The organism is Streptomyces sp. LX-29, from assembly GCF_029541745.1.
Lineage (GTDB): Bacteria > Actinomycetota > Actinomycetes > Streptomycetales > Streptomycetaceae > Streptomyces.
In genome coordinates, this window is record NZ_CP089746.1 from 2,704,277 (window position 1) to 2,761,947 (window position 57,671).

General features: G+C 71.5%; 48 protein-coding genes and 1 pseudogene (1 of these 49 cut by a window edge). 26 read left to right on the plus strand and 23 right to left on the minus strand.

Features of this window, described 5'->3' with window-relative positions; translation table 11 throughout:
- Positions 1 to 349 precede the first annotated feature (349 nt).
- On the minus strand, positions 350 to 2,251 hold the full coding sequence (gene typA, locus LRS74_RS11485; RefSeq protein WP_277740918.1) for a translational GTPase TypA: 1,902 nt from the start codon (positions 2,249 to 2,251) through the stop codon (positions 350 to 352).
- A gap of 572 nt (positions 2,252 to 2,823) precedes the next feature.
- Complete coding sequence (locus tag LRS74_RS11490; protein WP_277740919.1) at positions 2,824 to 4,734, minus strand: ABC transporter family substrate-binding protein; 1,911 nt, start codon at positions 4,732 to 4,734, stop codon at positions 2,824 to 2,826.
- 311 nt (positions 4,735 to 5,045) lie between these two features.
- Between LRS74_RS11490 and LRS74_RS11495 the strand changes: the two genes are divergently transcribed.
- The 4 genes from LRS74_RS11495 (at position 5,046) to LRS74_RS11510 (ending at position 9,035) form a co-directional block, all read left to right on the plus strand.
- Positions 5,046 to 5,387, plus strand: a complete 342-nt coding sequence (locus LRS74_RS11495; RefSeq protein ID WP_277740920.1) for a hypothetical protein — start codon at positions 5,046 to 5,048, stop codon at positions 5,385 to 5,387.
- Between the two features lie 62 nt (positions 5,388 to 5,449).
- Positions 5,450 to 6,277, plus strand: coding sequence for a hypothetical protein (locus LRS74_RS11500; protein ID WP_277740921.1), 828 nt, complete (start codon positions 5,450 to 5,452; stop codon positions 6,275 to 6,277).
- A 14-nt stretch (positions 6,278 to 6,291) separates the two neighbouring features.
- Positions 6,292 to 8,271, plus strand: coding sequence for a fumarate reductase/succinate dehydrogenase flavoprotein subunit (locus LRS74_RS11505; RefSeq protein WP_277740922.1), 1,980 nt, complete (start codon positions 6,292 to 6,294; stop codon positions 8,269 to 8,271).
- Positions 8,268 to 9,035: a succinate dehydrogenase/fumarate reductase iron-sulfur subunit gene (locus LRS74_RS11510; RefSeq protein ID WP_277740923.1), complete on the plus strand. Its 768-nt coding sequence runs from the start codon at positions 8,268 to 8,270 to the stop codon at positions 9,033 to 9,035. Before LRS74_RS11505 ends, LRS74_RS11510 begins: the two co-directional genes overlap by 4 nt.
- 130 nt (positions 9,036 to 9,165) lie before the next feature.
- Here the strand turns inward: LRS74_RS11510 and LRS74_RS11515 are convergent, their stop codons facing one another.
- The 6 genes from LRS74_RS11515 to LRS74_RS11540 all read right to left on the minus strand — a co-directional run bounded on the left by LRS74_RS11515 (position 9,166) and on the right by LRS74_RS11540 (position 16,884).
- Complete coding sequence (locus tag LRS74_RS11515; protein ID WP_277744706.1) at positions 9,166 to 11,781, minus strand: SpoIIE family protein phosphatase; 2,616 nt, start codon at positions 11,779 to 11,781, stop codon at positions 9,166 to 9,168.
- Positions 11,782 to 12,036: 255 nt separating this feature from the next.
- Complete coding sequence (locus LRS74_RS11520) at positions 12,037 to 12,477, minus strand: ATP-binding protein (protein WP_277744707.1); 441 nt, start codon at positions 12,475 to 12,477, stop codon at positions 12,037 to 12,039.
- A gap of 519 nt (positions 12,478 to 12,996) precedes the next feature.
- Positions 12,997 to 13,389 carry a (deoxy)nucleoside triphosphate pyrophosphohydrolase gene (locus LRS74_RS11525; protein ID WP_277740924.1) on the minus strand — a complete coding sequence of 131 codons (393 nt, stop codon included), beginning with the start codon at positions 13,387 to 13,389 and terminating at the stop codon, positions 12,997 to 12,999.
- Positions 13,390 to 13,452: 63 nt separating this feature from the next.
- A complete protein-coding gene (locus LRS74_RS11530; protein WP_144381315.1) occupies positions 13,453 to 13,629 on the minus strand; it encodes an SPOR domain-containing protein in 177 nt (58 codons plus the stop codon).
- A 232-nt stretch (positions 13,630 to 13,861) separates the two neighbouring features.
- Positions 13,862 to 15,478: an APC family permease gene (locus LRS74_RS11535; protein ID WP_347178123.1), complete on the minus strand. Its 1,617-nt coding sequence runs from the start codon at positions 15,476 to 15,478 to the stop codon at positions 13,862 to 13,864.
- A gap of 653 nt (positions 15,479 to 16,131) precedes the next feature.
- Positions 16,132 to 16,884 (minus strand): GntR family transcriptional regulator, encoded by a 753-nt coding sequence (locus LRS74_RS11540; protein WP_277740926.1) that lies wholly within the window; start codon positions 16,882 to 16,884, stop codon positions 16,132 to 16,134.
- A 226-nt stretch (positions 16,885 to 17,110) separates the two neighbouring features.
- Between LRS74_RS11540 and LRS74_RS11545 the strand changes: the two genes are divergently transcribed.
- Positions 17,111 to 18,541 carry a M1 family metallopeptidase gene (locus LRS74_RS11545; RefSeq protein ID WP_277740927.1) on the plus strand — a complete coding sequence of 477 codons (1,431 nt, stop codon included), beginning with the start codon at positions 17,111 to 17,113 and terminating at the stop codon, positions 18,539 to 18,541.
- 76 nt (positions 18,542 to 18,617) lie between these two features.
- Here LRS74_RS11545 and LRS74_RS11550 read toward each other — a convergent pair whose 3' ends face one another.
- The 3 genes from LRS74_RS11550 to LRS74_RS11560 form a co-directional block, all read right to left on the minus strand.
- On the minus strand, positions 18,618 to 21,116 hold the full coding sequence (locus tag LRS74_RS11550; RefSeq protein ID WP_277740928.1) for a SpoIIE family protein phosphatase: 2,499 nt from the start codon (positions 21,114 to 21,116) through the stop codon (positions 18,618 to 18,620).
- Between the two features lie 654 nt (positions 21,117 to 21,770).
- Positions 21,771 to 22,301, minus strand: coding sequence for a GNAT family N-acetyltransferase (locus tag LRS74_RS11555; protein ID WP_277740929.1), 531 nt, complete (start codon positions 22,299 to 22,301; stop codon positions 21,771 to 21,773).
- On the minus strand, positions 22,286 to 23,539 hold the full coding sequence (locus LRS74_RS11560) for a helix-turn-helix transcriptional regulator (RefSeq protein WP_277740930.1): 1,254 nt from the start codon (positions 23,537 to 23,539) through the stop codon (positions 22,286 to 22,288). The genes LRS74_RS11555 and LRS74_RS11560 overlap by 16 nt, the downstream gene beginning before the upstream one ends.
- Before the next feature lie 245 nt (positions 23,540 to 23,784).
- Between LRS74_RS11560 and LRS74_RS11565 the strand changes: the two genes are divergently transcribed.
- From LRS74_RS11565 to LRS74_RS11580, 4 genes are all read left to right on the plus strand, one after another.
- Positions 23,785 to 24,207: an ATP-binding protein gene (locus tag LRS74_RS11565; RefSeq protein WP_277740931.1), complete on the plus strand. Its 423-nt coding sequence runs from the start codon at positions 23,785 to 23,787 to the stop codon at positions 24,205 to 24,207.
- On the plus strand, positions 24,207 to 24,764 hold the full coding sequence (locus LRS74_RS11570; RefSeq protein WP_277740932.1) for a DUF6415 family natural product biosynthesis protein: 558 nt from the start codon (positions 24,207 to 24,209) through the stop codon (positions 24,762 to 24,764). Before LRS74_RS11565 ends, LRS74_RS11570 begins: the two co-directional genes overlap by 1 nt.
- A gap of 749 nt (positions 24,765 to 25,513) precedes the next feature.
- Complete coding sequence (locus tag LRS74_RS11575; RefSeq protein WP_277740933.1) at positions 25,514 to 25,690, plus strand: hypothetical protein; 177 nt, start codon at positions 25,514 to 25,516, stop codon at positions 25,688 to 25,690.
- Between the two features lie 104 nt (positions 25,691 to 25,794).
- Positions 25,795 to 26,658 (plus strand): HEXXH motif-containing putative peptide modification protein, encoded by an 864-nt coding sequence (locus LRS74_RS11580; protein ID WP_277740934.1) that lies wholly within the window; start codon positions 25,795 to 25,797, stop codon positions 26,656 to 26,658.
- A 5-nt stretch (positions 26,659 to 26,663) separates the two neighbouring features.
- On the opposite strand, the gene LRS74_RS11585 is transcribed toward LRS74_RS11580, so the two are convergent.
- Positions 26,664 to 27,353 carry a pentapeptide repeat-containing protein gene (locus tag LRS74_RS11585; RefSeq protein WP_277740935.1) on the minus strand — a complete coding sequence of 230 codons (690 nt, stop codon included), beginning with the start codon at positions 27,351 to 27,353 and terminating at the stop codon, positions 26,664 to 26,666.
- 163 nt (positions 27,354 to 27,516) lie between these two features.
- Here LRS74_RS11585 and LRS74_RS11590 point away from each other — a divergent pair, with 163 nt between their 5' ends.
- Complete coding sequence (locus LRS74_RS11590; protein WP_277740936.1) at positions 27,517 to 27,816, plus strand: DUF6087 family protein; 300 nt, start codon at positions 27,517 to 27,519, stop codon at positions 27,814 to 27,816.
- A 224-nt stretch (positions 27,817 to 28,040) separates the two neighbouring features.
- Here LRS74_RS11590 and ychF read toward each other — a convergent pair whose 3' ends face one another.
- Positions 28,041 to 29,129, minus strand: a complete 1,089-nt coding sequence (gene ychF, locus LRS74_RS11595; RefSeq protein WP_277740937.1) for a redox-regulated ATPase YchF — start codon at positions 29,127 to 29,129, stop codon at positions 28,041 to 28,043.
- Between the two features lie 489 nt (positions 29,130 to 29,618).
- Here ychF and LRS74_RS33610 point away from each other — a divergent pair.
- Positions 29,619 to 29,855, plus strand: a pseudogene (locus LRS74_RS33610) (DUF6542 domain-containing protein); the annotation flags it as partial.
- A gap of 64 nt (positions 29,856 to 29,919) precedes the next feature.
- On the opposite strand, the gene ppgK reads toward LRS74_RS33610, so the two are convergent.
- Together ppgK and LRS74_RS11605 are read right to left on the minus strand one after the other, a co-directional pair.
- Entirely contained in the window at positions 29,920 to 30,720 is an 801-nt protein-coding gene (ppgK, locus tag LRS74_RS11600; protein WP_277740938.1) for a polyphosphate--glucose phosphotransferase, read from the minus strand.
- Between the two features lie 192 nt (positions 30,721 to 30,912).
- A complete protein-coding gene (locus tag LRS74_RS11605) occupies positions 30,913 to 31,902 on the minus strand; it encodes a 4-hydroxy-3-methylbut-2-enyl diphosphate reductase (protein ID WP_277740939.1) in 990 nt (329 codons plus the stop codon).
- Positions 31,903 to 31,983: 81 nt separating this feature from the next.
- Between LRS74_RS11605 and LRS74_RS11610 the strand changes: the two genes are divergently transcribed.
- From LRS74_RS11610 to LRS74_RS11625, 4 genes are all read left to right on the plus strand, one after another.
- Positions 31,984 to 33,321: an APC family permease gene (locus LRS74_RS11610; RefSeq protein WP_277744708.1), complete on the plus strand. Its 1,338-nt coding sequence runs from the start codon at positions 31,984 to 31,986 to the stop codon at positions 33,319 to 33,321.
- 447 nt (positions 33,322 to 33,768) lie between these two features.
- Positions 33,769 to 34,989 (plus strand): exodeoxyribonuclease VII large subunit, encoded by a 1,221-nt coding sequence (gene xseA / locus LRS74_RS11615; RefSeq protein WP_277740940.1) that lies wholly within the window; start codon positions 33,769 to 33,771, stop codon positions 34,987 to 34,989.
- Positions 34,990 to 34,999: 10 nt separating this feature from the next.
- Positions 35,000 to 35,263, plus strand: a complete 264-nt coding sequence (locus LRS74_RS11620) for an exodeoxyribonuclease VII small subunit (protein WP_277740941.1) — start codon at positions 35,000 to 35,002, stop codon at positions 35,261 to 35,263.
- Positions 35,264 to 35,523: 260 nt separating this feature from the next.
- The gene (locus tag LRS74_RS11625; RefSeq protein WP_277740942.1) at positions 35,524 to 36,114 is read left to right on the plus strand and encodes a malonic semialdehyde reductase; all 591 of its coding nucleotides are present in this window, start codon (positions 35,524 to 35,526) and stop codon (positions 36,112 to 36,114) included.
- Positions 36,115 to 36,193: 79 nt separating this feature from the next.
- On the opposite strand, the gene LRS74_RS11630 is transcribed toward LRS74_RS11625, so the two are convergent.
- Positions 36,194 to 36,733: a DUF4245 domain-containing protein gene (locus LRS74_RS11630; RefSeq protein ID WP_277740943.1), complete on the minus strand. Its 540-nt coding sequence runs from the start codon at positions 36,731 to 36,733 to the stop codon at positions 36,194 to 36,196.
- Positions 36,734 to 36,913: 180 nt separating this feature from the next.
- On the opposite strand from LRS74_RS11630, the gene glpX reads away from it, so the two are divergent.
- Positions 36,914 to 37,945, plus strand: a complete 1,032-nt coding sequence (gene glpX, locus LRS74_RS11635; RefSeq protein ID WP_144381298.1) for a class II fructose-bisphosphatase — start codon at positions 36,914 to 36,916, stop codon at positions 37,943 to 37,945.
- A 310-nt stretch (positions 37,946 to 38,255) separates the two neighbouring features.
- Here the strand turns inward: glpX and LRS74_RS11640 are convergent, their stop codons facing one another.
- A complete protein-coding gene (locus LRS74_RS11640; protein WP_144381297.1) occupies positions 38,256 to 38,612 on the minus strand; it encodes a WhiB family transcriptional regulator in 357 nt (118 codons plus the stop codon).
- A gap of 262 nt (positions 38,613 to 38,874) precedes the next feature.
- Positions 38,875 to 39,510, minus strand: coding sequence for a DUF1707 domain-containing protein (locus LRS74_RS11645; protein WP_277744709.1), 636 nt, complete (start codon positions 39,508 to 39,510; stop codon positions 38,875 to 38,877).
- A gap of 192 nt (positions 39,511 to 39,702) precedes the next feature.
- On the opposite strand from LRS74_RS11645, the gene LRS74_RS11650 reads away from it, so the two are divergent.
- Positions 39,703 to 41,379, plus strand: coding sequence for a fumarate hydratase (locus tag LRS74_RS11650; protein ID WP_277740944.1), 1,677 nt, complete (start codon positions 39,703 to 39,705; stop codon positions 41,377 to 41,379).
- A 90-nt stretch (positions 41,380 to 41,469) separates the two neighbouring features.
- Here the strand turns inward: LRS74_RS11650 and LRS74_RS11655 are convergent, their stop codons facing one another.
- The 3 genes from LRS74_RS11655 to LRS74_RS11665 are packed head-to-tail and all read right to left on the minus strand — an operon-like array spanning position 41,470 to position 42,963.
- Complete coding sequence (locus tag LRS74_RS11655; RefSeq protein WP_277740945.1) at positions 41,470 to 42,096, minus strand: hypothetical protein; 627 nt, start codon at positions 42,094 to 42,096, stop codon at positions 41,470 to 41,472.
- Positions 42,093 to 42,689: a hypothetical protein gene (locus LRS74_RS11660; protein ID WP_277740946.1), complete on the minus strand. Its 597-nt coding sequence runs from the start codon at positions 42,687 to 42,689 to the stop codon at positions 42,093 to 42,095. Before LRS74_RS11660 ends, LRS74_RS11655 begins: the two co-directional genes overlap by 4 nt.
- A gap of 25 nt (positions 42,690 to 42,714) precedes the next feature.
- Positions 42,715 to 42,963 carry a hypothetical protein gene (locus LRS74_RS11665; protein WP_277740947.1) on the minus strand — a complete coding sequence of 83 codons (249 nt, stop codon included), beginning with the start codon at positions 42,961 to 42,963 and terminating at the stop codon, positions 42,715 to 42,717.
- Positions 42,964 to 43,152: 189 nt separating this feature from the next.
- On the opposite strand from LRS74_RS11665, the gene LRS74_RS11670 reads away from it, so the two are divergent.
- Positions 43,153 to 44,100 (plus strand): LysR substrate-binding domain-containing protein, encoded by a 948-nt coding sequence (locus LRS74_RS11670; protein ID WP_277740948.1) that lies wholly within the window; start codon positions 43,153 to 43,155, stop codon positions 44,098 to 44,100.
- Between the two features lie 82 nt (positions 44,101 to 44,182).
- Here the strand turns inward: LRS74_RS11670 and LRS74_RS11675 are convergent, their stop codons facing one another.
- Positions 44,183 to 45,763, minus strand: coding sequence for a ricin-type beta-trefoil lectin domain protein (locus tag LRS74_RS11675; RefSeq protein WP_277740949.1), 1,581 nt, complete (start codon positions 45,761 to 45,763; stop codon positions 44,183 to 44,185).
- A gap of 119 nt (positions 45,764 to 45,882) precedes the next feature.
- Between LRS74_RS11675 and LRS74_RS11680 the strand changes: the two genes are divergently transcribed.
- The 4 genes from LRS74_RS11680 to LRS74_RS11695 all read left to right on the plus strand — a co-directional run bounded on the left by LRS74_RS11680 (position 45,883) and on the right by LRS74_RS11695 (position 52,443).
- Positions 45,883 to 47,319 carry a class II fumarate hydratase gene (locus tag LRS74_RS11680; protein ID WP_277740950.1) on the plus strand — a complete coding sequence of 479 codons (1,437 nt, stop codon included), beginning with the start codon at positions 45,883 to 45,885 and terminating at the stop codon, positions 47,317 to 47,319.
- Positions 47,320 to 47,466: 147 nt separating this feature from the next.
- Positions 47,467 to 48,156, plus strand: a complete 690-nt coding sequence (locus LRS74_RS11685) for a DUF402 domain-containing protein (RefSeq protein ID WP_277740951.1) — start codon at positions 47,467 to 47,469, stop codon at positions 48,154 to 48,156.
- A gap of 215 nt (positions 48,157 to 48,371) precedes the next feature.
- Complete coding sequence (locus LRS74_RS11690; RefSeq protein ID WP_277740952.1) at positions 48,372 to 49,091, plus strand: class I SAM-dependent methyltransferase; 720 nt, start codon at positions 48,372 to 48,374, stop codon at positions 49,089 to 49,091.
- A 1,417-nt stretch (positions 49,092 to 50,508) separates the two neighbouring features.
- Positions 50,509 to 52,443, plus strand: a complete 1,935-nt coding sequence (locus LRS74_RS11695) for a SpoIIE family protein phosphatase (RefSeq protein ID WP_277744710.1) — start codon at positions 50,509 to 50,511, stop codon at positions 52,441 to 52,443.
- Positions 52,444 to 52,599: 156 nt separating this feature from the next.
- Here LRS74_RS11695 and LRS74_RS11700 read toward each other — a convergent pair whose 3' ends face one another.
- Entirely contained in the window at positions 52,600 to 54,885 is a 2,286-nt protein-coding gene (locus tag LRS74_RS11700) for a transglycosylase domain-containing protein (RefSeq protein ID WP_277744712.1), read from the minus strand.
- Between the two features lie 218 nt (positions 54,886 to 55,103).
- On the opposite strand from LRS74_RS11700, the gene LRS74_RS11705 reads away from it, so the two are divergent.
- The 4 genes from LRS74_RS11705 to LRS74_RS11720 all read left to right on the plus strand — a co-directional run.
- Positions 55,104 to 56,030 (plus strand): SPFH domain-containing protein, encoded by a 927-nt coding sequence (locus LRS74_RS11705; RefSeq protein ID WP_277740953.1) that lies wholly within the window; start codon positions 55,104 to 55,106, stop codon positions 56,028 to 56,030.
- A 10-nt stretch (positions 56,031 to 56,040) separates the two neighbouring features.
- Positions 56,041 to 56,343 (plus strand): hypothetical protein, encoded by a 303-nt coding sequence (locus LRS74_RS11710; RefSeq protein WP_277745049.1) that lies wholly within the window; start codon positions 56,041 to 56,043, stop codon positions 56,341 to 56,343.
- A 146-nt stretch (positions 56,344 to 56,489) separates the two neighbouring features.
- Entirely contained in the window at positions 56,490 to 57,014 is a 525-nt protein-coding gene (locus LRS74_RS11715) for a PadR family transcriptional regulator (RefSeq protein WP_144381285.1), read from the plus strand.
- A protein-coding gene (locus LRS74_RS11720) for an ABC transporter ATP-binding protein (RefSeq protein ID WP_277740954.1) crosses the window boundary here: on the plus strand, positions 57,011 to 57,671 show its 5' portion. It continues 26 nt past the right edge of the window; only the first 661 of its 687 coding nucleotides appear in the window; the start codon lies at positions 57,011 to 57,013; the stop codon falls past the right edge of the window. The genes LRS74_RS11715 and LRS74_RS11720 overlap by 4 nt, the downstream gene beginning before the upstream one ends.

Below are 57,671 nucleotides of genomic sequence, written 5' to 3' on the forward strand. Positions count from 1 at the left end.
GGCCAGCGCTCCCCACAGCGCGTGACCCATTGACCCGAGCTCGATGGACCCCATGATTGAGCACCCGCGCCTTGTAAACCACACTTAAAGGGTCTCGCTTTGGTCACATCGTCTACGCGCGGAGCCTCGAAATCCGGACAAAGGCACCGCAGACAGACACCCGCGAAACGGACTGTTAACGCATCATCCGGACCCCCGGCTCCGATATCCGAACCAGGACGTAGCGATATTCCGTTGACGAGCGGGTCCTCAAACAGCAGCAGCCCGGCCCCTCTGAAACGGATTCAGAGGGGCCGGGCCGTTGCCGACAGTGAGCACCGGGCGCCCCCGCGACGGGGGCGCCGGGGCGTCAGGAGTGCTTGGCGCGCGAGGCGGTGCGGGCCCGCTCCTTCTGGTCCAGGACCACCTTACGGATACGGACCGCCTCCGGGGTCACCTCGACGCACTCGTCGTCGCGGCAGAACTCCAGCGACTGCTCCAGGGAGAGCTTGCGCGGCGGGACGATCGCCTCGAAGGAGTCGGCGGAGGAGGAGCGCATGTTGGTGAGCTTCTTCTCCTTGGTGATGTTCACGTCCATGTCGTCGGAGCGGGAGTTCTCACCGACGATCATGCCCTCGTACACCTCGGTGCCGGGGTCCGTGAAGAGCACGCCGCGCTCCTGAAGGTTCGTCATCGCGAAGGCGGTGACGGCGCCCGAGCGGTCGGCGACCAGAGACCCGTTGTTACGGGTGGTCAGGGTGCCGAACCACGGCTCGTGGCCCTCGTGGATGGAGTGGGCGATGCCGGTGCCGCGGGTGTTCGTCAGGAACTCCGTACGGAAGCCGATGAGGCCGCGGGACGGCACGACGAACTCCATGCGGACCCAGCCCGAGCCGTGGTTGGACATGTTGTCCATACGGCCCTTGCGGACGCCCATGAGCTGCGTGACGGCGCCCATGTGCTCCTCGGGCACGTCGACGGTCATGCGCTCGACGGGCTCGTACGTCTTGCCGTCGATCTCCTTGGTGACGACCTGCGGCTTGCCGATCGTCATCTCGAAGCCCTCGCGGCGCATCTGCTCGACGAGGATGGCCAGCGCCAGCTCACCGCGGCCCTGCACCTCCCAGGCGTCCGGCCGCTCGGTGTCCAGGACGCGCAGCGAGACGTTACCGATCAGCTCGCGCTCCAGGCGGTCCTTGACCTGGCGGGCGGTGACCTTGCGGTCCTTGACGGCCGCCTTGGCGTCCGCGCCCTTGCCGGTGCCACCGCGGCCGACCAGCGGCGAGGTGTTCGTGCCGATGGTCATCGAGATCGCCGGCTCGTCGACCTTGATCAGCGGCAGCGCGATCGGGTTCTCCGGGTCGGCGAGGGTCTCGCCGATCATGATGTCGGGGATGCCCGCGACCGCGCAGATGTCGCCCGGTCCCGCCTTCTCGGCGGGCTTGCGGGTGAGCGCCTCGGTCATCATCAGCTCGGTGATGCGGACGTTCGCGACGGAGCCGTCACGCTTGATCCAGGCGACGGTCTGGCCCTTGGCCAGCTCGCCCTGCTCGACGCGGAGCAGCGCGATACGGCCGAGGAAGTTGTCCGCGTCGAGGTTGGTGACGTGGGCCTGGAGCGGCGCGGTCTCGTCGTACGTCGGGGCCGGGACGTGCTCCAGGATCGTGGAGAAGAACGGCTCCAGGTTGGTGGAGTCGGCCGGAACCGTGCCGTCCTCGGGCTTGGTCAGCGAGGCGATGCCGTCACGGCCGCAGGCGTAGACGATCGGGAACTCGATCTGGTCCTCGTCCGCGTCCAGGTCCAGGAAGAGGTCGTACGTCTCGTTGACGACCTCGTCGATGCGGGAGTCCGGGCGGTCCGTCTTGTTGATGCACAGGATGACGGGCAGGCGCTGCTGGAGGGCCTTGCGGAGCACGAAGCGGGTCTGCGGCAGCGGGCCCTCGGAGGCGTCGACGAGCAGCACGACCGCGTCCACCATCGACAGACCGCGCTCGACCTCGCCGCCGAAGTCGGCGTGGCCGGGGGTGTCGATGATGTTGATCGTGATCGGGGCCCCGCCGTCCTTGGGGTGGTACTTCACCGCCGTGTTCTTGGCGAGGATCGTGATGCCCTTCTCACGCTCCAGGTCGTTCGAGTCCATCACTCGGTCGTCGACCTGCTGGTGCGCGGCGAAGGCACCGGCCTGCTTGAGCATGGCGTCGACGATGGTCGTCTTGCCGTGGTCGACGTGGGCGACGATGGCGACGTTACGGATGTCGTGGCGCGTGGGCATACGAGCGGCGCTTCTCCCGGAGTATGTGGATGGCCACGCGTACGGTCCGGCACGCGCGCCCGCCGGGCAGATCACGCCACGGCCTCACCCCATCGTACGGGGCCGCCGGGCACTCGGCGCGCCCGCCGACTGTGAGCTTGACCGCCTCCGGCGCGCAAGCGCCTCCGGCGGGGGCCCAGACCGCGAACGGCCGGTTCGGCACCACGGGGCACCTCCGGCGGGGGCCCAGAACAGGAAACGGTCGGTTCGGCGCCGCCGGGCTGCGGCGTCGTGGCCGCTCCGCGTCGCGGCGGGATGGGGTGCCGCGAGCGCCCGTACAGCGCCGGGCCTCCGGCGGGCGCGGCATACGAACGGTCGGTTCGGCACCGCCGGACTCCGACGTCGTGGCCGCTCGCCGTCGCGGCGGGACGGGATGCCGCGACCGCCGCGAGCAAGTCCTACGGCGCGGGGCGCCTTCCACGGGGCCCAGAGCACGAACGGTCGGTTCGGCACCGCCGGACTCCGACGTCGTGGCCGCTCGCCGTCGCGGCGGGACGGGATGCCGCGACCGCCGCGAGCGAGCCCTACGGCGTTCAGCGGCGGAGGGTGCCCGGGGTGCGGAAGCCGATGTCCTGGTAGCGGGGGGTGGCGAAGCCGAAGGCGCCGGCGTTGACCACGTCCTTGCGGACCGCGACCAGCTCGGGTCGCTGGTAGAGCGGGATCGACCCGGCGGCGGCCCAGATGCGGGCGTCGGCTCGGGTCACCAGGGTCCGGCCGGCGTCGGCGTCGAGCTCCGCGACGGCCTGGTCGAAGAGCTGGTCGATCTGGTCGGTGCCGACCCGGCTGTAGTTCTGCTCCACCACCAGGGAGCCGTCGGCGGCTGCCTGCGGTTTGGCGAAGACGGGGCGGGCGTCGGTGGCCGGGAAGGCGGTGGCGGGCCAGGAGTAGAGGGCCAGGTCGAAGTCGCCGGAGGCGATGTAGTCGCGGAAGTAGCTGTCGTCGGCGACCGTGGTGATCTCGGTGCGCACCCCGATCCCGTCCAGCATCCGGGCGATCCCCTCGCCCGTGGCCCGCAGCTGCGCGGATCCCGGCCCGGACGGCAGCACGAACCGCAGGCTCAGCGGCCTGCCCTTGCGCATCAGGGTGGGGCTCGCGCCGCCGCGGGCGCCGGCCTCGCCGCCGCGGCCGTCGCTGTGGGCCTGGAGCGTCCCGTTCCTGCGATGCCCGGAGGGACCGACCGGCCGCCAGCCCGCCTCGGCGAGCAGCGCCTGGGCGGCCTGGGCGTCCCGGACGCCGACCGCGTCGCTGTTGTCCTGGTAGCCCTGCTGGGCGGTCATGAGCAGATGGCTGCCCAGGGGTCGCGCCGGCAGGCCGTGCGGCGCCAGGGCGGCCTCGGCCAGCGCCCCGCGGTCGATGGCGCGGGCCACCGCCCGGCGCACCCGGTCGTCGGCCAGCGGGCCGGAGGCGCCGTTGAGGGCGAGCTGGGTGTACGCGGGTTCCAGGGCGGTGCGCACGGTCAGCCGGCGCAGGGTGCCGCGCTCGGCCAGCTCCCGCTGGTAATCGGCGCGCGCGGCGGGCGGCCCGTACCGCCCCACCCAGGCGCGCAGCGCGGCCGCGGAGCGCTCGCCGTCGCTGAGCGGCCGGCCGGCGCGGCGGACGACGCCCGCGGCGGCCGGGTCGACCCCGGCCAGGTCCAGGTCGCCGGCGGCCAGCGCGGCGGCTCGCTGGTCGCGGGGGACCGCGCGGAAGACCAGCCGGTCCAGCCGGGCGGGCCGACCCCACCAGCGGGGGTTGCGGACGAGGGTGACCGACCGGTGGTCCCCTGTGGGCGGCCGGCGCATGGCGAACGGGCCGGCGCCGACCGGCAGCCCCTCCCGGGCGGCGTCGTTGAAGGCGTCGGGGTCGCCCATGACGCTCCGCGGGTACAGCGGCGTGAACAGCGCCCGCCAGTCCGCGTAGGGCTTGGCGAAAGTGACCTTGACCTGGCGCTTTCCCTCCGGCTCGATCTTGGCGATACGGTCGTAGCCGGCGTTGCGGGCGGTCCAGTAGGCGTTGTCGGTGCCGCGCAGCGCCTTCCACTGGGCGGCGAAGTCCGCCGTGCCGATCGGGCGGCCGTCGCTCCAGACGGCGTCTGGGTCGAGCTCGTAGACGACGACCTGCCGGGGCTGCCGCCGCACCACCTCCGCCGAGCGGAGGTAGTCCGCGTTGCGGCGTGGCCGGCCCCGCGGGTCCAGGGTGAAGAGCGCGGGCAGCACCGCGCCGGCGATCCGCTCGGTTCCGGCGTCGGCGTCGGCCTGGAAGGCGTTGAAGGTGCTGGGCGGCGCGTCCAGCGCCCAGCGCAGGGCGCCGCCCTGGCGCACCTGGGCCCGGGGAGCGGTGGCCAGGTCCTGGACAGCGGCGGTCGCCCCGGAGTCGCCGTCCGAGCCGCAGCCGGTCAGCACGGGCAGCGGGAGCAGGACCCCCGCGGCGAGCAGCGCGACACCGCGGCGCTTGTCGATGGACATGGCTCGTAACCTCCGGGATGTGACCGGCCAATGACACGCTTTGTCGGCTTTTGTCATGTTTTGCCGCTCATCGCATATACTGCTCACACACTGAAATCGATGGTTCACACGACGGCACGCCGACACGGCGACGGCGGGGTCAAGGCCACCTGACCGGACCAACGACTCCGGCGTGCGCATCGGCGCTCGACGGCGCGTTCACGCCGGTTGATCCCCGCAATCGCGAACGGCGTCTTCCCAACCACGTCAGAGACGCGCGACACTCGCTGTCGCATGAGCGTCGCCCGCAACCGCGGAAGTGAGGGCAAGTCATGTCCCTGAACGACGACTTGACAGCAGCTCAGCGCTGCCTCGATGACCTGGGGCGCGCGGTCGACCGGCTGGAACGGCAGGTCGGCGGCGGCTCCACGGACATCCGGCGCCTCCGCAGCGACACCGACCATCTGCGCGAGGACCTCGACCTGCTGCGCGCGGCCGCCCCCGGCGCCGGCACGCCGAGCGGCTCCGCGCCGGGCGCGGCCGGACGGTCCGCGCCCCCGTCGACGGCGAAGGGCCCGGACATGGTGCAGGTCCCGGACACCCCGTACGACCCGGCGATGTGGCGGGACTCCGACGACGAGGGGCTCGGGTACCGCGACCGCCACGCGCCGTAGGGACGCAGGCGCACGCTCAGCGCAGCCGCCCGAACCCCCACCACCGGACCGCGGAGTCCCTCTTGGCCACTGGTACGGACCCCCAAGCCCATGCGCGAACACGCGGCGTGCACGAGCCGTCGCGGGCCGCGATCCGCGAGCGCCACCTGCGCGGCGACCGCTGGTGGCTGGCCCCGGCGGCCACGGCCGCCGGGCTGCTCGCCTTCGTCGTCTACTCGACCTGGCGGGCCTTCGCCGACGCCGACTACTACGCCGCCCCCTACGTCTCGCCGTTCTACTCCCCCTGTGTGGCGGAGCACTGCGAGCCGATGCGCGCCGGCCCCAACTGGGAGATCGTGGGCAGCTGGTGGGGGCTCTCCCCCGCGCTGCTGATCCTGATCTTCCCGCTGGGCTTCCGGCTGACCTGTTACTACTACCGCAAGGCGTACTACCGCGGCTTCTGGTCCTCGCCGCCGGCCTGCGCCGTGCCCGAGCCGCGCTCCCGCTACACCGGCGAGACCCGCTTCCCGCTCATCCTGCAGAACAGCCACCGGTACTTCTTCTACGCCGCCGTGCTGGTCGCCGGCATCCTCACCTACGACACCGTGCTGGCCTTCCGTGACGAGCACTACGACTGGGGCCACATGGGCCTGGGCACCGTGGTGTTCCTGGTGAACATCGTGCTCATCTGGGCGTACACCCTCTCCTGCCACTCCTGCCGGCACATCATCGGCGGACGGCTGAAGCACTTCTCCCGGCATCCGGTGCGCTACCGCATGTGGGGCTGGGTCAGCAGGCTCAACGCGCGGCACGCGCAGTTGGCGTGGGCGTCCCTGGTCAGCGTCGCCCTCGCCGACCTCTACGTCTACCTCGTGGCCAGCGGCGCCTTCGACGATCCGCGGTTCTTCTAGGAGAGGTCCCACTGATGACGCACGTCGACCGGCAGGCATGGGACGTGGTGGTGATCGGCGCGGGGGGCGCCGGGCTGCGCGCCGCCATCGAGGCGCGCGAGCAGGGCTGCCGCACCGCCGTGATCTGCAAGTCCCTGTTCGGCAAGGCCCATACGGTGATGGCCGAGGGCGGCATCGCGGCCAGCATGGGCAACGTCAACGAGCACGACAACTGGAAGGTCCACTTCCGCGACACCATGCGCGGCGGGAAGTTCCTCAACGACTGGCGGATGGCCGAGCTGCACGCCCAGGAGGCACCGGACCGGGTCTGGGAGCTGGAGACCTGGGGCGCGCTCTTCGACCGGACCCCCGACGGCCGGATCTCCCAGCGCAACTTCGGCGGCCATGAGTACCCGCGGCTGGCCCACGTCGGCGACCGCACCGGCCTGGAGCTGATCCGCACCCTCCAGCAGAAGATCGTCTCCCTCCAGCAGCAGGACAAGGAGGAGTACGGCGACTACGAGGCGCGCCTGAAGGTCTTCCAGGAGTGCACGGTCACCCGCGTCCTCAAGGACACCGCGCCCGACGGCGGCCCCGCCACGGGCCGGGTGGCCGGCGTCTTCGGCTACGAGCGGGAGTCCGGCCGCTTCTTCGTGATCGAGGCCCCCGCCGTGGTGCTGGCCACCGGAGGCATCGGCAAGTCCTTCAAGGTGACCTCCAACTCCTGGGAGTACACCGGCGACGGGCACGCGCTGGCGCTGCTGGCCGGGGCGCCGCTGATCAACATGGAGTTCGTGCAGTTCCACCCCACCGGCATGGTCTGGCCGCCGTCGGTCAAGGGCATCCTGGTCACCGAGTCCGTGCGCGGCGACGGCGGGGTGCTGCGCGACAGCGACGGCAAGCGGTTCATGTTCGACTACATCCCGGACGTCTTCAAGGAGAAGTACGCGGAGTCCGAGGACGAGGCCGACCGCTGGTACGAGGACCCCGACCGCAACCGCCGCCCACCCGAGCTGCTCCCCCGCGACGAGGTGGCGCGCGCCATCAACGCCGAGGTCAAGGCCGGCCGCGGCTCCCCGCACGGCGGGGTCTTCCTCGACGTCTCCACCCGGATGCCGGCCGAGGTGATCAAGCGCCGGCTGCCCTCCATGCACCACCAGTTCAAGGAACTGGCCGACGTCGACATCACCGCCGAGCCCATGGAGGTCGGGCCCACCTGCCACTACGTGATGGGCGGGGTCTCCGTCGACCCGGACACCGCGGCCGCCACCGGGGTTCCGGGGCTCTTCGCCGCCGGTGAGGTGGCCGGCGGCATGCACGGCTCCAACCGGCTCGGCGGCAACTCGCTCTCCGACCTGCTGGTCTTCGGCCGCCGGGCGGGACTGCACGCGGCCCGACACGCGGCCGGGCTGCGCGCGGCGGACCGGCCGGTGCCGGACCCGGCCCAGGTGGACATGGCGGCGGCCGAGGCGCTGCGCCCGTTCAGCGCGGAGGGCGGCGCCGCCCAGCCGTCGGGCGACGGGCCCGCCGCCCCGGCCGAGAACCCGTACACCCTCCACCAGGAGCTCCAGCAGTCCATGAACGACCTGGTGGGCATCATCCGGCGGGCCGAGGAGATGACCGAGGCGCTGCACCGGCTGGCCGGACTGCGGGTGCGCGCCCGGCGGGCCGGCGTCGAGGGGCACCGGCAGTTCAACCCCGGCTGGCACCTGGCCATCGACCTGCGCAACATGCTGCTGGTCAGCGAGTGCGTGGCGCGCGCCGCGCTGGAGCGCACCGAGAGTCGCGGCGGCCACACCCGCGACGACTGCCCGGAGATGGACCGGCTGTGGCGCCGGGTCAACCTGGAGTGCCAGCTCTCCGACCCCACCGCCGGGCTCGCCGCCACCGATCCGCAGCGCGGCCAGATCCGGCTGGCCCGCCGGGAGACCCCGCCCATCAGGCCCGACCTGCTGGAGCTGTTCGAGAAGGACGAGCTGGTGAAGTACCTGACGGACGAGGAGCTGACCCAGTGAGCGGCTATCAGGCGCACTTCAGGGTGTGGCGCGGCGACGCCGACGGCGGGGCGCTGTCGGACTTCCAGGTCGAGGTGCACGAGGGCGAGGTGGTCCTGGACATCGTGCACCGGCTCCAGGCCACCCAGGCCCCCGACCTGGCGGTGCGCTGGAACTGCAAGGCCGGCAAGTGCGGCTCGTGCAGCGCGGAGATCAACGGCCGGCCGCGGCTGATGTGCATGACCCGGATGTCGGTGTTCGAGCGCGCCGAGACGATCACCATCACCCCGCTGCGGGCCTTCCCCGTCGTTCGGGACCTGGTCACCGACGTCTCGTTCAACTACACGAAGGCCCGCGAGGTGCCGTCCTTCGTGCCGCCGGAGGGGCTGGGGCCCGGCGAGTACCGCATGCGGCAGGAGGACGTGGGCCGCTCCCAGGAGTTCCGCAAGTGCATCGAGTGCTTCCTGTGCCAGGACACCTGCCATGTGGTGCGCGACTTCGAGGAGAACAAGGCCCCCTTCTCCGGGCCCCGGTTCCTGATGCGCGTCGCCGAGCTGGACATGCACCCGCTGGACGCCGCCGCCGAGCGCGGCCTGGACCGCAAGCGCACCGCCCAGGACGAGCACGGCCTGGGCTACTGCAACATCACCAAGTGCTGCACCGAGGTCTGCCCCGAGGGCATCAAGATCACCGACAACGCCCTCATCCCCCTCAAGGAGCGCGCCGTCGACCGCAAGTACGACCCGCTGGTGTGGCTGGGCGACAAGATCCGCCGACGTAAGTGATCCCTGTTCCCGGTCAGGGAACTCGTCCCGCCGTAACGGCGAGCCACCCCTACGGCGCGGTCCGGCCCGCCCCCGCGGGCGGGCTCCGGGAGGGGCCCACCGAGCCGCCGTCGGCTCGGCACCGCCGGGGTCAGAACAGGCTGAGCAGGGCTTCCACCTCGCCGGGGCCCGCGGCCTCCCCGCTGGGGAGGGCCAGCTCGAACCAGACGGTCTTGCCGCGGGGGGTGCGGCGGCTGCCCCAGGAGGCGCTGAGCAGGCCGACCAGCTGGAGCCCGCGGCCGCCCTCGTCGGTGTCACGGGCGCGGCGGCGGCGTGGCTGGACCAGACCGCCGTCCCACACCTCGCACACCAGCGTGCGGTCCAACAGCAGCCGCAGCCGGATCTCGCCCTCGCCGTATCGCAGGGCGTTGGTGACCAGCTCGCTGACGAGCAGCTCGGTGGTGTCCACCAGCGCTTCCAGCCCCCAGGTCCGCAGCTGCTCGCAGGCCAGCTCGCGGGCCCGGCCGACCGAGCGCGGCTCGCTGGGCAGCCGCCAGTCGCCGACCGAGCCCGCCGGCAGGCCCTGCACCCGGGCCATCAGCAGCGCGATGTCATCCTCGCCGTGCTGGGTGTTCAGGCGGGTCAGCACGTGGTCGCAGACGTCCTCCAGCGAGCCCTCGGGGCGGCCGAGGACGGCGGCGGCCGCGGCGCGGTCGCTCAGGGCCGTGCGGAACGCCGCCAGCCCCTCGTCCAGCGCGTGGTCACGGGACTCCACCAGGCCGTCGGTGTAGAGCGCGAGCAGGGCGCCGTCGGGCAGCTCGATCTCGGTCTCCTCGAACGGTTCGCCGCCCACGCCCAGCGGCATCCCGGGCGCCACCTCCACCAGCTCCGCGGGCCGCCCGGGGGCGACCATCACCGGCGGCAGATGGCCCGCGTTGGCGAAGGTGCAGCGCCGGGTGACCGGGTCGTAGACGGCGTAGACGCAGGTGGCGAGGTAGACCTCGGACAGGTCCGAGGGGCCGTCGGAGTGCGTGCCACCGCCGTGCGGGGAGCGGGAGCCGCGGGGGGCCGCGGACCGGGCTCCGGCGCGGGAGCCGCCGGGGGCGCCCAGGCCGCGGGCGATCTCGTCCAGCGCGGAGAGCACCTCGGCGGGCTCCAGGTCGAGCAGCGCCAGGGTCCGCACGGCGGTGCGCAGTTCGCCCATGGCGACGGCGGCGCGCAGCCCGCGGCCCATCACGTCGCCGACGACCAGTGCGGTGCGGTGCCCGGGCAGCTCGATCACGTCGAACCAGTCGCCGCCCACCTCGGTCGCGGTGTTGCCGGGCAGATAGCGGCAGGCGATGTCCAGGCCGGCCGCCTCCGGGTCGCCGGGGGGCAGCAGGCTGCGCTGGAGGATCAGGGCACGCTCGTGCTCCCGGCGGTAGAGCCGGGCGTTGTCGATGCACACGGCCGCGCGGGCGGCCAGCTCCACCGCGAGCGCGGTGTCCCGCTCGCCGAACGGCTCGCTCCCCTTCGTACGGGAGAACTGCGCCAGTCCGACCACCACGTCGCGGGCGACCATCGGCACCACCAGCGTGGACTGCGGTACGGCCGCGCCCAGTTCGGGTTCGGTCCCGTCGCGGCCCGCGACGACCCGGGCCTGGGCGGTGCGCAGGGCGTGCGCGCAGGGCGAGTTGAACGGGTAGCGGTGCACCTCACCGACCTGGATGGGCTTACGGGTGCCGTTGAGCGCGTCCTCCGGGCGCTCCACCCGACAGCGGTCGAAGAGTGCCAACGGGCCGTCGGAGACGGCGCTGGAGAAGGCGACCCGGCGCAGCTCCGCGCTGCCGTCGGCGGCTCCGGGCGGCCGCTCGTCGCCGGTCAACAGGTCCTGGTAGAGGTCGACCGAGGCCAGGTCGCAGAACTGCGGCACGGCCACGTCGAGGAGTTCGCGGGCGGTGGTCTCGAGGTCGAGCGAGGTGCCTATTCGGGCCCCGGCCTCGTTCAGCAGGGCCAGGTTGCGACGGACCCCGGCGGCCTCCAACTCGGCGCGGCGGCGGCCGGTGACGTCGGCGGCCAGACCCGCCACCCCGATCGGCCGGCCGGAGCCGCTGTGCAGCCGGTAGAGCGATATCGACCAGCGGCGCCGCTCCGGGCCGGTGGGGACGGTGCCGACCAGCGACAGGTCCGTCACCGTCTGCCCGGTCTCCAGGACTTGGCGTATCGCGGTGCTGAGCCGGTCGGCCTCGCCGCGCGGCAACAGGTCCTCCGGGAGCATGCCCCGATAGGCGTCGGCGGGGCGGCCGAAGACCGTCGCGAAGCGCTCGTTGACCCGCAGCATCCGCAGGTCCGTACCGCAGAAGAAGAAACCCAGGGGAGATTGACCGAAAACGGCCTGCGACGCCGCGAGGTCGGTCTCCAGGCGGCGCAGCGCGCCGACGTCGACGGCGACGCACAGCGCCGAGCGTTGGCCGAGCTCCGCGGCGGCGGGCATCACATAGATCTCCGCCAGACCGTAGCCGCGTGGGCTGTCGGGGTTGCGGTAGGGAACCAGGCCCACCCACTCGCGCCCGTCGAGGATCTCGGCGACCTTGCGGTGACCGAGATCACGCAGCTCGGGCGGGACGAACGCCTCCACCGGGTCCTTGCCGATCGCCTGCCGGGCCGTCAGTCCCAGCAGTTCGGCGGCGCGTTCGCTCCAGTGGGCGATGCGGCCGTCCGGCCCCAGCGAGAAGGACGCCACGCGGATGTAGTCGTAGATCGATCCAGGCGGGCTGCTCTGCCACATGGGTGGTACAGCCTTACCCTCGGGCATCTGCGCCCCCGCTGGCTTCTCGCTCACGCGCCCGTCCCCTCCGGCTCAGGTCTCGGACCGGCCTCAGATAGCTGAGTATCCAGTACGCCGGCTATCCGGAGCACGCCCTTCACGATCACAGCACGGTCTCATCGGCTGGTTCGGTTCCCACGGCCACATGTGCCCTCCCCCGCGGACCCGTGGAGTCGCCGGGGTCCGCGATCGATCGATCAGTGCTCCCCCTGTCTCCTAACCGGGCAGGGCGAGCTCGAACCACACGGTCTTCCCCGTCTTCTCACACCGGGTCCCCCAGCGGACGGACGCACAGGCCACCAGTTGGAGCCCGCGCCCGCCCTCGTCGTCCGGGGTCGCCATCCGCTCGTGCGGCGGGTCCTCCACCGGGTCGGAGACCTCGACCACCAGCACCCGGCCCTCGACCGGGGTGGCGCGGCTGCGCATGCGCAGGCTGATCGGGCCGCTGGTGTACCGCATGGCGTTGGTGACCAGCTCGCTGACCAGCAGTTCGGTCACATCGATGACGGTGTGCAGCCCCCAGTCCGACAGCGCCTCGCGGACCAACGCGCGGGCCGTGCGTACCGACCCCGCTTCCGCGGGAAAGCTCCATTCGGCGAAGACCGGCGTGGATGCCACGGCCTCTGCGGCCTCTGCGCTCTCGCTCACGCCGATCACATCCCCGACCGCCCATGCATTACCCACCGGATTGTCCAGCTTCGAGGCGGTTAATCAGCACATACCCGATAATCCGGGGCAACTATCGTCTGGCCGGGCGCACGGTGACACTTTCGGCACATGTTCTACGCGACGCTTACGCGCCCTTGACGCCACGACGGCCCACCGCGTGCGCGGGCCGGGGGCGAGCCGTGACACCCCGCCCGAGAGTGGCGGCCCGCCTCCACGGCGTGGGGCCGTGCGGCTCCGCACGCGGGGCGCGACGGCGAGCGGGACGGGACTGCGACAGGTTGCGGCAGGGTGCGGCCGCGGGCGGACGGGCCCCGGAGGCCGGGGGGCCGGTGTGGCGCGGCCGCGCCTCGGCGCATACCGGAGAACGGCACGACAGCCGCCGGACCCACGCGGGAGAGCGACACGGCGCCGGCTTCGGCCCGCAACGGGAGCACGGCGCCGGCTTCGGCCCGCACGCGTGTGACGGGCCACCGCTCGGCGGGCGCGCGGAATCCGGAAGGGCGGGCGCTACCAGGGCGAACGTGCGAGCGCGGCCGCGACCGCCGGGCGGTCCTGGTCCAACCAGTCCACCTCGTGGATCCGCTCCGGGGTCAGCCAGCGCACCTCGTCGTGGTCCTGGAGCGGCCGGGGCTCGCCCGCGCTCAGCCGGGCAGTCCAGACGTGGAGCACATAGCCGGGCTTCAGCGGCCACTCCCCGGCCAGCCGCTCCAGCGGCTCGACCTCGATGCCGAGTTCCTCGCGCAGCTCGCGGACGAGGGTCTCCTCCGGCGTCTCCCCGGGCTCGGCCTTACCGCCCGGCAGCTCCCAGCGGCCGGCGAGCTCGGGCGGAGCGCTGCGCCGGGCGGCCAGCAGCCGCCCACGGTCGAACACCGCTCCGCCCACCACCACACGCACCGTCATGCGCGGCACGATACGGCAGGCGCGGTAGCGCGCTCTCGGCGACCGCCGTACCGATCACGGCACCTATCGGGAGGCCGCCGTGCGCTCGACGACGTACAGCTGCTGGTGCCCGCGGGCCTGCAGCCGGTCGGCGACCTGCTGTGCCTCGTTCTTCGTGGCATAACGGCCGACGCGATAGCGGTTGCCGCTGTCGTCCTGGCGGATGACGAGCCATGGCAGGACGGCGCCGCTCTCACTCATCGCTAGTGTCCCTCCGCTTCGTACTGCTCGGTACGGCTCCGGCGTACGCCCCCTCGGGCCTGGTGGAAACCCCGATCCGCATATGCCTGAGCGTACGCCCAACCTTTACTCAACGGATACGGAATTTCACAAAGAGGAACGCATCCGGCCAGCCGCAGACGCCCCGCACAACGCGCGGGCCCCGCGCTCCACCCGGAGGTGGGGCGCGGGGCCCGGAAGCCTTCGGCCTGGGTCAGACGCCGGCGGGCGCCTTCTCCTGACCGTCCTCGGCCGGGGCGTCGCCCGCCGCGGCCTCCTGCTTCGACGCCAGCATCTCCTGCTCGACCGCCACGAGGGTGGGGTTGCGCCAGGCGCTCTGGACACCCCAGTAGTAGAAGGCCAGCGCGATCAGCGAGACGACGAGGATGTCCCAGCCGGGGGCGAGGTAGCCCTTGCCGCCGAACTCGGTGCCGCCGGCCCACGAGACCAGCGCCATGACCAGCAGGTAGAGCACCATCCAGGCGCCCGCGACCAGGTGCGGCTTCAGCTCGGCCCACGGCTTGCGCAGCTCGTACCAGGCCCAGATCGGCAGGCCGATCGCCATGATGAAGATGACCTTGCCGGTGAGCGGCCAGCGGGCCCAGTACATGACCAGCGAGCCGAAGATCATCGCGATCGGGGCGATCACCGGCATGGCGCGCAGCTTCACCGGACGCGGCAGACCCGGGGCCAGCCGGCGCATGGCCATCACGGCGACGGGGCCGGTGATGTACGAGATGACCGTGGCCACACCGACGATCTCGGCGATGGAGCCCCAGCCGCGGAAGACCGCCAGGAAGAGGAAGGCGACCGCCAGGTTGAGCAGCAGCGCCGGGCGCGGCACGCCGGTCTTCGGGTCGACCTTGCCGAAGACGCCCGGCAGGTGGCCGTTCTCCTGCACGCCGTGGATCATGCGCGAGGTGGTGGCCGCGTAGATCATGCCGGTGCCCGACGGGGACACGAAGGCGTCCGCGTAGAGCAGGATCGCCAGCCAGTTCAGCGACCAGGCGGTGGCCAGGTCGGCGAGCGGGGAGTTGAAGGTCAGTCCGCCCCAACCCTCGCCGCCCGCGAGGGCGTCGGCCGGAACGGCCATCAGGAAGGCGACCTGCAGGGCGATGTAGATGACCAGCGCGATCAGGATGGAGCCGATGACGGCCTTGGGCAGCGACTTGCCCGGGTTACGGGCCTCGGCGGCCATGTTCAGCGGCGACTGGAAGCCGTTGAAGGCCCAGACGATGCCCGCCACCGCGACGGCGCTGAAGACCGAGCTCCAGCCGTTCGGGGTGAACCCGCCGTGGTCGGTGACGTTGCTGGTGTCGAAGTGAGCCCACATCAGGGCACCCGCCGTCAGAACCGGGACGACCACCTTGAAGACGGTGATCGCGGTGTTGGTCTTGGCGAACAGGGTGATCGCGAACCAGTTCAGGAAGAAGTAGAAGAGCAGCAGCACGGAGGCCAGCGCGAGGCCGGTGCCGGACAACTCCTTCCCGTCGTACAGCTCCTTGGCCCAGCCGAAGTCCCAGGAGCTCATGTACTGGATCGAGGCGGTGGCCTCACCCGGGATCACGGAGACGATCGCGATCCAGTTGGCCCAGGCGGCGAGGTAGCCGGCGAGCGAGCCGTGGGAGTACTGGCCGTAGCGGACCATGCCACCGGCCTTGGGGAACATCGAGCCGAGCTCGGTGTAGGTCAGAGCGATGGTCAGCGCCACGATGGCACCGATCACCCAGGAGAAGATCGCGGCGGGGCCCGCCAGCGCGGCGGCGCGCTCAGCGCCGAAGAGCCAGCCGGAGCCGATGATCGACCCGAGGCCGACCGCGGTGAGGGCCACTGTGCCAAGTGACCGTCGGTAATTCGAGTGGGAACCCTGTTCGGTGCTGCTCAACGTTCCTGGCACTCCCTTCGCCCCTGCGAGTTGGGGCGCGGACGCCCCTGCGAGTCGGACACAAACCGCAGCATCCTATGAGCGAAAGGGATGATCGTCTTCCGCAAAAAGCCCCTGACCTGGCGTTCTGTGAGGTTTGCAACACTTCTCAACCCCGTCCGGCGCCGATACCCGGACGGGGTCGAGAGGGGCCCCGGGGGGCCGCCGAAGGGGGCCGCCGAACCCCCATCGGAGCCGCGACGACGGCCGCACTTCGGCAGATTATGCGGCGGACATGACAATCGACGGGGTGCGCCGTTGCGCCGCCGTTACGACACCGGGCAGGGCGTTAACTCCCGGCTACACCGCGGCACCCACACGACGCGGGGCCCATGACACGGAGCCATCAGGAGCCCATCACGACAAGGTGGGAACACGGCACGGGGACACCACACGGGGCGTCACGAGGCGGGCTCCGAGGAGGGGCGGGACGGCACCCCCGCCCCGCCCCGAGGGCGAGAACTCCGAACCGACCGACCCGGCGGCGCCCACCCGGCCTCAAGTCGGCCCACCGACAAGGTGTATGGGCGCCGAAGCGCCACCCCCCGGCGTATCACCCGTCATCTCACCGGCAGGTGATAGGCGATCCGATACCGCTCCGCCAGCGTCACCACGTCCGCCGTCTCGACCGGCCGTCGCCCCACGAAGAAGGTGCGGGACACGACGAGGACGGCGTGGCCGGGGACGCCGCCGAGGGCCAGGGTCTCCTCGGCGAGGCCGGGGCGAGCGCTGACCTCCTCGGCCACGTTGTCCACCACCAGCCCGATGGCGGCCATCCGGTCGACCACGCCCCGCCCGGCCAGCGGCCCCTCCTCGGGGAGCATCACGGGCGTGCGGCCGGTCACCGCGAGCGGCTCCCAGGAGGTGGAGAGCATGGCGGGCTCCCCCGCCGAGCGGAAGACATAGCGGGTGCGCATGACCTCCTCGCCCGGCTCGATGCGCAGCCGCACGGCGACCTCCGTGGACGCCGCCCCCCGCTCGCTGCTGGACTCCCACGTCCCGCGGCTCTGCTCGTCGGCCTGCTCCTGCCGGAACGGGGTGCAGCGGGTCGGGCTGCGATAGCCCGTACGGGAGAGCCGGCGCTGCACCGGCTGCTCGCGCACATAGGTGCCGGAGCCGGAACGCCCCTCGACCAGGCCCTCGGCCATCAGCACCTTGCGGGCTTCCAGGGCGACGGTGTCGGAGACCCCGTACACCTCCCGGATACGGGCCTGGGACGGTAGTCGGGCGTGCGGCGGGAGCTCACCCCCGACGATTTTCTTCCGGAGGTCGTCGGCAACTCGGAGGTATGCGGGCTGCTCACCGAAGGCCACGGGCACTCCCAGGGATTTGACAGTCGGCAACAGCTTGGCAACCCAGGGTTGCGAGCCGCAACTGGAGGCCAAAGCATCACCAGATGTGGTGAACCGCAGCTCAGGAAGGTTTAGGCGACGAGTGACATGAATCGGCGGTAAGCAGTTCGACAACGTCGCGACGCGCCAGTTGAATTGCAGTCAAGCGATCACGCGTCCGAACCTTCCGAGCCGAGGAGCGCCGTCCGTGCGTCCGTACGTGCCCCGTCGTTCTCCCCTGCGGGCCCTGTGCGGCGCGCTGTTGGTACTCGCCTGCGCCGCCTCCGGGTGCAGCGGCGACGCCGACTCCGAGGAGGGGGCCGCGCCCGCCCGCTCCGGTGCCGCAGGGGCCGGCGACCCGCTCTTCCCTAAGCTGGGGAACGGCGGCTACGACGTGACGCACTACGGACTGACGCTGGACTACGCACCGGACGACAACCACCTCAAGGGCACCGTCCAGATCACCGCCCGCGCCACCGAGCCGCTCAGCTCCTTCAATCTCGACCTGGACGGCCTGACCGTGCGCGAGGCCACCGTGGACGGCAGGGCCGCGACCTTCACCCGCGGCGGCACCGAACTCACGGTCACGCCCAAGTCGCCGCTGTCCAAGGGCCGGATCTTCAAGGCCAGCATCCGCTACGACGGCACGCCGAAGACCATCCACGACCCCGACGGCTCGATCGAGGGCTGGATCGAGACCGACGACGGCGCGGTGGGGCTGGGCCAGCCGACCGGCTCCATGGCCTGGTTCCCGGGCAACCACCATCCGTCCGACAAGGCCGCCTACGACGTCGACGTCACCGTGCCCATCGACTACACCGCCGTCTCCAACGGCGAGTTGGAGAGCCGGGAGGTCACCGGCGAGCGCACCACGTACCGCTGGCACACCGGCGAACCCATGGCCAGCTATCTGGCCACCCTCGCCGTCGGCCAGTTCGAGGTCACCGACACCGTCACCGACGGCGGCCTTCCGCAGTACAACGCCGTCGACTACGACGAGGTCGACGCCAGCCGGAAGGTCTCCGAACAGGTCTCGGAGATCATCGACTGGCAGAGCCGCCGCTTCGGCCCGTACCCGTTCTCCTCCACCGGCGCGATCGTCGACCGCAACCCGGACGTGGGCTACGCCCTGGAGACCCAGACCAAGCCGTACTTCGGCGCGGCCCCCGACGAGCTGCTGCTGGTCCACGAGCTGGCCCACCAGTGGTTCGGCAACTCCGTCACCCCGCGCTCCTGGCAGGACATGTGGCTCAACGAGGGCTTCGCCACCTACGCGGAGTGGCTGTGGGAGGCGGACCACGACGGCCGCTCGGCCGACGAGATCTTCCAGGACTTCTGGGACGGCACCGACGACCAGAGCGAGGGCATCTGGGCCTTCCCGCCCGGCAGTCCGCCCAGCGCCGAGGTGGTCTCGGACTCCCCCGTCTACGGGCGCGGCGCGATGACGCTGCACAAGGTCCGCGAGGCCGTCGGCGACGACACCTTCTTCTCCATCGTGCGCACCTGGCTGAAGCGGCATCGGCACGGCAACGCCGACACCAAGGCGTTCATCGCCCTGTGCGAGAAGGAGTCGGGCAAGGACCTGAGCGAGATCTTCGACGTCTGGCTGTACGGGAAGGGCAAGCCGGACCGCCCGTGAGGGCGGTGGGCACGGCCTGACGCGGCGCCGTCGACGACCGGGTCGCGGCGCTGTCGACGGTCGGGTCGCGGCGCCGTCAGGAGTGGGCTCCGATGTACGCGGTGAGCAGCAGCGCCACGTCGTCGGGGCGGTCCTCGGCACGACGGGCCTCCTGGACGACGGTGTCGGCCGTGGTCTCCAGGGTGTCGGGCGAGCCGCGGGCGAGGGCGTCGGACAGGGCCTGAATACCGGTTTCGATGTCCTGGCCGGGCTGCTCGACCAGGCCGTCGGTGTAGAGGGCGAGGATCCCGCCGCGGGGCAGTTCCAGCGGGGTGACGGGGTAGCCGGCATCGGCGTGGACGCCGAGCATGACGCCGCCGGGCAGGTCGAGGACGTCGGTGCGGCCGTCGGGGTGGCGCAGCACGGGTGGCGGGTGGCCGGCGCGGACCGCGTGGCCGTGGCCGGTGCTCGGGTCGAGTTCGATGTAGCAGCAGGTGGCGCAGACGCCGGCGTCGAGGTCGGCGAGCAGTCGGTTGGTGCGACCGACCACCTCCCGCGGGCCGATCGCGCTGGTGGCCAGGGCGTTGACGGCGCTGCGGAGCTGGCCCATGACGGCCGCGGCGGCGACGCTGTGGCCCTCGACGTCGCCGATGACCAGCGCGACACCGGAACCGGTCTCGATCACGTCGTACCAGTCGCCGCCGATCTCCATGCCCTGGGTGCCCGGCAGGTAGCGGCCGGCGGTGCGCAGTCCGGCGATCGGCGGCAGCCGGTGCGGCAGCAGGGCGTCCTGGAGACCGCGGGCGAGGGTGAACTCCGCGTCGTAGAGCCGGGCCCGCTCCAGGGCCTGGGCGACCAGTCCGCCCAGCGCCGTCAGGGCGGCGCGCTCGTCGGGGGTGAAGGTGTGCGGGGCGACGTAGCCGAGGATGCAGGAGCCGACGGGGTGACCGGAGGCGATCAGCGGCAGGAAGGCCCAGGAGTGCATCCGGTCCAGGGCGATGCCGGGGTAGGCGCCGGAGAGCCGCTGACGCGACTCGAAGAAGATCGGCGCGCCGGAGGTGAGGGCCTCCACGCCGGGTAGGTGGGCGTCGAGGGAGACGCCTTCGAAGGGGTCGAGGAAGCCCTCCGGGTAGCCGGACTCCCAGGCCAGGTGCATGCGCCGGTCGCGTACCAGGTACAGCGCCACCTCCTGTCCACCGAACGCGGGCAACAGCTGGTCGGCGACGGCCCGGCAGACCTCCCGCACGGTGACGGCCTCGGTGAGCACGCTGGCCATCTGCACGACGTGGTACAGGGCGCCGGGGCGGGTCGGGGTGAGCTGGGCCGTGGCGGTGTCGACGGGGGAGGACGGCTCGTGGGCCGTGGCGGGGGTGTGGCCCTCGTGGGCGGGCGGGGGGTCGCTGGGGAAGACGCGGCCGGTCAGGCCGTGGACGTCGGGGTAGAGGATGAAGCCGAGCCATTCGCCGGCGGGGTGGCGGACCAGGAAGGAGGTGGGCTCCTGGGAGAGCATGGCGGCGCGGTAGCGGTCCTCGTAGGCCGGGTCGGAGAGCCAGGTCAGCACGCGCCACGGGTACCGGCCGAGCAGCTCCTCGCGCGGGCAGCGCAGCAGCTGTTCGCAGCGGTGGTTGGCGTAGACGGTGCGGCCGTCCTGATCGAGGGAGAAGACCCCGTCCGGCAGCCGCTCGGCGGCCTCCGCGGCGGTGGGGCCGGAGACGGCGTCGACGACCAGGGCCAGGACGCGGTGGCTGGGCCGCCCGGCCTCGTCCGCTCCCCGCACGCCCCGCCCCCACAGCTCGATGGGCCGGTACCGCCCCTCGCCCTCCCGCACGTCGCTCACCCGAAACCTGCGGCCCCTGATCCACCGCCCCTCCCGGGCGTCGCGCTCGGCGGCCCGGAGCTCGGGCAGGTCGTCGGAGCAGACGCGGCCCTTGAGCCGGTCGATCGTGCCGTCGAAGTCGGCCGGGTCGATGCCGAGGACCGCCCACCCGTCCTCGTCGGCGGTGAAGGCCCCCGAGTCCAGGTCCCAGTCGACCATCCCCATCTCCACGGCCAGCACCTCGGCGGGCAGCCGCACCCCCACCGGATCGCCGTCGTACTCCAGCGGCCGGTCCGCGGGCACCCCGCCGAGCGCGGCCCCCACCGCCTCGGCGGCCGCCCCCAGCCGCATCCGGTCGGCATCGGGCGCCGCCCGCAGGCGGGCCGCCCGCGCGGTGGACCACTTCACGAAGAACACGCCCACGACCTCGCCGTTCGCCCGTACCGGCTGGTACTCGGAGGCGAAGGGGTAGGGCAGCCCCACCGACATCTGCGGAAACCGGCGCATGGTCTCCCCCTCGTCGGCCAGGTGCACCGGCTCCCCCGTCCGGTAGGCGGCCGACATGGGCAGCGCCCCGCTCACCGGCACCCGCCACCACGCCTTCATCAACGACCGCGGCACCCCCGCCACCACCGCGAGCACCAGCGACCGCCGGTCCGCCGAGCGCAGATAGACCCCGCCCCCGTATCCGCCCGCCGCCCGCACGGCGTCCACCAGATGGGCCGCCAGCACCTCCCCCACCTCCGCGCGGCCGCCGACACCCGGGCCTTCCACACCCATCTCGCGCCCTCCCGGTACGGACGCATACTCGTCCTACGTACCAGGATGTGCCACGGCGGGGTGATCGGCGCGGCGGGTTGCCGTCGTGGACTCTCGCCGCCCCCACCCTCCGTAACGGCGTGCGCGCGCGGCGAAGGTGCCGCAGACTCCGGGATGATCACCCTGCGGCCCGTCCTAGAGGTCTACCCCTGGACGGTTTCGCCCTCTGGCCGGTCTCCGCCCCCGAGCCGTACAGCTTCCCGCCGCTCCACGGCGCGCTCGGCCCCACCGAGGTCGGCACGGTGGTGATGGGCATCGCCGCCCGCAACGACACCGACCCCGCCGCCGACGGCCACCCGGCACGCCCCGCCGACCCGCCGACCCGCCGACATACGGCGGGGCTGGGCCACAGCACCGCTCACCCTCGGCGAGTGCCAGGCCATCGTCCTGCGATACGGCGCCGACCTCCCCGACACCGAGGCCGGCGCCCTCCAGGAGGTGACAGACCGGGCTGTCCGCTACCGGCTCGAACGAGGCGTAGGGAAGATCGCGGCGCACCTCAAAGGGCGCGACGTGGACGGGTACGACGCGCTCACGGACGCTGCGGTCTGAGCCACCCCGTCTTCCAGCACCAGGTAACGACCCGCCCTCTTCGACGTGGGGGCGGGTCGCTTCTCACCCTCGAAGGTTCTTGAGCATGACTGCGTACAGCGGAGAGTCGGCGAACGGCCGCTGTTCGCCGACCTTGGCATACCCCCAGGACTCGTAGAGGGCCTGCACCTTCGGGTGTGTTACATCCACCAGCAGGGTTGCGAGGTGTTCGGTGCGCTCCTTCAGCAGAGCCTCGTGGAGGCGAACGGAGATGCCCCGCTTCCTCCACCGGGGGCGCACCATGACCTCGGACACTGCATAGGTGGACGTGTAGCCGTTGTTCGGTTGGTAGTCGGTGGAGCGCCACCATTCCCGACCTGGTGCGAGCGGAGCCCCGTACGCGAACCCGGTCGGCTCATCGCCGTCGTACGCAACGACGCAGGAGAAGCCTTCCCGGGCCGTCCAGTGGTCCACGAACCAAGGGAACCGCTGGTTGAAGGGGGCATCCATGGCGTCGGCGTACGCGTCAGCATGCACACCGATGAGCAAATCCCGGAAGCCCTCGGGTAGGTCTCCGTGCTGGAAGTGACGCAGGTCGGTCATGCTCGACTCCATTCGGCTCGCATGCGGTCAGTCCACTCTCGCGCATAGGTGGTAGAGGGGGCTCTCACGATCAAATCTCGGTGGAAGTCCCCGATCAGCGTCCTCATACGGCCAGGGAGAGGCACTCCATCCATGATCGTGAAAATGTCAGTAGCCGTCGCTGTGGCCTCTTCGGTGTCGCCCTGGCGGAGCTGCGCGAGAGCAAGTTGAGCAGTTGTCATGGCGCGGTTTCTGCGAAAAGCGACCGGAATCTTTGCCAGCGCACTGTGCGCCATCGCCTCGGCGTGGTCGGGCCGGCCGCCGTGGCTGTGGACAACTGCGGCAAGGTGGTCCAACTCTGCGGGGCCGTAGAAGGCTGTCCAGCGGGGGCGCTCACGCCCAGTCGCCTTGACGAAAGCGTCTTGGGCTGCTCCGAGAGATCGCAGGGCGGCACGGTGGTCACCGAGGGCTGCGTACGAAAGCGCGACTCGGACCCGCCCCAAGGAGGAGAAGAAGGGATCTCTGCGCGCCGCCGGGGACGCTTGCGCTGCCTTCGCCGCGGCAAGAGCCTCGGGCCAGTTGCGACGCTGGTAGGCGAGCATCGACAGGTTGACCCAGACTCGCATTTCCGTTGGGCCATCCTGCGAAAGACCTGCGTAGGTCGTGGATTCGTGAAGGTACTGCTGGGCTTGATCGAGATTGCGCACGTCGATGCAAGACCAGGCCGCCATGGTGGTGTACTCGGCCACTAGTGCGAACAGCGCCCGCCGTACATGCTCGCTGGCGTTCTTCTTTTGCAGTTCGAGAACTTGAGACCGGCCGGCGATGGCGTCCTTCTCCAGCTTGGAGTGCCCGCCCATGCGGTCATCAGCCTCCACTAGAGCGTTCATCCCAGCAGCCGCCCTGGCCACGTCCGACATGCTCACGCTGCGACGCTGGGCCAAGAGGGGAACAGCCACGGCGGCGGTCGTGCCACCGGCCGTGGTAAGGAAGGTGCGACGCCGCACGGGGTCCTCCTGCGGTACTGCGGTGCGCGGTGCGGTGAACCCTAAGTCCTCGACAGGACAGCCGAACACCCGCTCCAGCGCGGCGCAGGTGCGGCCGATAGGACGACGCGACGTGCCGTTCACCAGGTTCCGGACCGTACGCGACGACACGTCACCTGGTCTACCGGTGATCTCCGCGATGGCATCGTTCATCTGGCGCGCCAACTCATCCTGTTTAAGGCCCAGTTCTTCCATCCGGCGCTTGAGGATGGCATTCACTCCCATGGCACCGACGGTAGCCGCGTCGTCACCGTTCGAGCCAGGGTGAAGATATCGGGATCGCAAAGTCTTCCGGTTCGATGTCATCGATTGAAGCGGACCTCTTCCTGTTCCCCTGCGGCCGCTGGTCGTTGACTCGATAGGGCCGTCGAGCGGACCAAGGGTCGCCCCTTCCCTCGGCGGCACGGAGGAGAGCCCGCCCCTGCGACCCCGTCAGGGGCGGGCGTCCCACCCTCGGAGGGAAGAAACCCTTGACCACGACCAAGAGCAGACCCAATGCAATCGGCGCCCCCGGCTACAGCGAGACGCTTCCCTGCGAGGCCGAGTCCGTGGGCCGCGCCCGTCGGCTGGTCAGCGCCGCCCTGAACACCTGGGGGCTCGACCACCTCATCGACTCCGGAACGCTGATCATCTCCGAGCTCGTCACCAACGCCACGCAGCACAGCGGGCGTGACGTGTTCCGCGTCGGCGTAAATCGGCCGACAGAGGGCCTTGTGCGCCTCGTCGTCAGCGACACGTCCCGCTCCAGGCCGAACCTGCGGCAGCCCGGCAACGATGAGGAAACCGGCCGCGGGCTGCTCATCGTCGAAGCCCTCGCCAACCGCTGGAACGTGGACTACCGCCGGTGGGGCAAGGTCGTGTGGGTCGAGCTGGATACCGAGGTGAATAGCTGATGGGTAGGCACGCAAAGCCTCGGAGGTTCACGCTCGTCCACCGTGCTATCTCGTCCGGCAGTTCGGAGGACCGACGGGAGCCCGGGGAAGCCTGGGGGCACGAGTTACCAGAACAGGGCTACCTGGTCCAGGACGCCTTGGAGCGGACGGACACCGACACCCTGCGGCGCTGCCTGGAGGCCATGAGGCGGCAGCTCATGTCGGAGCAGACCGACGAGCCGGTTCGCATCACCCGAGAGATGGTCCAGCACACGGTGGACTACGTACTCAGTGGCCAGCTCGAAGAAGTCGAGGACACCGACCTCGGCGCCATCGTGCTCATGCTGCGGGGCTACCTCACCGTCCTGGCGGACGAGGCTGAGTCGCTGTTGGACACCGGGCGCGCTGTCGTTCGTGAGATGACCGGGCGCGCGAGGAGAGTCGCGGACGAGGAGGGCGTTCCGAGCCGCGCGACGGCTCGGCATGTGGCGCGGACGGCACGCGACCTGCTCCACCTCCTAGCTATTGAGGGCTGGTGGGCGGCGCGCGCGAAATCCAGGGAGTCGGCCCGTGCATAGACGACAGATTGCACGCCCGACCGTGGTTCCGTATGTCGCATCTTGGGACAGCGACCTCCCAGTCGTTGAACGTGAGTTGATCATGCAGTATCGCCCGCGGCTTCGACCGCTGGCGACGGCATGAGACAGCCGCGATTGCGCTGGAGGCGGCGCAAGCAGCCTCTCTCGAACTACGAGCCCAACGTGCAGCGAATCCTTAACCCGCCCACCCGCACCTGGCCGAGTCGCATCCGTGGCGGATTCTGGGCGGCCGAGGAGTGGTGGTGCCGGCATGTCACTCATCGGGAGCTCTACCGTCGACTCGACGCCACGGGTCGCGCTTTTCGAGCCAACCTCCCACCGGAGTGGGACACGCCCGAATATGCGGAACGCAGCCTTGAGCGCATCAGGAATGAACTAGCCGCCAAGCACGCCGCGCAGAAGGGAGGCGCCACCGATCCTCCACCACCCAACTAGCGCTCTTTCTTAGGGATTCCGGCCACGCCTCCCCGTATCGGCCGGATTGAAATACCCGGCCCCATTTTCACTTTTCTCGAAAACAGGCCGGGTCATTCTCACGCCCTTTTTCGACCCGGAAATCTTGGCATATTCCATTTTGAATGACCATGAAATTCCCTCTTTTCGACCCGGGTTTGCGACTGTAGCTTCTTTCCCGGAAGTTCGTTCCGCCGATAAGGCCAGAGCTCGACTTCGGGCAAGGGTCGAAGCGGGACATCCGGCTTCCTGGGATTCGAGAAAGGTGTACGGGAATGAACCCGACCCAGATCGACGAGGCCGAGACCGCGGCCATGCCCCGCACCGTCCTGACCGACCTCGTGGCGGCCGTCAAGGACGACTCGCCGGCCGTGGTCGCCGGTGTGAAGAAGTCCGTCGCCCGGTCCCAGCAGGACGCGAACAACTGCATGATGGGCGGCTGGACCTCCTGACCGACCGCTCTGAAGCGCTGATGCGCTGACCCAGCAGTGTGCCCGGGGCGGTCCCCTTCCGCCCCGGGCATACGTCTTCAGGCCGCGACGAAGGAGAGTTCCACATGCACTTCATGAACATCGGCCACACGTACGAGAGCACAGCCCGGCTGGTCCACGCCGTCACCGGGGAGTACCCGGACGCCGAAGGGCTGGACGCGGCTTACCGTACGGCCATCTCCCAGCTCCGTCCCATGCCCGTCAAGGGCCAGGGCATCGACATCACGTACGAGGACGGCGCCTGGGCGAAGCTCTGCACTGACAACGGCATCTTCGAGCACATCTTCAAGGGTGCTGGCCCGACCGACGGCCCCACGCGCGAGGCGTGGGACACCAAGGTCGCCGAGGCCCTGGACCTCATCGAGTCCATCAGCCCGGACCTGCGCCGCATGGTGGACCTCATGGTCACCGACCTCGTCATCCTCAACAGCGGGGCGGACGGCGGCGGCTCCGCGTCCCACATCCCCGGGGTAGTGGTCATGAGCCCCGGGGAGAACTGGCAGACCCTCGACTACGCGATGTGCCTCGTCCACGAGGGCATGCACCTCAACCTCTTCGTGGCCGACAAGGTGTACGGCACCTTCACGCTCCCGTCCACCGAGCTGGAGGCCGACGACCGTCGAGCGCTGTCCGCCGTGAAGATCGGCCAGAAGCGACCGCTCGACAAGGCGTTCCACGCCGCGATCGTGACGGTTCCGCTGATGTTCATGGAGGACCACCAGGGCAAGACGACGCTCGTCGACCTCTACACGAAGTCGCTGGCGGACGCCTGCGAGGACCTGAAGAAGCAGCGCCCGTACTTCACCGAGTACGGGCAGATGCTCCTCGACGAGCTGTGCGGCTTCGGCGAGACCCTCGACTTCGACCACGTGGCCCGCGCGATCTCCAGCCCGGAGTACGCGGGCTATCGACCGGCCGTCGCCGCCTGACGGGTCTAGGGTTCGAACACAAGCCCCGCTTCCCGTGCAAGGCTCAGGGCCAGCTCCATCGACCCCGGGCCTTGCACGACGGCGCCCTTCAGGCTTGCCGTCCCGAACACATCCAAGAGCGTGCAGCCTTCGAACCGCACGACCCCCAGGTTCTTGGCGTTGGCGAACTGGCCGCCGGTCAGGTCGCAGTTCTCGAACTTCACGTTGTGCATCTCGGCACTCTGGAAGTCGGCCCCGGCCATCTTGCAGTCGCTGAACACCACGGCGTACAACTTCATGTGACGAAACAGGCCGGGGGCGATGACGCAGTTCTCGATGCGGACGTCCCGGAAGGTGCCGGACTTCCATGATGAGCCGGTGAATCGGCTCCCCGTGACGGAGCACCGAATCAGGGACACGTCCTGGGCGCTCAGCTCGGCGAAGTCACAGGTGCTGAACTGGGAATCGCTGAATTGACTGCGGAGCAGTCGGCTTCCCGTGAAACGGGCATTCTCGAATCGACATCCTTCGGCTTCAACGGCCTCAGCCGAGATGCCCACAAAGTGCTCAGCGTCATATACGACACCTCGAACGATCGCGTCATCTTCGAGGGCGTCTCTCGGCATCTCCGCCGACCGCAGCGAAAGCGGCAGTCTCGGCTCGGTGGGGTTCTTGATAGGCCGGGTCATGCCGCTTTGCCGAGCAATCTGAGCCATGCGGAGAGCATCCCATTCTCGGAGTTCCGGTGGAGGACCCGAGTCTAGGGGAAATCGCCACCGACGGTGGGCAGTTGGGAGGCCCCGAAAAAAGCTGACCCGCATGGGTCGCTGAGGCCGCTACCCTCCCGAGGGAGCCACCACCGACGTAAGGAACGGCAGGATGGACGACGAGCCACTGGAGGAATGGGCGGAGCGCCGCAACGCGAAGATCGGCCGGCTTCGCGCTGTGCCGATCGTCACCGGTGACGGCCCCAGGGGCTCACACCTGAACCCAGACGCACCGCGCGCCATCGAGCGATGGAACGGCTACTCCTGGGAGCCGTATGCCTTCGCGGCCAGCCTTGCCGAGGCGAGGCGCATCCTGTACCCCGAGCCCACCCAACAGCCGCCCTCGGCTGCACTGGGCCCAGCGCGACAGCCGCTGGCGCCGGGCACAGGCCGGCATCGGAAGCCCCGCTGAAGTCGGCGCCGCACCCGACACCCGTCTCGGGAAGTCAGCAGCGGGCCGCTTCCTGCGAAGTCAGCACCAAGTCAGCACGGCGGGGCTTGCGAGGGGTGATGAGGGGGTGCTTCCAGGTCAGCACCAAGTCAGCACGGGAACGAAAAGGGGGCCTGATCCCGAAGGAACAGACCCCCTCTGACCTGCATGTTTGCCAGATCAGCGAAGTCGTACTATGTCGCCCGTCACACGTTGAAGCGGAACTCCACCACGTCCCCGTCCTGCATCACGTACTCCTTGCCCTCCATGCGCGCCTTGCCCGCCGCGCGGGCGTCGGCGACGGAGCCGGTGTCGACCAGGTCGGCGAAGGAGATGACCTCGGCCTTGATGAAGCCCTTCTGGAAGTCGGTGTGGATGACACCGGCGGCCTCGGGGGCGGTGGCGCCCTTCTTGATGGTCCAGGCGCGGGCTTCCTTGGGGCCGGCGGTCAGGTAGGTCTGGAGGCCCAGGGTGTCGAAGCCGACGCGGGCGAGGGTGGCCAGGCCCGGTTCCTCGGCGCCGACGGACTGGAGGAGCTCCATGGCGTCCTCCTCGTCGAGCTCGGCGAGGTCGGCCTCCAGCTTGGCGTTGAGGAAGATGGCCTCGGCCGGGGCGACCAGGGCGCGCTGCTCGTCCTTGAAGGCGTCGTCGGTCAGCTCGTCCTCGTCGACGTTGAAGACGTAGAGGAACGGCTTGGTGGTGAGCAGGTGCAGGTCGTGGAGGAGCTCCGCGCGCTCGCTGCCCTGGACGATCCCGTGCCCGAAGAGGGTCTCGCCCTTCTCCAGGATCTCCTTCGCCTCCTCGACGGCCTTGACCTTCGGGGCGACGTCCTTCTTGATCCGGGACTCCTTGACCAGGCGCGGCAGCACCTTCTCGATGGTCTGGAGGTCGGCGAGGATCAGCTCGGTGTTGATGGTCTCGATGTCGTCCTTGGGCGACACCTTGCCGTCGACGTGGACGACGTTCTCGTCCTTGAAGGCCCGGATGACCTGGCAGATCGCGTCGGACTCGCGGATGTTCGCCAGGAACTTGTTGCCCAGGCCCTCGCCCTCGCTGGCGCCGCGCACGATACCCGCGATGTCGACGAAGTCGACGGTGGCCGGCAGCACCCGCTGGGAGCTGAAGATCTCGGCCAGCTTGCCCAGGCGGGTGTCGGGGACGCCGACGACGCCCACGTTGGGCTCGATGGTGGCGAACGGGTAGTTGGCCGCCAGCACGTCGTTCTTGGTCAGGGCGTTGAACAGGGTCGACTTGCCGACATTCGGCAGACCGACGATTCCGATCGTGAGCGACACGTGGCGACTTCCCGTAGCGGATAAGAGCGGATATGAAGGCCCGTGCAGGCCGGTCCACCAGTCTACGGGGCCGCCCCGCGGCCCCACCCCGCACCGGCGCGCTCACCACGGCCGCGCTCTAGCCGACCCTCCCGTCCGGCGTCAAACGCTGAGCCCAAGGTGGCTCAAACCGCGTGTCTGGGGACAGATTCCGCCCGTCCCCCCGCCTACGTTGGTCGAGTGGAGGACTACAGGAGGCGCCCGCAGCGGCCCATCCCCCGGCCCGGGCGGCCCAGGACCGGCGCCGGACCGGGGCCAGGGCCGGGAGCACGGGGGCGTACGGCGGCCGCCGGGACCGGCGCGCCTCGACGCCCGGCCGGCCGGCGCCCCCCGCCGTCCCGCCCCGCCGCCGCAGCGGCATCCCCCGTCGCGGCCCTCGCGATCCGGCTCCGACGGCTGCCCCGGCCGCGGCTCACCGGGTTCGGGGCCGGGCTGCTCGCCGTGCTGACCATGGTCACCATCGGCGGTCTCGACGTGCTGCTGTTCTCCGGCTCGTCCGCCGTCTACGGGGTCGCCTACGTCCTGACCTGCGTCGGCTGCGGGCTGTGGGTGCGCCCGCTGGACCTGGTCACCGCGCCGGTCGGGATGCCCATCGCCTTCGCCGCCGGCCTGGTGCCGATCAACGACGGCGGTGACGGGCTCGGCGGCCAGGCGGTGGGCGTGTTCACCTCGCTGTCGCTGCACGCCGGCTGGCTCTACGCGGGCACCCTGCTCACCGCGCTGATCGTCCTCGTACGCCAGGTGGCCCGGGTCAGTCGGAGGCGGCGGCGGACGAGGTCGGGCGGGCGCCCGTCTCCGCGGCCGGCGATCCCGCCTTCCCCGCAGCGGCCATCGCGGCTCCGACGATCCCCGCGTTGTTCTGCAGCTGGGCAGGGACGATCTCGGCCCTGACGTGTCCGATCAGCGGCAGGAACTTCTCCGCCTTGCGGCTGACCCCGCCGCCGATCACGAACAGCTCCGGCGAGAAGAGCATCTCCACATGCGCGAGGTAGCGCTCCACCCGCCGCGCCCAGTGGTGCCAGCTGAGGTCGTGGTCCTCCTTGGCCCTGGTCGAGGCGCGCTTCTCGGCGTCCATCCCGTCCAGCTCCAGATGGCCCAGTTCGGTGTTGGGCACCAGCCGGCCGTCCGTGAAGACCGCGCTGCCGATGCCGGTGCCGAAGGTCAGCAGGATGACCGTGCCCCGACGGCCGCGTCCCGCGCCGAAGGTCATCTCCGCGATACCGGCCGCGTCCGCGTCGTTGACCACCGTGACCGGCGACCTCAGCTCTTCGCTCAGCATCCCGGCCGCGTCCACACCGATCCAGCCGTTGTCGACGTTGGCCGCCGTACGCGTCGTGCCGTCGGTCACCACGCCGGGGAACGTCACCCCGACCGGCCGGCCGCGCCAGCCGAAGTGGTCCGCCACCTCGCGCACCGACTCCACGACCGACTCCGGGGTCGCCGGGTGCGGGGTGAGCACCTTGAACCGGTCGTCCGAGAGGTCTCCGCGCGCCAGGTCCACCGGAGCGCCCTTGATGCCCGAACCGCCGATGTCCACGCCGAATACGTTCATGAACTTCAGGCTAGGGCCGTTCGGGGCCGCTCACCCCCTCGGCGGTGGGATCGGGACACCTGGCGGGACACCCGGCGCGGGCGCATGGCGGGACACCGGGCGCGGGTGCGCGGCGCGCCCCACATGGCTGCCGGCGTCACCCGAACGCGTCGTCGTCCGAAGACGACCGGCGGCGTCACCCGAACGCCGGCGTCACTCCTCGACCGCTGCCGCCGCCTCCGCGCGCAGGTCGCGCCGCAGCTCCTTCGGCAGCGAGAAGGTGATCGACTCCTTCGCCGCCGTGACCGTCTCCACGTCGTCGTAGCCGCGCTGGGCCAGCCACTCCAGGACACCCTCGACCAGGATCTCCGGGACGGAGGCGCCCGAGGTGACGCCGACCGTCCGCACGCCCTCCAGCCACGCCTCGTCGATCTCCTCGGCGAAGTCCACCAGGTGCGCGTCGCGCGCGCCGGCGCCGAGGGCGACCTCGACCAGCCGGACGGAGTTGGAGGAGTTCTTGGAGCCGACGACGATCACCAGATCGGCCTCCGCGCCCATCTGCTTCACCGCGGTCTGGCGGTTCTGCGTGGCGTAGCAGATGTCGTCGCTGGGCGGACTGACGAGCTGCGGGAAGCGCTCCTTGAGCGCGTCGACCGTCTCCATCGTCTCGTCGACGGACAGCGTGGTCTGGGAGAGCCACACCACCCGGGAGGCGTCGCGGACCTCGACGTTCGCCACGTCCTTGGGGCCGTCGACCAGCTGGATGTGGTCCGGCGCCTCGCCGCTGGTGCCGATGACCTCCTCGTGGCCCTCGTGACCGATGAGGAGGATGTCGAAGTCATCGTTCGCGAAGCGCACGGCCTCCTTGTGGACCTTGGTGACCAGCGGGCAGGTCGCGTCGATCGTCGCCAGCTTGCCGCGCTGGGCCTCCTCGTGCACGACCGGCGCCACACCGTGCGCCGAGAAGATCACGATATTGCCCGGGGGCACCTCCTCCGTCTCGTCGACGAAGATGGCGCCCTTCTTCTCCAGGGTCTTGACCACGTACTTGTTGTGGACGATCTCGTGGCGCACATAGATCGGCGCGCCGTACTGCTCCAGGGCCTTCTCGACGGCGATCACGGCGCGGTCCACGCCCGCGCAGTAGCCACGGGGGGCGGCGAGCAGGACCCGGCGGGAGGGCGTTGCAGTCATGTGCTCCATCGTAAGGCCGTGGCGCAGCCTCCGAAGCGCACGCCGGTGGCCCAGACTGAGGCCGCACGACGACGCTGGGAGGCGGGCGGGATGGCGGCTGAGGCGGACGGCACCCTGCGGCGCGTCCTCCGCTTCCGCGATCTGGTCGTCTACGGCCTGCTCTTCATCGCCCCCATGGCCCCCGTCGGCGTGTTCGGCACGCTCGACGCGACGTCGCACGGCGCGGTGGCGCTGGTGTACGTCGTCGCGACGGTGGCGATGGCCTTCACCGCCTACTCGTACGCCCAGATGGTGCGGGTCGCGCCGGTCGCCGGATCGGTGTTCACCTACGCCCGGCTCGGGCTCGGCGAGAGCGCGGGCTTCGTCGCCGGCTGGATGGCGCTGCTGGACTACCTGCTGATCCCGGCCGTCGCGTATCTCTTCTCCGGGATCGCGATGGAGGCGCTGGTGCCGGCGGTGGACCGCTGGGTGTGGACCGCCATCGCCGTGGTGATCACCACCGGGCTGAACCTGTGGGGGGTGCGGGCCGCCGCGCTCGCCGGCCTCCTGGTGCTCGCCATGGAGATCGCGGTGCTGATCGTCTTCGTCTCGGCCGCCGTGGTGCAGCTGGCCGCGCACGGCGCGCGCCGCGACTGGGTGTCCCCCTTCACCGGCCAGGGCCCGTTCTCCGCCTCCGCGGTGCTCGCCGCGGTCTCGGTCGCGGTCCTCTCCTACCTCGGCTTCGACGCGATCGCCTCCTTCGCGGAGGAGACCACCAGCACCGCATGGGTGGCGCGGGCCGTGCTGACCTGCCTGGTGGTGGCGGGCCTGCTCTTCGTCGTCCAGACCTATCTGGCCGCCCTGCTCGCGCCGATGTCCGCCGCCGAGCTGGCCGCGGAGCCGGCGCGGCAGGGCTCCGCCTTCTACGACACGGTCGACGCCGCGGTGGGGTCCTGGCTGCACGACCTGGTGGCCTTCAGCAAGGCGGTGGGCGCCGCGTTCGCCGCGCTGGCGGGGCAGGCGGCGGCCGGCCGGCTGCTGTTCGCGATGGGCCGCGACCGGCGGCTGCCGCCCGTCCTGGCCGAGGTCGGCGGGCGCAGCGGGGTGCCGGCGCGGGCCCTGGTGGTGGCGGCGCTGGTCACGCTCGTGGCGGCGGTCTGGGCCGCCCGGAGCGACGAGGGCCTGGTACGGCTGGTGTCCATCGTCGCCATCGGCGCGCTGTCCGCCTTCACCCTGCTGCACGCCTCCGTGATCGGCTGGTTCTGGGTCCGCCGCCACGCCGACCACCCGCACGTGGTGCGCCATGTGGTGGTGCCGCTGCTGGGCATGGGGGTGACCGTGGCGGTCATGGTCGAGGCGTCGGGGGTGGCGCAGGCGGTGGGCGCGGTGTGGCTGGCGGTGGGCCTGGTGGTGCTCCTGGCGGAGTTCCGGCGGGGCACGACGGGGTGAGCCATCGGCCCCGACGGCCCGATGTGCCCGGCGGTCTGGCGGCCCCGACCCGACGGTCTGGGCCACGGCCCGACGGTCTGGGCCACGGCCCGACGATCTGGCGGTCCCGGCCCGCTGGCGGCCATGGTGACCACGGTGGCCCCGCCCCCACCGGGCTGGCGACCCTGGGCCCCCGGTGACCCTGGGGCCCCACCTGCCTGGCGCCCACGGCTGTCCGGACGTCCCGGGCCCCCACGGCCCGGGACCCACGGCCCGGGACCCACGCCCGGCGGCCCCGGCGGCCCTGACCCGACGGTCTGGCGGCCACGGCGGCCCTGATGGCCCCGGTGGCCCGGGAACCACCGCCCGGACCCACGGCCCGGCAGCCCCGGCGGCCCCGGCGGTCCCGACCGGCAGGAAGCCGGGAAGCCGCCCGGGTCCACCGCCGCGCGGGCTACGCTCAGCCGCATGGCCGTGCACACCTCCTCCGACACCCCCATCCCCGTAGGCGAGGTCTCCCGTCTGATCGGCGGCTGGATCGACCGCCTCGGCGCGGTGTGGGTCGAGGGGCAGATCACGCAGCTTTCCCGGCGTCCCGGCGCCGGGGTGGTGTTCCTGACGCTGCGCGACCCCAGCTATGACATCTCCCTCTCGGTGACCTGTTTCCGCTCGGTCTTCGACCGGGTCGCGGACGTGGTCTCCGAGGGCGCCCGCGTCGTGGTGCACGCCAAGCCGGAGTGGTACGCCCCGCGCGGGCAGCTGTCGCTGCGGGCGGCGGAGATCCGGCCGGTCGGGGTGGGCGAGCTGCTGGCGCGGCTGGAGCAGCTGAAGAAGTCGCTGGCGGCGGAGGGGCTCTTCGACGCCGAGCGCAAGCGCCCGCTGCCCTTCCTGCCGCAGCTGGTCGGGCTGGTCTGCGGCCGTGCCTCGGCCGCCGAGCGGGACGTGCTGGAGAACGCCCGACTGCGCTGGCCCGCCGTGCGGTTCGAGGTGCGCAACGTCCCCGTGCAGGGCGTGCACGCGGTGCCCCGGGTGGTGGAGGCGGTCCGCGAGCTGGACGCCCACCCGGAGGTCGACGTGATCGTCGTGGCGCGGGGCGGCGGCAGCGTGGAGGACCTGCTGCCGTTCTCCGACGAGCAGTTGGTGCGGACGGTGGCCGCCTGCCGTACGCCGGTGGTGTCCGCGATCGGGCATGAGCCGGACTCGCCGCTGCTCGACCTGGTCGCGGACCTGCGGGCGTCCACGCCGACGGACGCGGCGAAGAAGGTCGTGCCGGACGTGGGCGAGGAGCTGTCCCGGATCCAGCAGCTTCGCGAGCGCGCGCTGCGCTCGGTCACCGGCTTCCTGGACCGCGAGGAGCGGGGCCTGTCGGCGGCGCTGGCCCGGCCGTCGATACAGCGCCCGCACCGGATGGTGGACGAGCGCGCGGAGCAGGTGGCGGCGTTGCTCGACCGCGGCCGCCGCACCCTGGGCCACCTCCTGGACCGCGCCGACTCGGAGCTGGCGCACACCCACGCCCGCGTGGTGGCGCTCTCCCCCGCCGCCACCCTGCGCCGCGGCTACGCGGTGCTCCAGCACGCCGACGGTTCGGTGGTCCGTGCGGCGGACGAGGTGACCGCCGAGGAGGCGCTGCGCGCGCGCGTCGCCGAGGGTGAGTTCACGGTCCGCGTCGCGGACCGCGACCCCGCATAGGGTGGGGCGCATGGCGACAACGGACGAGATGGCGGGCGAGTCCGCTCTCGGATACGAGCAGGCACGGGACGAGCTGGTCGAGGTCGTGCGCCGACTGGAGGCGGGCGGGACCACGCTGGAGGAGTCGCTCGCCCTGTGGGAGCGCGGCGAGGAGCTGGCGCGCGTCTGCCGGCGCTGGCTGGACGGCGCTCGGGCGCGACTGGACGCGGCGCTGGCGGGACAGCACGCCGCCGAGGGGGACGGCGAAGTGGACCGCGAGGGCTGCGAGGAGTAGCCGCCGGGCGGGCCGGGAGCCACCGCACACCGTACGGAGCGCCCGAACGGAACCCGGTAGACCCGAACCCGGTCGCGCGGGGCGAGAAGCCGGGGCCCGCGTACGAGTCGAGGGGTGAGCCCCCGACCACTCAGCCCAGGCAGGGCCGACGAGACGGCGAGGAGCTGTGAGGTTGCCCACCCAGCCGTCGATTTAGTTGAAAGTTAATACATGGCGAGCCATAGTGGTTCTACGTTCAACCACACCCCCGGGAGCGCCCCATGTCCCTCACCCTCGACGCCGCCGCCCAGGACCTGCTCTTCCGCGAGGCCCGCACCGCCAACACGTTCACCGACGAGCCGGTGACCGAGGAGCAGATGCAGGCGGTCTACGACCTGGTGAAGTACGGCCCCACCGCCTTCAACCAGACGCCGCTGCGCATCGTGCTGGTCCGCTCCGCCGAGGCCCGTGAGCGCCTCGTCGGGCACATGGCCGAGGGCAACCAGGCCAAGACCCGGACCGCGCCGCTGGTGGCCATCCTGGCCGCGGACAACGAGTTCCACCACGAGCTCCCGGAGCTCTTCCCGCACTTCCCGCAGGCCAAGGACGTCTTCTTCACCGAGCGCGCCGCCCGTGAGCGGGCCGCCGGGCTCAACGCCTCGCTCCAGGCCGGCTACTTCATCCTCGGCATCCGCGCGGCCGGTCTCGCCGCCGGCCCGATGACCGGCTTCGACGCCGAGGGGGTGCGGAAGGAGTTCCTGGACGACGACCACACCCCGCTGATGGTCGTCAACATCGGCAAGCCGGGCGAGAACGCCTGGCACCCGCGCTCCCCGCGGCTGGCGTACGACCAGGTCGTCACCACCGTCTGAGCACCCCGAGCGACCCCGCTCCCCCCGGCGGGGTCATCCCGGGCCCCCATCCCCCCGTGGGGCCCGACGGCCGCCGCGCTCAGCCCTTACGGGCGTCCAGCGCGGCGGCCATCTTCGTGAGCTGGGCGAACGACGCCGTGCCGGTGACCACCGTGGTCACGCCCTTGCCCTCGCGCACCAGCGCGTCGTACTTCGGCCCCTCGTAGCGCTGCCAGGTCTCCCCGGCGATCTTCTCGGTCTTCTCGGTCTTGCGGGCGGACTGCGTGACCTCGTCGACGAACGGCCCCGGGCGGCCGTCGCTCTGCTCGATCGCGACGTACTCGCGGTCCGGGTCGAGGAAGCCCAGGTGCCAGACGGCGCCGACGTCGCTCTGCGGGGTGTAGCGCACCGAGGTGGCCCGCCAGCCCTTGGGCAGGGCGCCGTCCTTCGGGGCCGCCACCGGGTAGGACGCCGCGCGTCGGACCGTCTTCAGGTCCACCTCGTAGTCGACCGTCTTGATCGGGTCGTTGTTCTCGTCGTGCGGGACGCCGAAGACGTAGATGCCCGCCGCCGCCAGGCTGCTCACCGACAACGAGAGCACCATGTTCCGCACCGACTGCTTGCCACGCATACCTGCCATCCGCCTATCGTCCCCCATACCGGGTCGGAGCCGGACGACACCCCCCGCCCCCGCTCTGACCTCGGCCTTCCCGGAGCGTTAACACTGCTCATGCGTGGGGCGCTCTGCTCACATTCGCAATCAACGGATAAAGTCATGAGCACCCTCACCGGCCGTCGCCGTACAGAAAGGTGCGCTCCGATGTCCGAGCACCATCTTCCGTCCCAGCTCGAAGTCAGCCCCGAGGCTCCCGACCGCAACCTCGCTCTCGAGCTGGTGCGGGTGACCGAGGCCGGCGCCATGGCCTCCGGGCGCTGGGTGGGGCGCGGCGACAAGAACGGCGCCGACGGCGCCGCCGTCAAGGCCATGCGCGCCCTGATCCACACCGTCTCCATGAACGGCGTCGTGGTGATCGGCGAGGGCGAGAAGGACAACGCCCCCATGCTCTACAACGGCGAGCGCGTGGGCGACGGGACCGGCCCCGAGTGCGATGTGGCCGTGGACCCGGTCGACGGCACCACCCTCACCGCCAAGGGCATGGCCAACGCCGTCTCCGTGATGGCCGTCGCCGAGCGCGGCTCGATGTTCGACCCGTCCGCGGTCTTCTACATGGACAAGCTCGTCACCGGCCCCGAGGCCGCCGAGTTCGTCGACATCACCGCGCCGGTGGACGTGAACATCCGCCGCGTCGCCAAGGCGAAGAACTCCAGCCCCGAGGACGTCACCGTCGTCATCCTGGACCGCCCCCGCCACGAGGGCATCGTCAAGGAGATCCGGGAGACCGGCGCCCGCATCAAGTTCATCTCGGACGGCGACGTGGCCGGCGCGATCATGGCGGCCCGCGAGGGCACGGGCGTGGACCTGCTGATGGGCATCGGGGGCACCCCCGAGGGCATCATCGCGGCCTGCGCGATCAAGTGCCTGGGCGGCACCATCCAGGGCCGGCTGTGGCCCAAGGACGACGCCGAGCGGCAGCGCGCCCTGGACGCGGGCCACGACCTGGACCGGGTGCTGTCCACCGACGACCTGGTCCGCGGCGACAACGTCTTCTTCGTCGCCACCGGCATCACCGACGGCGAGCTGCTGCGCGGGGTGCGCTACCGCTCGGAGACCGCCACCACGCAGTCGCTGGTCATGCGCTCCAAGTCCGGCACCATCCGGCAGATCGACTCCACGCACCGGCTGTCCAAGCTGCGCGCCTACTCGTCGGTCGACTTCGAGCGCGCGCGCTGACCGCGGGCGCCGGCCGACGGCGCTACGGGAGACCCGGCGCCGTACGAGCGGCGCTCCGGCGGCCGTCGAACCCCTGTGGTCGTTCGACGCCGCCGGACTCCGCCGTCGGGGCGCTCGCCGTCGCGGCGCTCGCCCTCGCGGCGGGATAGAGCGGGACAGACCCGGACCCGCGCCGGTCGCGGCGCATCACAGGCGTGGCGGCCCGCCGCCGGCGGGGCGGGGTGCCATAAGCGCGGGGCGTTGCCGAAAACACGTCGGGCCGGGTCCCGCGGTCAGGGGCGGGACCCGGCCCGATGCCTCTTCGGCTCGGTCACCCGGCGGCGGCGATCCGCACCGCGCGCTGCAACTCCGCCTCGCGCCGGCGGCGGCGGGCCAGGACGACGCGGCGCTCCGCCGCGGTCAACCCGCCCCACACCCCGTACGGCTCGGGCTGCAGCAGTGCGTGCTCCCGGCACTCGACCATGACCGGGCAACGGGCACATACGCGCTTCGCGGCTTCTTCCCGCGACAGCCGGGCGGCGGTTGGCTCCTTCGAGGGAGCGAAGAAGAGCCCGGCTTCGTCCCGGCGGCACACCGCCTCTGAGTGCCAGGGGCCGGCCTGGTCCCGAGCGGGGATGCGCTGCGGGGGCAGTGCGGCGTCCTGCAGGGGCTGATGCGGTTGCAGCACGGTCTACTCCTGACGACGGCTCCGGTGGTCACCCTTGCCCGTCTCACGAGGTACGGCCCCCTGTGCACCCCCATCAGCCGTACGAGAGACGACGCACCAAGCCTTACCCGCTGTGCGCGTGCTTATGCACACCGTTGTCTTTCATGTGACCGCAGCTGTTCACGGCCACCCCTCACACCCCATGCGCGTCAGGTGTTACGCCGAGGCGGGGTTGCCAAACGGGCTCCGCTTCCTCTCGCCTCTCGGCGCGGACCCCTCCCGGTCACGCGCGGAGGTTCTTCAGCCGCCGGCCCGGGACGGGGCGGGTCTCGACCCCGCCGAAGAGGGCGAAGCCGGTGACGACGATGACCGGCGCGGAGGGGTCCGGGGACTCGATGGTCTGGACGTCGAAGCCGCCGAAGACGCCGGTTCCGGTGCCACGGAGGGAGACGTTCTCCGGGATCCTGATCTCCACGCCACCGAAGACCGCGGTCGCGTTGATGACGATCTCCTGCTGCTCGAAGACCGCCTCGGTCAGATCGATCTCCACGCCGCCGAACAACGCGAACGCGTTGGTGCGACGCCTCACCCGCCACCGCCCCTTGCGCACCGCGGCGCCGAAGACGGCGACCAGGTTGTCGGCGGCGGTGGGGGAGTGCGAGGGCGGCCGCGGGGCGTGGGCGGCGCGCGGGACGGCCGTACCCGCCCTCGGGGGGAGATCCCCGACCAGCGGTTCCAGCTCGCCCCGGGTCTTGGCCCGGTAGGTGGCGTCGAGCCGCTCGGCGTGCTCCTCGGCGTCCAGCCGGCCCTCGGCGAGCGCCTCGCGGAGGATGTCGGCGACGCGGTCGCGGTCGGCGTCGGAGACACGGAGGTCGGCCTCCGCGAGGGGCGCGGCGGCGTCGGGCTTCGTCAGGGGCACCGGCTGCTTGTCGTCCACGCGGCCAGCGTAGCGACACGCGATAGATCGCGTTAGCCCATTGCGCGGGGGCGGCGGGACCGGACCAACTGAGCCTTACCTCACAAGCTCCACCGCCGGCGCGCGTTCTACGCTGGTGGACGCGTTGTCGAAGGTGCCAGCGCGTAGCCGTCTGTCGAGTGAGGAATGGCCGCGATGCCAGAGTTCGCGTATACCGATCTGCTGCCCCTGGGCGAGGACACCACGCCCTACCGGCTGGTGACGTCCGAGGGCGTGCGCACGTTCGAGGCCGACGGACGCACCTTCCTCAAGGTCGAGCCGGAGGCGCTGCGCCGACTGGCCGCCGAGGCCATGCACGACATCTCGCACTATCTGCGCCCCGCCCACCTCGCCCAGCTGCGCCGCATCCTGGACGACCCCGAGGCCTCCCCGAACGACAAGTTCGTGGCGCTGGACCTGCTGAAGAACGCGAACATCGCGGCGGCCGGGGTGCTGCCGATGTGCCAGGACACCGGCACCGCGATCGTCATGGGCAAGCGCGGACAGAACGTGCTCACCGAGGGTGGCGACGAGGAAGCCCTCTCGCGCGGCGTCTACGACGCGTACACCAAGCTCAACCTCCGCTACTCCCAGATGGCCCCGCTGACCATGTGGGAGGAGAAGAACACCGGCTCCAACCTGCCGGCGCAGATCGAGCTGTACGCCACCGACGGCGGCGCCTACAAGTTCCTCTTCATGGCCAAGGGCGGTGGCTCCGCCAACAAGTCCTTCCTCTTCCAGGAGACGAAGGCCGTGCTCAACGAGGCGAGCATGATGAAGTTCCTGGAGCAGAAGATCCGCTCGCTGGGCACCGCCGCCTGCCCGCCGTACCACCTGGCGATCGTCGTCGGCGGCACCTCCGCCGAGTACGCGCTGAAGACCGCGAAGTACGCCTCCGCGCACTACCTCGACGAGCTGCCCACCGAGGGCTCGCCGCTGGGCAACGGCTTCCGGGACAAGGAGCTGGAGGAGAAGGTCTTCGAGCTCACCCAGAAGATCGGCATCGGCGCGCAGTTCGGCGGCAAGTACTTCTGCCACGACGTGCGCGTGGTGCGCCTGCCGCGGCACGGCGCGTCCTGCCCGGTGGCGATCGCCGTCTCCTGCTCGGCCGACCGCCAGGCGGTGGCGAAGATCACCGCCGAGGGCGTCTTCCTGGAGCAGCTGGAGACCGACCCGGCGAAGTACCTCCCGGACACCACGGACGAGGAGCTGACGAAGGGCGCGGGCGCGGATCTGGACGCGGTCGCCATCGACCTCAACCAGCCGATGGACGAGATCCTCTCCGAGCTGACCAGGCACCCGGTCAAGACCCGGCTCTCGCTGACCGGCACGCTGGTCGTGGCCCGGGACATCGCGCACGCGAAGATCAAGGAGCGACTGGACGCGGGCGAGGAGATGCCCACGTACCTGCGCGACCACCCGGTCTACTACGCCGGCCCGGCCAAGACCCCCGAGGGGTACGCCTCCGGCTCCTTCGGCCCGACCACCGCCGGCCGGATGGACTCCTACGTCGAGCAGTTCCAGGCCGCCGGCGGCTCCAAGATCATGCTCGCCAAGGGCAACCGCAGCAAGCAGGTCACCGACGCCTGCGCCGCGCACGGCGGCTTCTACCTCGGCTCGATCGGCGGCCCGGCGGCCCGGCTGGCCCAGGACTGCATCAAGAAGGTGGAGGTCCTGGAGTACGCCGAGCTGGGCATGGAGGCTGTCTGGAAGATCGAGGTCGAGGACTTCCCCGCCTTCATCGTCGTCGACGACAAGGGCAACGACTTCTTCACCGACCCCGGCCCCGCCCAGCCGTTGGTGACCAGCATCCCGGTCCGCCCGGGCGGCTGACCGCCCCGCACCGGGGCCTCTCCCCGGTCACCGGCCCCCTCTGGACGGGCCCACCCGCCCGTCCAGGGGGAAGCCGACGCCACGGCCCCGCTACCGCTTTCCGACCTCGCGCCTCAGGTCGTCGACGGTGTCCACGCCGGTGAGCCCCTCGCTGGAGACGGCGCGGATCCGCCCCTTGGACTCGACGGTGTAGAGCCCCTGTTCCGGGTTGATCAGGCCGTATGGAGCGTCGCGGTGCGCGGAGAGCAGCAGCGCGTACTCGGTACCGTCCTTCGCCAGGGTGGTGGTGTTGATCTCCCGGTAGGTGGTCTCCTTGATCGCACCTCCCAGCTGACTGACCTCGATGGTGTCCCCTACCCTGACGTCCCCGGAGACGACCTTGGAGACCCGGACGGTGGAGACGGTGACGATCACCGGTTCCACCTGGCGCGCCTCCTCCTCCGACAGTCCCGCCTGCGGGTTGGTCATCGGATCACCCGAGGTCGAGACCTTCGGCCACGACTTCTCCACCCGAGAGCGCACGACCTTCCCGGTGACGATCGCGTCGGCCTCGTCGACGGCCTCGCCGAGCGACCGGTAGGCCGGGTAGTCGGCCTCGTAGGTCACCGTGTCCGTCGCCTTCGGCGCGTCGTCGCCCGATGTCGAGTAGACGGCTGCGGTGACTGCCAGGAGCAGCGCCACCGCTCCGCCGCCGAGGACGTTCCGCCGCGCGCTCACCCGTACATCCTCTTCACCTCGGCCACGTCGTAAGGCTGCGGCTTCTGAATTCTCACCCGGTCACGGCCGTGCTTCATCAAGGACGCTTTTCTCGTACGCGGGTTGTCCTTGAGATTCAGCGCGTGCCCCAGCTCATGGGTGGCGGTGCTGCGACTCCACTCCCGCATATGCGTGCCCGACTTTCGGGCGAGCTGATAGGAGTTGGCCTTGATCGTGAAATGCCGCCGGGACCCGCTGTTTTTCGACGTGTACAGCGCGAGCCAGCCCTCGTTCTCATAACTGCCCGCCGTGAACTTGTTGGGCGAGTCGGTGGTGCGTCGTATCTTCGCGCCGGCGCCGCTGGTGTGCCAGTTTGAACGCGCGGTGTCGAACTGCGCGGTCCACCAGCTGTTGACGCCGACGGTCTTGACGGTGAACGACCGGCTCGGCATACCGCAGCCACAGGAATCGGCCTCGGCGGTACCCGCTCCACCCAGAACCATCCCCATGACGAGAACGGTGCAGGAACCGGCCGCCAGCGCGGCGCGCCGGACCGCGTCGCGGACGTGGCGGCGCCTCACGGCCGTTCTTTCCCCCGTTTGTGTGTTGCCCATCTCTCCCCCTGCTTTTCACGCACGCTCAGTAGTACAGATAAAGCGAGTAACCGCTGTACTTGTTCTTCTTGCAGTCCCACGGCACGCCGGCGGTGTGGCCGTCCGCGACGCACTTCGACTGGGACGCGTAGTAGCCCGCGTAGTGCCAACTCTTCAGGGCGATCGTCGACGCCGACGGCGCGGCGGGTGCGGCGCTCGCCGCGCCCGCCGTCGCGATTCCGGCACCGAAGAGCAGGGCCGCGGTCATCCCCACGGCGGCGACATTTCTTTTCACCTGAGACACGGTTTCCCCTCGACAGGAAATAAAAGAATGTGTGTGCTGCGCCCCGATTCAGGAGCGCCACCACGCATCCTGGCCCATTCGGAAACCCATTCGGAAGGGCTCATTGATGTGAACGGAGACGCGATTGATAACCTCCCCTGCATGGGGGTGGACGGCTGGCCGTCCAGACAGGGGGGAATCGTGACGAATGAACCGAGCGCGCATCAGTTACGGCTGCTGCTGGTGCTGGCGGAGGAGTTGCACTTCGGCCGGGCGGCCAAGCGGGTGTTCATCAGTCAGCCCGCGTTCAGCCGGCAGATCCGCGCCCTCGAGGGCCACCTGGGAGTGACCCTCGTGGAGCGGTCCACCCGGCAGGTGCGGTTGACGCGGGCGGGGGAGGCGCTGCTGCCCCACATGCGGGCCGCCGTCGACGCCGTCGAGGACCTGCGCCGCGCCGCGGAGGAGCTGGCGCGCCCGCCGTCGGACCGGGTGGTGATCGGCTCCTACATATCGGCCCTGCCCGCCCTGCGCATCCTGCTCGACGAGCTCCGTAAAGACCTCCCGGGCCCGGAGGTCGAGTGGCGTGCCGTCGACAACATCGAGCAGGTGAGGGCGCCGCTGGACGGAGAGGTCGACGCGGTCATCTGCTACGGCCCCATGCCCGCGGAGTTCGAGACGCTGCGGCTGGGCAGCGACGCGCGGTTCGCCTGCCTCCCCGACGCCCATCCGCTGGCGGGGCGCGCGTCGGTGACCCTCGCGGACCTCGCCGACCTGCCCGTCATCGGCTTCTCCCCGCAGGTGCCGCGGGAGTACCGCGCGTTCTGGGCCGCCGATCCACGCCCGGACGGCACCCCGGTGCGGTACACCGACCACACGGCGACCACCCTGGAGGACTGCGTCTCGCTCTGCAGCCTCGGGCATGGCACCCGCCTCATCACCGAGAGCAGCCTCGCCCTCATGCCCAGGCCCGGGGTCCGCTTCGTTCCCGTCACCGACCTGTCCCCGTGCGCGGCCCTGCTCGCCTGGCCGGCGTCCCGGCCGGTCTCCCCCGCCTTCGACGCGATCCTGGCCCTGCTGCGCGCCCACGCCCGTACGACGGACGAGGACACCCTCCGCCGCACCGGCCGACGCTGGTGGAACCCGGCCTGATCCGCGGGGCCGCGCCGAGCGTGGTTCCGCCCCCGACCGTGGCGGCCGGGGGCGGGACCAGCCGTGGCGGTACGAGCGGCGGCTACGCGAAGCGCTGCGCCGCCCCGCCGTCGCAATTCTGGAGCCGTACCGGATCCTTCGGTCCGGCCAGGGTCAGGCACAGGTCGGGCGCGGCCGTCGGACGGAGGGTTCCGGCGGTCCGGGTGAACGTCTGGTTGGCGCCGCCGTGGCAGTTCCACAGGACGAGCGCGGCGCCCGCCGTGTACCTGCTGTCCGGGACGTCCACGCAGCGGTCCTGGGTGAGCGCGCTGTGCAGCGAGCCGCGCTTGGCGTCGTGCCACCACTCCTGGTTGCGGCCGCCGTGGCAGTCCCAGCCGACGACCTTGGCGCCGTTGGCGCTGCTCGCCGCGGAGGCGTCGACGCAGGAGCCGGTGGCGGCGTTCTTCAGCGGGCGGTAGACGTCGTCCCAGGCGCCCTGGAAGAGCACCGGCTTGTTGCCGGAGGCCACGTCGGCGCAGCTCGCCTCGCGCCACCCGGACGCGTACAGCTGGGTCAGGCAGGACGCGAAGGCGCCGTGGCCCCGGAAGTTGGGGTGGAAGGACTGGCGGACCGAGTTGGAGTCCGGCGGGAAGGGGTTGGTCAGGTCGATGTACAGCCCGCGGGCCCAGGTCTCCTCCATGCACACCTCATGGCCGTGGAAGAGCCGCGAGTTGTCGAGGTAGACCGCGCCGGTGCGCTGGGCGACCTGACGCATGCCGCGCTCGAACAGCGGCACCGCGGTGTTGCGGCCCCAGGCGGAGTCCGAGGTGTAGCCGGTGCAGCCGCCCGGCAGCTTGCCCGGGTAGTTCGGGTTGTCCTCGACGTCGGGTCCCACCGGGCTGGGATAGCCCATGACCACTAGGCGGTAGTCGCCGTCGGCGTACCCGGCGTCGCGCATCACGGTGCGCAGGTCCCGCACGGTCGCCTCGACCTTGGGCACCAGGGCGTCGACGCGGGCCCGCCAGCCGGGGTCGTACTTGGGCTCGCAGGTGCCCTGGAGGGTGAACCAGCGCACCACACAGTCCGTCATGACCGGTCCGAACTGCAGGTCGTCGTTGGCCCCGGCGACCAGCAGCACCATCTTGATCCGGGTGTTGCGGGCCTTGATCGCCAGGCTGTCGCTCTGCACCTGTTCGTCGGCGTACTGCTTGCTGCCGCCGATCCTGATGTTGCCGGTGTACGCGCCCGAGCAGGCCACGTTGTAGGTGACGTCGGCCGGGATGCCGGTGCGGTGGATGGCGGCGTCGGGCGAGCGGTGACACCAGTTGTCGGGGCCGTTGGTGCCCGGCTCGTAGGTGCCGACGCCCTCGCCGGATATCTCGCTGTCGCCCAGCGAGATCAGCGCCGACTTGCGCTGGCTCAGCGGCCGCTCGGCGGGGTCGCCGTAGAGCCTGACCGCCTCGGCGGCACGGATCTTCTCCAGCTCCGGGGAGAGCGGGGTGGTCGCGGCGGGGGCGGGCCCCGCGGCGGGGACCGTGGTGGGGGTGGCGGCGCCGGCGGGGGTGATGGCGGCCATCCCGCCGAGCGCGGCGGCGAGGGCGGTGAGCGCCGCCAGCAGGCCGCGCCGGGTCCGGGCGCGGCGTCTCGGGTGGATGGGATGGCTCGCATGGGCTGTGCGCGTCATTGCGCCTCCCGTGGGGTGGGTGTCGTGGCGGTATTAACCAGCCAGTAGTGCAATTTGGGAACACCGGGAACCGGACAAACGCTGGACTTCACAGGTGCTCTACAGGAGGTGGGTCGACGATGACCGCAGCGGGCGGCGAGAACGGCACGATCGGCGAGCGGGACAGCTCGGGCGGGGCGCACCGCGTCGAGCGCGACTCGATGGGTGAGGTGCGGGTGCCCGCCCACGCCAAGTGGCGTGCCCAGACGCAGCGTGCGGTGGAGAACTTCCCGGTCAGCGGGGAGCGGCTGGAGCGGGCGCACATCGCGGCGCTGGCCCGGATCAAGGGGGCCGCCGCGCGGGTCAACGCCGAACTGGGCGTGCTGGACAAGGACATCGCCGAGGCCATCGCCGACGCGGCGGTCGAGGTGGCCGAGGGCCGCTGGGACGACCACTTCCCGGTGGACGTCTTCCAGACCGGCTCCGGCACCTCCTCGAACATGAACACCAACGAGGTGCTCGCCACCCTCGCCGGCGAGCGGCTGGGCCGGTCGGTCCACCCCAACGACCATGTGAACGCGAGCCAGTCGTCCAATGACGTGTTTCCGTCTTCCATCCACATCGCCGCCACCGCCGCCGTCATCGGCGATCTGATCCCGGCGCTGGACCACCTGGGCGCGGCGCTGGAGCGGAAGGCGGCGGAGTTCACGGACGTGGTCAAGGCGGGGCGCACCCATCTCATGGACGCCACCCCGGTGACCCTGGGTCAGGAGTTCGGCGGCTACGCGGCGCAGGTGCGGTACGGGGTGGAGCGGCTGCGCGCCTCGCTGCCCCGGCTCGCCGAACTGCCGCTGGGCGGCACCGCCGTCGGCACCGGCATCAACACCCCGCCGGGCTTCTCGGCCGCGGTCATCGCCGAGGTGGCCCGCGCCACCGGGCTGCCGCTGACCGAGGCCCGCGACCACTTCGAGGCGCAGGGGGCGCGGGACGGCCTGGTGGAGACCTCCGGCCAGCTGCGCACCATCGCGGTCGGCCTCACCAAGATCTCCAACGATCTGCGCTGGATGGCCTCGGGTCCGCGCACCGGACTCGCCGAGATCAACCTGCCCGATCTGCAGCCCGGCTCCTCGATCATGCCGGGGAAGGTCAACCCGGTCATCCCGGAGGCGGTCCTGATGGTCGCCGCCCAGGTCGTCGGCAACGACGCCACCGTGGCCACCGCCGGCGCCGCCGGCAACTTCGAGCTGAACGTGATGCTGCCGGTCATCGCCAAGAACCTGCTGGAGTCGGTGCGGCTGCTGGCCAACGCCGCCCGGCTGCTGGCCGACCGCACCGTCGACGGGATCACCGCCAACGTCGACCGCGCCCGGGAGTACGCGGAGTCCTCGCCCTCCGTGGTCACCCCGCTCAACCGCTACATCGGCTACGAGGAGGCCGCCAAGGTCGCCAAGAGGTCGCTGGCGGAGCGCAAGACCATCCGCGAGGTGGTCATCGAATCGGGCTATGTCGAGCGCGGAGCACTGACGCTGGAGCAGCTCGACGAGGCGCTGGACGTGCTGCGGATGACCCGGCCGTAGGCCACGTCGGACCCGGTCCCGGGGGTGTTCGCGCGCCCCGGGACCGGGTCCCTGGCCGCTGCCCCCGCCGGCCCGTACCGACGGGCTTCACCGACCGCTGCGGCTTACGTCACGGCACCGAAACCGCGACCCCCCTAAGATCTGCGCATGACAGCGGACACGGTGGAGACCACGGGCACGGCAGGCGGCACCGCCCCTTGGGCACCGGGGGATCACATCCTGTGGCGCTACCGCGGGAACGCCACCGACCGCATCCACATCTGCCGTCCCGTCACCGTCGTCCAGGACAGCCCGGAGCTGCTGGCGGTCTGGCTGGCGCCGGGCACCGCCTGCGTCCGGCCGCGGCTGGCGGACGGCACCTCGGTGCACCGCGAGCCGCTGCCCACCCGCTACACCAAGCCGCGCACCACCGCGCGGTCGACCTGGTTCGGCACCGGGGTGCTCAAGCTGGCCCGGCCCGACGAGCCGTGGTCGGTGTGGCTGTTCTGGGACCACGACTGGCGCTTCAAGAACTGGTACGTGAACCTGGAGGAGCCGCGCCACCGCTGGAGCGGGGGCGTGGACTCCGAGGACCACTTCCTGGACATCGCGGTCTACCCGGACCGCAGCTGGGAATGGAAGGACGAAGACGAGTTCGCGCAGGCGCAGCGGGCCGGGCTGATGGCCGCCGAGCAGGCGGCGCGGGTACGGGCCGCGGGCCGGGCCGCCGTCGAACGCATCTCGTCCTGGGGCGCGCCGTTCCGGGAGGGCTGGGAGGACTGGCGGCCGGACCCGTCCTGGACCGTCCCGGCGCTCCCGGCCGACTGGGACCGCGCCCCGACGCCGCTCGGGTCATGAGGCGCCACGAACCGCTTGCTGTACCCCTGTGTTTCAAACGTAGGATCGTCGTCCGGAAGACTGCGCCGGCGACGGCGGAAACAGAGAATGCGAAAAGCGGAAATTGACGCATCGAATGTTCCGGATGCAGCCGCGCGAACGGCGGGTGACGCGGAAGATTTGACGCACCGCCACATCGGCGGCACTCGGCGCATGGTCACAGGAGGGGCGGAGTCGTGAGCGGTGACGGCGGCTACGACGGCGTGGGGGAAGGTTACGCGGGCTTCGACCGGTTAGCGCTGGACCGTACCGGCCAGGCGGAGGCGTTCGACGCCATCGGCGACCGGTATGACGTGGCGTTCCCGCACAAGGAGGGCCAGCTCCACACCGGTCACTGGCTCGCCTCGTCCCTCCCCGCCGGCTCTCGGGTGCTGGACGTCGGCTGTGGCACCGGTCTGCCCACGGCCCGTCAGCTGGTCGACGCGGGGCACGAGGTGGTCGGCGTCGACTTCTCCCCCGGCATGCTCAGGCTGGCCCGGGAGAACGTTCCTGCGGCCGCCTTCCATCTGGTGGACCTCGCGGATCTGCGGCCGGGCGGCCGCTTCGGCCCGCGCGGCTCGCGTGACCTGGGCACCTTCGACGGCATCACGGCCTTCTTCTCGCTGCTGATGCTTCCACGCGCGGAGATTCCGCACGCGCTGCGGACGCTGCACGCCCTGCTGAGACCCGGGGGCCTGCTGGGGCTTTCCATGGTCGAGGCGGACGTGGACGACTTCTCGATACCGTTCCTGGGGCACACGATCCGGGTATCGGGTTACCTGCGGGATGAACTGCGGCAGGTCGTGCGCGATGCGGGGTTCGAGGTCACCGGGGAGGAATCCCACGCGTACGCCCCGGCCAGTACGGATGTACCGCCCGAGATCCAGCTCTTCCTGCACTGCCGACGCCGTGCCTGACACGGTGCGCCCGAGCGAGCAGGGCGCGCGGCCCCGGACGGATGGAAACCCACGCGTGACGGAGCACCCGATCTCCCCCGACGAACGGCAGGCCGCCCCACCTGCCGCGGCTTCGGACGTCCCGAACCCGGCGGAGCGGCGGCGGCAGCGTCCGCAGGCCGAGGCGCCCGGCCCCCGCACGGCCCAGCGCCCCACGACGGCGCCGGGCCGCGGTGTGTCGCGCGCGGGCACGGGCCGGGCGGCCGGCGAGGTCCCCCCGTGTCCCGGCACGGACGCCGGGGGCGACGGCCGGCGGGACCGCGCCGTAGAGGTGACGGTTCTTCAGGACGCGACCGGGGGCGGGACTTCCGACCACCGGTCGGAGCACGGGTGGGACACCGGCCGCGAGTCGGGCCCGCGCGAAGCCCTCGGTTCCGCGGCCGGGGCCGGGCCCGGTTCGGGGTCCGGGCCCGTTCCCGGCTCGGGGCCCGGCTCCGGCTCCGGCTCCCCGGAGACGCGGGGCGAGCGGCCCGAGGAGCACCCGGGCCGGCCCGACGACGCCGCGCGGCGCGCCCCGGGCTCCTCCGGGGTGCCCGGCGAGCCGGCTCCGGCGGATCCGGGCCGGCCCTCCCGCCGACGGCCGTCCCGCTCCCCGCAGCGGGCCGAGGCGCGGCCGGACGAGTCGCCCGACACCCCGACCGAGCCGCTTCCGGTCCCCGGCGCCCGCCGCCGAGGCCGGGGCACCGGCCGCCGCCGGACCGACGACTCCCGCACGCCCCATGGCCACGACCGGGCGGACACCTCCGGCGGCGGCGCCTCCGGCCGTGCCCGGCGGGCCCCGGACCGCGAACCCGCGGCCGAGGACCCGCACACCACCGCCCGCCCGCACGGACCCGCCGAAGGCGACGCGCCCCACCGTGACCGGGAGCAAGCCCGGGACCGGCGGACCGAGAGCCGCGCCGACGGCCCGAAGGGCCCGCGCGGGCGAACCGTACGCACCGGCGACGCCCCGGAGGGCGTCGCCGCGTCCGGGGCCGAGCACGGCACGGCGGGCGGCGGGACGTCGGCCGGAGGCGCGGACGACGCCGCGCACCCGCACGGGCGGAGCGGCGCGCCGCTCGACCGCGACCGGCGGGCCGCGGAGCGCGCGCACGACGCCACCGAGGAGCCCGAAGGGGACCGGCGGGCGGGCCGTGCGCGCGGGCGGACAGGACGGGACGGCGGTACGGGCGGGACGGCGGACGGTTCGGCCGGCCCCCGCTCGGGGCGGCCGCGGGGTCGTGCCACGGGCTCGGAGGGTGAACGTGAGGGGCAGCAGTCGGCCGGTGTCGGCCGGGGGACCGAGGCGCACGGGCGCCCGGACCAGCGTGGCGCGGCCGGGAAGCGGCCGGCGCGTGATGGGGGCGGCACCGGCGGCGGCGCGTCCGCACCGGGCGCGGTGCCCGGGGCGCGACGGCGGGCGAGCGGCGGTCGGGCCGGACGTGACCGGGAGGCCGCGGCGCAGGCGGCGGGGCAAGGACGTGGCGAGATGACAGGCGATGCCGGGCAGGTGGGACAGATGGCGGCTTTGGGCGAGGCCACCCGGGTACCCCCGGTCGACTCCTCGCGGACGGTGCCGCCTCCGGGCGGCAGCGACGTACCGGAGTCGGCGGCGGCCCGGGACCGGGGCGGCGACCGGCTGCGGTTCGTCGGCGCGGCCACCCGCCGCATCGCGCGCGGCATAGACCTCGACGAGATCGTGCTGGGCCTGTGCCGGGCCACCGTGCCGACCTTCGCCGACGCGATCCTGGTCTATCTGCGCGACCCGCTGCCGGTCGGCGACGAGCGGCCGGTGGGCCCGGTGGTGCTGCGGCTGCGCCGTACCGACCGGATCCCGGAGGAGCCGGACACCGAGGGGGTGCGGATGCCGCTGCTGCCCGCCCAGCCGGACCTGTCGCCCTTCATGGCCGGCGGGCCGGCCAGCGAGCTGTGCGAGGTGGAGCCGGGCGGGCCGCTGGCCGAGGTGTTGCGCGGGGTGCGTCCGGTCTTCGGCGACTCGCCCGCCGCCCGCGCCGCGCTCCCCGAACTGCTCGGGGACGGGCGTTCGGTGGCGAGGGGCCAGCGCACCGTGCTGGCGCCGCTGCGCGGCCGCCGGCGGGTGATCGGCGCCGCCGTCTTCGTACGGCGTCTCGACCGGCCGCCGTTCGAGAACGACGACCTGCTCGTCGCCGCTCAGTTGGCCACTCACACCGCGCTCGGTGTGGACAAGGCGGTGCTGTACGGCCGCGAGGTCTACATCGCGGACGAGTTGCAGCGCACCATGCTGCCGGACTCCCTGCCGCAGCCCACCGGGGTCCGGCTGGCCAGCCGCTATCTGCCCGCCGCGGAGACGGCGCGGGTCGGCGGCGACTGGTACGACGCGATCCCGCTGCCGGGCAACCGGGTGGCGCTGGTGGTGGGCGACGTCATGGGGCACTCCATGACCTCCGCCGCGATCATGGGCCAGCTGCGGACCACCGCGCAGACCCTGGCCGGGCTGGATCTGCCGCCGCAGGAGGTGTTGCACCACCTCGACGAGCAGGCGCAGCGGCTGGGCACCGACCGCATGGCGACCTGTCTGTACGCGGTCTACGACCCGGTGGCGCACCGCATCGTGGTGGCCAACGCGGGCCATCCGCCGCCGGTTCTGCTGCATCGCGGCGGCCGGGCCGAGGTGCTGCGGGTGCCGCCGGGCGCGCCGATCGGGGTCGGCGGGGTGGACTTCGAGGCGGTGGAGCTGGACGCGCCCGCCGGCGCGACCCTGCTGCTGTACACCGACGGCCTGGTCGAGTCGCGGATGCGGGACGTGTGGACGGGGATCGAGCAGCTGCGGGAGCGGCTGACCGCCACCGCCCGGCTGACCGGCTCCAACCCGCCGCCGCTGGAGCCGCTGTGCGACGAGGTCCTGGACATGCTGGGCCCCGGGGACCGGGACGACGATGTGGCGCTCCTGGCCGCCCGGTTCGAGGGGATCGCGCCCAGCGACGTCGCGTACTGGTTCCTGGACCCCAAGGCCCAGACCGCCGGGCAGGCGCGGCGGCTGGCCCGCCGGGCGCTGGCCCGCTGGGGCCTGGAGGAGCTCTCCGACTCGGTCGAACTGCTGGTCAGCGAGGTGGTCACCAACGCCGTGCGGTACGCGGAACGGCCCATCACGCTGCGTCTGTTGCGCACCGACGTGCTGCGCTGCGAGGTGGGCGACGACGTGCCGCAGCTGCCCCGGCTGCGCCAGGCTCGCCCCTCCGACGAGGGCGGGCGTGGGCTCTACCTGGTCAACCGGCTGGCCCGACGCTGGGGCGCGACCCGGCTGAGCACGGGGAAGGTGGTCTGGTTCGAGCTGGCGATGCCCACGGGGTGAGCGACCGCTCGGACCTCGGCCGCCACGGCCCCGGGCTTCCCGAGGACCGGGAGGCCCGGGGAGCCGGGCGAGCGACCCGCGGCCGACAACGACCCGGCCCCGCCGCGTACCGAGGGGGTACGGGGCGGGGCCGGGTCGTGTCGCGGGGGGAGGCCGTCAGTCCTGACGGCGGAGTTCGGGCTCCGGGTCCTCCGTGCTCGGCTCGTCCGTCGGTTCCTGCGTCGGCGTCTGCGTGGTCTTCGTGGGCGTCGGCGTCTGCGTGGTCCTCGTCGGCGTCGGAGTCGTCGGAGTCTGGGTCTCCTTCGTCTTCGTCGGCGTCGGGGTCTCCGTCTCCTTGGTCTTCGTCGGCGTCGGAGTCTCCGTGGTGGGCTTGGAGGTCGGCGACTGCGTCTGCGGCGCCTGCGTCCGCACCGGGGAGGCGGCCGGGCCGAGGTCGGATTCCAGGTCGAACGTGGCGGCCTCCTTGCCGCTGAGCGCGGCGTTCATATAGGCCGCCCAGATCTTGGCCGGGAAACCGCCGCCGTTGATCCGCTTCTTGCCGGCCACGCCGTACATCGCGACCTGGGCGCCCCGCTTGACCTCACCCTTGTCCTCGGGCTGCTCGCCGAACATGGCGACCGCGGTGACCAGGTTCGGGGTGTAGCCGACGAACCAGGCGGACTTGTTGTCGTCGGAGGTGCCGGTCTTGCCCGCGACCTCCTGGCCCAGGCTCTGCACCTCCTTGCCGGTGCCGTCGTCGACGACGCCGGTCAGCAGCTTGGTGACCGCGTCGGCGCTGTCCCGGCTGATCACCTGGCCGCCGACCGGCTCGGGCAGCCCGTCGACCTCGGCGTCGCGCTTCACGGCGGACTTCACCACCCGGGGGGTGACCAGCTTCCCGTGGTTGTCGAGGCTGGCGTAGACGCCGGCCATCTCCAGCGGGCTGGCGCCCATGACGCCCAGCGCCATCGAGGGGCGCTCGACGAATCCGCTCGTCTTCGGGTCCATGCCGAGCTTGACCGCGGTCTGCTTGACCCGGTCGACGCCGACGTCGGCGCCCATCTGGGCGAAGACGGAGTTGACCGAGTGGGCCATCGCCTCCCGGACCGTGATCGGGCCGAAGTCGACGTTGTCCTCGTTCGGCGGCGCGAAGGGGACGGAGCCGCCGACGACCGGGCGCCGGCTGTCGCCGTCGTAGATCGTGTTGGACCGGATCGCGACCCCGTCGCGGGTCTTGGACCCGTCCTCCAGCGCGGCGGCGTAGACCAGCGGCTTGAAGGTGGAGGCCGCCTGGTAGTCGGTGCGGGTGGCGTTGTTGACGTAGTGCTTGGTGTACCCCGCGCCGCCGTAGAGGGCGAGCACCTCGCCGGTCTTCGGGTCGACGGAGGCGGCGCCGGTCTGCGCGACCCCGTCCACCGGGCGCTTCTTGGGGTCGAGCTTGTCGGTCAGCTGCTTCTCGACCGCGCTCTCCAGCTGCTTCTGCTGGTCCTTGTCGATGTTGAGAGTGATCGTGTAGCCGCCGGCCGCGAGCTCCTTCTCGTCCACCCCGGCCTTGTACAACTCCTGGTTGGCGGCGTTGACCAGATAGCCCTTGCGGCCTTCGAGGCCGGATATCGGGCGCGGCTCGATGGGGATGGGGAAGTCCATCCCCTTGCGCCGGCCGGCGTCGAGCCACTCCTTCTCGACCATGTTGTCGAGGACGTAGTGCCAGCGCTCCTTGACCAGCTTCCTGCCGTTGGGCCCGGCCGCCTGCCAGTCGTACTGGCTGGGGGCCTGGAGCACCGCGGCGAGGTAGGCGCCCTGCTCGACGGTGAGCTTCTCGACGGGCTTGTTGTAGTACGCCCGGGCGGCCGCCTGGATGCCGTAGGCGCCGCGGCCGTAGTAGCTGGTGTTGATGTACCCCTCGAGGATGTAGTCCTTGGACTTCTCCTTGTCGACCTTGAGGGAGATGATCAGCTCCTTGACCTTGCGGCTGACCGTCTGCTCCTGGCTCAGGTAGTAGTTCTTGACGTACTGCTGGGTGATGGTCGAACCACCCTGCTTGCCCTTGCCGAGCATGGTGTTGATGATGCCGCGCGCGGTGCCCGAGATGGAGACGCCGGAGTCCGTGTAGAAGTCCTTGTTCTCCGCGGCGACGAAGGTGTGCTGCACCTCCTCGGGCACCTTGGAGAGGGAGACCAGCTCGCGGTTGACGTCACCGGTGCGGGCCAGCGGGGTGCCGTCGCGGTAGGTGTAGACGTTGCCCTGGGCCTTGGCCAGCGCGTTGGCCGGCGGGATCTTGATGATCAGGTACAGGGTGATGAAGGCGCCGATGACCAGGACGCACACCGTCAGGAAGTAGACCAGCAGCAACTTCCAGGTGAAGAAGCGGCGTATGCCTTTCTTCTTGGTCTTCCCCTTCGCGGCTCTCTGCGCCGCGCGGGCGCCCTTCTGCCGCGCCCGTCGCTCGTCCGCTCGGCCCATCGTGTCCCGCCGCTCCAGTCCGTTCCTTCTGCCCCCAAGCCAGCTCATGAAGCTAACACCGCTTCTGTCATCAAACGGGGGCCCATCACACCTTTTCCGGGCGTGACAAACAGCACCCGTCCCACGGGAACTGACGCCCGAGTTGCACCCAGGGTTGTGCAGGGCATTAAAGTGATAGCACTTTGCTAGACCAGGCAGATCACTTTGGGGGAACTCTCATGTCCGCGACCGACCTCTCCGCCCCGGCGCCGGCGATCCGGGAGCGCGCAGCGCGCAGCGTCCACGGCGGTCTCGCCCTGTTGGCCGGGCTGGCCGGGATGCTCGCCGGCTCGGGCGCCATCTACGCGGGCGCGGCGTTCCTCGCCGACGGCAAGGGCGGCGGCCTGGGCGGCGGGCTCATCGTCACGGGGATCACGCTGGCCCTGGCCGGGATCATCTCGCTGTGCGGGCTGAACACGGTGGCGCCGGGCGAGGCCCGCGTCGTCCAGCTCTTCGGCCGCTACCGGGGCACCATCCGCGAGGACGGCCTGCGCTGGGTCAACCCCTTCACCAGCCGGGAGAAGATCTCCACTCGGGTGCGCAACCACGAGACCGCGGTGCTCAAGGTGAACGACGCCTACGGCAACCCCATCGAGGTCGCCTCGGTGGTCGTCTGGAAGGTGGAGGACACCGCGCGGGCGCTGTTCGAGGTCGACGACTTCGAGGAGTTCGTGGCGACGCAGACCGAGGCCGCCGTGCGGCACATCGCCATGGAGTACCCGTACGACGCGCACGACGAGGCCGACCTGTCGCTCCGGGCCAACGCCGACGAGATCACCGAGAAGCTCGCCGTCGAACTGCACGCCCGCGCCGAGGCGGCGGGTGTGCAGATCGTCGAGTCCCGCTTCACCCACCTCGCGTACGCTCCTGAGATCGCCTCGGCGATGCTCCAGCGGCAGCAGGCGGGCGCGGTCGTCGCGGCGCGCCAGCAGATCGTGGAGGGCGCGGTCGGTATGGTCGAGCAGGCCCTGGCGCGGATCGCGGAACAGGACATCGTGGAGCTGGACGAGGAGCGCAAGGCGGCCATGGTCAGCAATCTGATGGTGGTGCTGTGTGGCGACCGCGCCCCGCAGCCGGTGCTCAACACGGGCTCCCTCTACCAGTGACGGCACGCCGGTGACGGATGACGCACGTCCCACGGATCCCGGCCCCGAGAACGGGCCGGGACCGGGACCGGATGAGCCCTCCACCGAGGGGACGCCGGGGGCACGCCCCGCGCGGCGCGCCCCCCAGCGCAAGCAGATGCTGCTGCGCCTCGACCCCGCGATCCACGACGCCCTCGCCCGCTGGGCCAACGACGAGTTCCGCAGCGCCAACGCGCAGATCGAGTACCTCCTCCGCAAGGCGCTGGCCGACGCGGGGCGCCTCCCGAAGACGGCGGGCCCCCTGCCACGGCGGGGCCGACCCCCCAAGGACTGACGCCCGCCGACACGGCGGGCGTCAGCCCGTTTCCTGAGACCCACCCAACCCCCACCCGATTCCCGAGAAACCGCTCTGACCTGCGGAAACCCGCTACTCTCCCCGTCTATACACTTCAGGTATACGCATGATGTAGAGTGCTCGGCATGTCAATCGGCCACACCTTGCTCGGACTCCTGGAGTCCGGTCCGCGCCATGGCTACGACCTGAAGCGGGCCTTCGACGAGCGTTTCGGACACGACCGCCCGCTGCACTACGGGCAGGTCTACTCGACCATGTCGCGGCTGCTGAAGCACGGCCTCGTCGAGGTCGACGGGATAGAGCACGGCGGCGGACCCGAGCGGAAGCGCTACGCCATCACCGACGCGGGGATCACCGACGTCGAGCAGTGGCTGGCGCAGCCGGAGAAGCCGGAGCCGTACCTCCAGTCGACGCTGTACACCAAGGTCGTGCTGGCGCTGATGACCGGCCGCGACGCCGCCGACATCCTGGACGTGCAGCGCGCCACCCATCTGCGCCTGATGCGCGACCTCACCCAGCGCAAGCGCGGCGGCGACCTCGCCGACCAGTTGATCTGCGACCACGCCCTGTTCCACCTGGAGGCCGACCTGCGATGGCTGGAACTGACCGCGGCCCGACTCGACCAGCTCGCGAAGGCGGTGCGCGCGTGAACCTCGACGGCTCCCTGCTCGGCGCCACCAGCCTGGTCAAGGCGTACGGCCCCACCCCCGCGCTCGACGGCGCGAACTTCTCCATCCACGCCGGCGAGGTCGTCGCCGTGATGGGCCCCTCCGGCTCCGGCAAGTCCACCCTGCTGCACTGTCTGGCCGGCATCGTCCGCCCGGACGCGGGCGCCGTGCACTACAACGGCCGCGAGCTGTCCGCGATGTCGGACGCCGAGCGCAGCGCGCTACGCCGCGGCGAGTTCGGCTTCGTCTTCCAGTTCGGCCAGCTCGTCCCCGAGCTGACCTGCGTGGAGAACGTGGCGCTGCCGCTGCGACTCAACGGGGTCAAGCGCAGGGAGGCCGAGAGCCGGGCGGCGAACTGGCTGGCGCGGCTGGAGGTCGACGACGTGGCGGGCAAGCGGCCCGGCGAGATATCCGGCGGCCAGGGCCAGCGGGTGGCGGTCGCCCGCTCGCTGGTGACCAGCCCGCGGGTGGTCTTCGCCGACGAGCCCACCGGCGCCCTCGACTCGCTCAACGGCGAGCGCGTGATGCAACTGCTCACCGAGGCGGCCCGGGACACCCAGGCGGCCGTCGTCCTGGTCACCCACGAGCCGCGTGTGGCCGCGTACTCCGACCGCGAGGTCGTGGTGCGCGACGGCAAGG

Coding starts and splice junctions, on each gene's coding strand:
- typA (WP_277740918.1), bottom strand. CDS start 2,251: ATGCCCACGCGCCACGACATCCGTAACGTCGCCATCGTCGCCCACGTC.
- LRS74_RS11490 (WP_277740919.1), bottom strand. CDS start 4,734: ATGTCCATCGACAAGCGCCGCGGTGTCGCGCTGCTCGCCGCGGGGGTC.
- LRS74_RS11495 (WP_277740920.1), top strand. CDS start 5,046: ATGTCCCTGAACGACGACTTGACAGCAGCTCAGCGCTGCCTCGATGAC.
- LRS74_RS11505 (WP_277740922.1), top strand. CDS start 6,292: ATGACGCACGTCGACCGGCAGGCATGGGACGTGGTGGTGATCGGCGCG.
- LRS74_RS11515 (WP_277744706.1), bottom strand. CDS start 11,781: ATGTGGCAGAGCAGCCCGCCTGGATCGATCTACGACTACATCCGCGTG.
- LRS74_RS11525 (WP_277740924.1), bottom strand. CDS start 13,389: ATGACGGTGCGTGTGGTGGTGGGCGGAGCGGTGTTCGACCGTGGGCGG.
- LRS74_RS11530 (WP_144381315.1), bottom strand. CDS start 13,629: ATGAGTGAGAGCGGCGCCGTCCTGCCATGGCTCGTCATCCGCCAGGAC.
- LRS74_RS11550 (WP_277740928.1), bottom strand. CDS start 21,116: ATGGGTGTGGAAGGCCCGGGTGTCGGCGGCCGCGCGGAGGTGGGGGAG.
- LRS74_RS11555 (WP_277740929.1), bottom strand. CDS start 22,301: ATGGAGTCGAGCATGACCGACCTGCGTCACTTCCAGCACGGAGACCTA.
- LRS74_RS11560 (WP_277740930.1), bottom strand. CDS start 23,539: ATGGGAGTGAATGCCATCCTCAAGCGCCGGATGGAAGAACTGGGCCTT.
- LRS74_RS11570 (WP_277740932.1), top strand. CDS start 24,207: ATGGGTAGGCACGCAAAGCCTCGGAGGTTCACGCTCGTCCACCGTGCT.
- LRS74_RS11575 (WP_277740933.1), top strand. CDS start 25,514: ATGAACCCGACCCAGATCGACGAGGCCGAGACCGCGGCCATGCCCCGC.
- LRS74_RS11580 (WP_277740934.1), top strand. CDS start 25,795: ATGCACTTCATGAACATCGGCCACACGTACGAGAGCACAGCCCGGCTG.
- LRS74_RS11585 (WP_277740935.1), bottom strand. CDS start 27,353: ATGGCTCAGATTGCTCGGCAAAGCGGCATGACCCGGCCTATCAAGAAC.
- LRS74_RS11590 (WP_277740936.1), top strand. CDS start 27,517: ATGGACGACGAGCCACTGGAGGAATGGGCGGAGCGCCGCAACGCGAAG.
- ppgK (WP_277740938.1), bottom strand. CDS start 30,720: ATGAACGTATTCGGCGTGGACATCGGCGGTTCGGGCATCAAGGGCGCT.
- LRS74_RS11605 (WP_277740939.1), bottom strand. CDS start 31,902: ATGGAGCACATGACTGCAACGCCCTCCCGCCGGGTCCTGCTCGCCGCC.
- LRS74_RS11610 (WP_277744708.1), top strand. CDS start 31,984: ATGGCGGCTGAGGCGGACGGCACCCTGCGGCGCGTCCTCCGCTTCCGC.
- xseA (WP_277740940.1), top strand. CDS start 33,769: ATGGCCGTGCACACCTCCTCCGACACCCCCATCCCCGTAGGCGAGGTC.
- LRS74_RS11620 (WP_277740941.1), top strand. CDS start 35,000: ATGGCGACAACGGACGAGATGGCGGGCGAGTCCGCTCTCGGATACGAG.
- LRS74_RS11625 (WP_277740942.1), top strand. CDS start 35,524: ATGTCCCTCACCCTCGACGCCGCCGCCCAGGACCTGCTCTTCCGCGAG.
- LRS74_RS11630 (WP_277740943.1), bottom strand. CDS start 36,733: ATGGCAGGTATGCGTGGCAAGCAGTCGGTGCGGAACATGGTGCTCTCG.
- glpX (WP_144381298.1), top strand. CDS start 36,914: ATGTCCGAGCACCATCTTCCGTCCCAGCTCGAAGTCAGCCCCGAGGCT.
- LRS74_RS11650 (WP_277740944.1), top strand. CDS start 39,703: ATGCCAGAGTTCGCGTATACCGATCTGCTGCCCCTGGGCGAGGACACC.
- LRS74_RS11660 (WP_277740946.1), bottom strand. CDS start 42,689: ATGGGCAACACACAAACGGGGGAAAGAACGGCCGTGAGGCGCCGCCAC.
- LRS74_RS11675 (WP_277740949.1), bottom strand. CDS start 45,763: ATGACGCGCACAGCCCATGCGAGCCATCCCATCCACCCGAGACGCCGC.
- LRS74_RS11680 (WP_277740950.1), top strand. CDS start 45,883: ATGACCGCAGCGGGCGGCGAGAACGGCACGATCGGCGAGCGGGACAGC.
- LRS74_RS11685 (WP_277740951.1), top strand. CDS start 47,467: ATGACAGCGGACACGGTGGAGACCACGGGCACGGCAGGCGGCACCGCC.
- LRS74_RS11700 (WP_277744712.1), bottom strand. CDS start 54,885: ATGGGCCGAGCGGACGAGCGACGGGCGCGGCAGAAGGGCGCCCGCGCG.
- LRS74_RS11705 (WP_277740953.1), top strand. CDS start 55,104: ATGTCCGCGACCGACCTCTCCGCCCCGGCGCCGGCGATCCGGGAGCGC.
- LRS74_RS11715 (WP_144381285.1), top strand. CDS start 56,490: ATGTCAATCGGCCACACCTTGCTCGGACTCCTGGAGTCCGGTCCGCGC.